The following is a 57,396-nucleotide window of genomic DNA, read 5'->3' as shown; positions in this document are numbered from 1 at the left end:
GCAGATCATCGAGCAGAACGTGACCGGGCTGGAGGGGCTCAAGGACATCGTCTCCACCAGCGACCGTTACGGCAACGTCACCGTCAGCCTGACCTTCGTCACCGGCACCGATCAGGACTTCGCCCAGATACAGGTGCAGAACAAGTTGCAGCAGGCCACGCCGCTGTTGCCGCAGATCGTGCAGCAGCAGGGGATTTCGGTCACCAAGGCCAGCGGCGCGCGCCAGTTGGTGGTCGCCTTCGTCTCCACCAACGGCAATCTGCGCACGGATGAAATCGACGATTTCGTCGCCACCACCGTGTTCGATTCGCTCAGCCGCGTGCCCGGCGTGGGCACCGTGCAGTTGTTCGGCTCCAAGCGGGCGATGCGGATCTGGCTGGACGCGGACAAGCTCAACTCGTACAAGCTCACCCCCGCCGATGTGTCGGCGGCGGTGCAGGCGCAGAACTCGCAGGCCTCCATCGGCCAGCTCGGCGACACGCCGTCGGTGCAGGGCCAGCAGCTCAACGCCTCGGTGATCGCGCTGGGCCGGCTGCGCACGCCGGAGCAGTTCCGCAACATCATCCTGCGCAACGAAAGCGGCAGCGGCGCCAGCCTGCGCCTGGGCGACGTCGCCCGGATCGAACTCGGCCGCGCCGACTACAGCCGCCTGGCCCGCTACAACGGCAAGCCCACCTCGGGCATCGGCATCACCCTGGCCAACGGCGCCAACTCGCTGGCGATGGTGGAAGGCGTCAAGGCCCAGCTCGACCGGCTCAAGCCGCAGATGCCGCGCGGGCTGACCGCGGTGTTTCCGTTCGACACTTCGCCGTACGTGCGCATGTCGATCCACGGCGTGGTCGAGACCTTGTTCGTGGCGATCTTTCTGGTGTTCGTGGTGATGTATCTGTTCCTGCAGGACATCCGCGCCACCCTGATCCCGACCATCGCCGTGCCGGTGGTGCTGCTGGGGACCTGCATCGTGCTGGCCGTGGTCGGCCTGTCGATCAACATGCTGACCATGTTCGCGGTGGTGCTGGCGATCGGCCTGCTGGTGGACGATGCGATCATCGTGGTCGAAAACGTCGAGCGGCTGATGCACGAGGAAGGGATGACGCCGGTGGAGGCGACCTCGCAGTCGATGAAGCAGATCACCGGCGCGCTGATCGGCATCGCCTCGGTGCTGTCGGTGATCTTCATTCCGATGTCGTTCCTGCAAGGCTCGGCCGGGGTCATCTACCGGCAGTTCTCGATCACTATCGTTTCGGCCATGGTGTTGTCGGTGATCGTCGCCATCGTGCTGACCCCGGCGCTGTGCGTGACCTTGCTCAAGCCCTATGACCCGGCCGCGCCGCGGCGCCAGCGCGGGTTCTTCCATTGGTTCAACCGTAAGTTCGATCAGGGCGGACGGCGTTACGAGGGTTTCATCGCCGGCATGCTCAAGCGGCCGCTGCGCTGGGTGGCGGTGTACCTGGGATTGGGCGTGTTGATGGCGGTGCTGTTCTTCCGCCTGCCGACCGCGTTCCTGCCCGCCGAGGATCAAGGCTATCTGCTGACGATGGTGCAGGGCCCGGTCGGCGCGACCCAGGCGCGGACCTTGAAGGTGCTCGATCAGGTCGAACACATCTTCCTGAAAGACGAAAGCAAGGCGGTGGCGGCGACCTTCACCGTGGCCGGCTCCAACTTCAGCGGCAAGGGCCAGAACGCCGGTTTCGGCTTCATCCAGCTGCGCGACTGGAGCGAGCGCAAGCCCGCCGAGCTCGGGGTCAAGGCGGTGCAGCAGCGCGCGGCCAAGCAGTTGTCGAAGATCACCGACGCGCGCGTGTTCGCCTTCGCGCCGCCGCCGGTGGTGCAGCTCAGCGATTCGGTGGGTTTCGATTTCTATCTGCAGGACAGCTACGGCCAGGGCCACAAGGCGCTGACCGCGGCGCGCGACAAGTTCCTGGAACTGGCGGCCAAGAGCCCTTTGCTGGCCAACGTGCGCGCCAACGGCCAGGACGACACGCCGCAGCTGTACATCAACATCGATCCGCAGAAAGTGGCGTCGCTGGGCCTGTCGATGAGCGATGTCGAAGACATGCTGTCGGTGGCCTGGGGCGGGCGCTATATCGACGATTTCATCGATCGCGGCCGGGTCAAGCGCGTGGTGATGCAGGCCGACGCGCCGTTCCGCATGCGGCCGGAGGATTTCGGCCGCTGGCACGTGCGCAACAAGCAGGGCGAGATGGTGTCGGTGGCGGCGTTCGCGACTTCGCGCTGGGAACACGGCCCGCCGCAGCTGGAGCGCTATAACGGCGTGTCGGCGATGAATCTCAACGGCGAGGCGGTGGAAGGCTTGAGCACCGGCGAGGCGATGCAGGAAGTCGAGCGTCTGGTCGCGCAATTGCCGCAGGGCTTCGCCGCGGAGTTCGTCGGCCAGTCGTTCGAGGAGCGTGAGGCGGTGTCGCAGGCGCCGCTGCTGTACGCGCTGTCGCTGCTGGTGGTGTTCCTGTGGCTGGCGGCCTTGTACGAAAGCTGGTCGATGCCGGTGGCGATTCTGCTGGCGGTGCCGCTGGGCATCATCGGCGTCGTCGTGTTCACCTTCATGCGCGGCATGGAGCGCGACGTGTACTTCCAGGTGGCGGTGTTGACCACGGTCGGGCTGACCTCGAAGAACGCGATCTTGATCGTCGAGTTCGCCAAGCATTATGTCGAGCAGGGCAAGTCGCTGATCGAAGCCACCGTGCTGGCCGCGCACAGCCGCCTGCGCCCGATCCTGATGACCTCGCTGGCGTTCGGCTTCGGCGTGTTGCCGCTGGCGGTCGCGACCGGCGCCGGCGCCGGCGCTCAGCGCGCGATCGGCACCGGCGTGTTCGGCGGCATGCTCGCCGGCACTTTCCTCGGCGTGATCTTCATTCCGCTGTTCTTCGTACTGGTGCAGCGCGCGTTCCACAGCTTCCACCGCACCGCGGCGGCGGCACCGGCGGCGCAGTAACGCCGCCCACGCGGCGACCGCTGCGCGCGGTCGCCGCGGCTCAGACTTGCGCCGCGTCCAGACGGGTCGCGATGCGCACCTCGCCGGTCAGCACCTTATGGATCGGGCAGGCGTTGGCGATCTGCAGCAAGCGCTCGCGCTGTTCTTCGCTGAGTTCGCCGAGCAGACGGATATTGCGTTCGATATCGGTGCCCGCGGCCGGCTTGCCGTCGGGATTGAAGCGCAGCGTGACTTCCACTCCGGCCAGCGGCCACTGCTTGCGCGCGGCGTACATTCGCACGGTGATCGCGGTGCAGGCGCCCAGGCTGGACAGCAGCAGGCGCTCGGGCGAGGGAGCGCTGTCGCCGCCGCCGAGCTCGGCCGGTTCGTCGGCCTGCCAGCTGTGGCCGCCGTCGTCGATGAAGGTCACTACAAAGGGCGTGGGTTCGGTGCGGGCGTGGACGGTGGCGATGGGCATGGCGGTCCTTGGGGGATGCGGCGTTGGGGTCGCTTGGGATGACCTTAAGGCGGGCTTGCGGTTGGCGCCAGTTGGTGTGGCTGCACGGATAGTTTCATTGGCGGGCGTTGCGATGGGAGCCGGTAACAAGGTCGCCCGAACTACGAAATGATGGAGCCCCTCTCCCGCTTGCCACCCAAGGTGACTTCCTTCGGGGCGCGGAAGAGGGGTTGGGGTGAGGGTGCGAGGAGTGGTGAGGCTTCACGCAAGAGCATTCGCGCCTGCGGCGCTCATCCCTCACCCCAGCCCTCTCCCGCAAGCGGGAGAGGGAGAAATGCGGTTTTTGTTGGGGTCGCCAAGATCGCAGCGCCTCGGCATGACATTCGACAGGGGCCGTATGCAGCCGCGTTGCCGATCATCGACGCTCCCGCCCCGAAGGACGCCCGCATGAACGCACCTCGCCTGCCGCTCGCCCTGAGCCTGATCCTCGCCGCGCTAGCCGCCAACGCGCAGGTCGTCGGCGTCGCCGTGGATTCCAAGGCGATCCTGGTCGATGGCCAGAGCGTGATCGCGGCCAAGCCGGCCGGCGATTCGGCGGTGTTCTTCAAGCTCGAAGACGGCCAACTGCGCACGCTCGGCGAAGTGAAGCTGCCGACCAGTTACCTGGGCCCGCCCGAATCGCTGGCGGTGTCCGCGCGCGGCGATCTGGCGCTGGTGGCGTCGTCCTCGCGCGTGGATGCGGCTGATCCGAAGGCTTACGCCAACGACGACACGTTGTCGGTGGTCGATCTGTCCGGCAAGACTCCGCGCGTGAGCCAGACCTTGGCGCTCGGCGTGCGGCCGTCCTCGGTCAAGTTCCATCCCGGCGGCGCGATGGCGGTGGTGGCGTCCAATCCCGACAACGCGCTGGTGTGGCTGTCGATCCGCGAGGGCAAGGTCGCCATTGCCGACAAGCAACCCCTCGAAGCAGGGCGCGGGCCGCTCACCGTCTCGTTCCCGACCGACGGCAAGCGCATGCTGGTCGCCCAGGCCGACGCGCAGCGCGTGTCGTTGTATGCGCTGGAAAACCAGCGCATCAAGACGCCGCCGATCCGCGACATGGTCGCCGGCGTCACGCCGTTCACCGTCGCCTATTGCGGCGACAGCGGGCTGGCCGTGGTCGGCAACTTCGGCATTCCCGATGCCGGCAACGGCGATATCGACACCGTCAGCTTGATCGACACCACCGGTGCCAAGCCGCGCGTGATCGACACCGTCGCTGTCGGCTCGGCGCCGGAGGACGTGGCCTGTTCGCCCGACGGCCGGTATGCGGCGACGACGGTGCAGAACATGAGCAACCGGCCGAAGGATCACCCCTTCTATTCGCCGAACAGCCTGGTGGTGTTGCTGAAACTCGAAAACCGCCGGCTGCGGCGCGTGGCCGAAGCGCCGATCGGCGCCTGGGCCGAGGGCCTGGTGTTCGGCGGCGATTCCAGGACCGTGCTGGCGCAGAGCATCGACGATCGCGCGCTGCATGTGCTGAGGATCGACGGCGACACGCTCAAGCCGGCGCGCGCGCCGATCATGTTCGGTAACGGCGCGCCGGTGGGGATCGGCATCGCCGGGCGTTGAGTTCAAGCCGCGTCGGCCGGCGCCATCATCAAAACCAGTCCGGCCGCATCGCATGCGCGCTGGGCTCGGCCTCGCTCACCAACTTCGCCGCCAGTTCCACCTGCGGCAGTTCATGGGCGAAGAAGAACCGGCAAGCCTGCAGCTTGCCCTGATAGAACGCGGTATCGGCTTCGTTGGCCCCGGCCAGCGCGTTTTGCGCGATCGTCGCCTGACGCAGCCACAACCACCCGATGACGACATGGCCGAGCAGGGTCATGTAATGCCCGGCGTTAGCCAAACCCAGGCGCACTTCGCCGGCGGCCATGCGCTGGCCCACCGCCGCGGTAGTGGCGCCGGCCAGCTTCGCCGCGGCGCCCAATTGCGCGGCCAGCGCCTGCAGTTCCGGTAACGCGGCGGCTTGCGCGCAGCTCGCGCCGATCTCGCGCAACAGCAGCTTCAACGCCGCGCCGTTCTGCATCATCGCCTTGCGCCCGAGCAGGTCCAGCGCCTGGATGCCGTTGGTGCCTTCGTGGATCGGGTTGATGCGGTTGTCGCGATAGCACTGCTCGACCGGATACTCGCGGGTATAGCCGTAGCCGCCGAGAATCTGGATCGCCAGTTCGTTGGCCTTGAGCGAGTAATCCGAGCCCCAGGCCTTGATGATCGGCGTCAGCAGATCCAGCAGCAGCGCGCTTTCGCCGCGCACGGTGTCGTCCGGATCGCGCGCCTGATCGACCAGCAGCGCGGTGTAGAAGCCCAGCGCCTGCGCGCCTTCGACCCAGCATTTCTGCAACAGCAGCATGCGCCGCACGTCGGCGTGCTCGATCAACGCCAGCGGCGGCGAGGCCGGATCTTTCTGGTCCGGATGACGTCCCTGACGGCGTTCGCGCGCGTACTGCAGCGAATACAGATACGCCGCGCTGCCTTGCTGCACCGCGCCCAGGCCTACGCCGATGCGTTCCTCGTTCATCATGTGGAACATGTACGTCAGGCCCTGATGCGGCTGTCCGACCAGATAGCCGTGGCAGTCGCCGGATTCGCCGAACTTGAGGAAGGTGTTGACGCTGCCGCGCTGGCCCATCTTGTGGTTCAGTCCGGCCAGGCTGACATCGTTGCGCGGCCCGCGCGCGCCGTCGTCGCCCACGCGCCAGCGCGGCACGATGAACAAGCTGATGCCGCGCACGCCGGGCGGGCCGCCGGGAATCTTCGCCAGCACCAGATGCACGATGTTTTCGCCGAGTTCGTGGTCGCCGGCGGAGATCCACATCTTCGCGCCGCTGATGCGATAACTGCCGTCGGCCTGCGGTTCGGCCTGGGTCTTGATGTCGGCGAGCGAAGAGCCGGCCTGCGGCTCGGACAGGCACATGGTGCCGTAATAGCGGCCATCGACGATCGGCTTCATGTACAGCCGTTTCTGTTCGTCGCTGGCGTAGGCCTCGAGCAGATTGGCCACGCCGCGCGCCAGCGCCGGATAGGCGACGGTGGACGGGTTGGCCGCGGAGAACATGCAATCGCACACCGCGCCGATCACGAAAGGCAACTGCATGCCGCCGTCTTCGAAGTCGGCCAGCACCGCCATGAAGCCGGCTTCGTTGAAGGCCTGCAGGCTTTCGCCGATTTCCGGGATCAGCTCGACCCGGCCATCGACCATGCGCGGTTCGTTGAGATCGCTCTTGCGGTTGTGCGGCAGGAACTTGCTCACCGCCAGTTGATGCGCCAGTTCGATCGCCGCGTCGAAGGTTTCGCGGCCGTGCTCGGCGAAGCGCGGGTAGCGCGCGAGGCGCTCCACGTCGAGCAGCTCGTACAGCATGAAATCCAGATGGCGGCGGTCGATCAGCGGACTGGAACTCATGCTTGCGCTCCGGCAGTGGGTGAGTCATTCTTCACATGTGACTCATTAGGAGTCAAGCCGGGAATTCGTCCAGACCATGCCCAAGTCGCCCGCGCGCAAGCCCGCCGCTCCGTCTAAAGGCCCGTCCAGGCCGGTTTCGGCCAAGCGCGCCGCGGTCCAGGCCAAACCGGCGCCGGCCCAGACCCGGCTCGGGCAGGCCTTGCGCGAATCCACGCCGCGCCGCGCCACCCCGCTGGACCTGTTCCGCGCCGCGCGCCGCGGCTGGATCGCCGGCGAGCGATTGGACATCGGCGCATTGGCCGCCGAGTTGGGCATCGGCCGCGCCACCGCGTTCCGCTGGGTCGGCAGCCGCGAGCAGTTGCTCGGCGAAGTGGTGTGGTCTCTGTGCGAGCCCTTGCTGCAACAGGCCGCGGCGGCGACTTCCGGACGCGGCCCGCGCCGCGTCGCGGCGATCTGCGAATACGCGATCCGGGCGATGCTGGTGTATCCGCCGCTGCGCCGTTTCATCGAGCAGGACGCCGAATTCGCCCTGCGTCTGCTGACTTCGAAACAAGGGCCGGTGCAGGAACGGGTGATCGGCCAGGTGCGCGAACTGCTGCGCCATCAGGCCGATCAGGGTGCGTTGGTGTTGCCGCTCAATGTCGACACCTTGTCGTACCTGATCGTGCGCCTGTGCGAGTCGTTCCTGTATGCCGATGTGATCAGCGGGCAACGCGTGGATGCGGCCGAGGCGGGGTTGGCGATCGAGTTGCTGTTGTCGGGTAAGGTTGAGCCGCGGGGGAAGGCGTTGCGGAGTGAGGCGGGCAAGGCTTCATCGGCGCGGCGGCGTGGGGGCGGTGGAAACAGTCGGGCATAGTTCGCGCAGCTGTCGTCCGGTATCTCTCGCTTGAATCAAGATACCGATCGCCTTCCTTCTTGCTCGTCATTCCCGCGAAAGCGGGAATCCAGTGACTTCAAGCGTTCTCGCACGAAAGGCACTGGATTCCCGCTTTCGCGGGAATGACGGAACCCGGTTTTCTGAGGACTTGGGCAGGTCTGAAAGTCCCCGCGGTATGGCCGTGTCGTTGCGCCCGGAGTTGGTGCCGTTGTGAGAGGGCCTTCCGATCCGGGGCGATCGGATCGAAAGGCATCGGGGCTAAAGCTCCCTCCTACAAGAGCGGCTCTTTCTCACACGCAAAACTCCTGCTCGCAAGAAAACTCCCTCTTGCAAGAAAAAGTTGCTCTCACAAGAAAACGCTCGCCGCACGCGATCACGCGTGCGGCAATTCCGGAATGCCGAAATCGCGGATCACCGCGTCGATGTGGCCAACCGTGCTGACGTCGGCGAACACCTTGGCCGGATAGCCGCCGGCGGTGATGTAGGTTTCCGGGCGGTACACCTGGGTGTCGGCGCCGAGCTTGCCGACGTCGCCGTCGAAATCGTCCAGGGCGAAATGCAGCTGGCTGCGCAGTTGCGCGAGTTTGTCGCCGGGCATGTTGTTGACCCAATCGACGAACTGCTGGCGATGCGCCGGGTCGTCGAGCTTGTAGCCCTTGGCTTCGGCGTAGCGGTTCAGCAGCGTCACCGGGCTCCAGCCTTCGCCGCTTTGATCCACCAGCGCCTTCGATGCGGCTTCGCTGAAACCGGCGTGCTGCAGGAACGCGGCCGAGGTGTCGTTCATATGCGCGTTGGAAAATTCCACGCGATCCTTGATCGTCAGACCCGCGGTCGCGGCCACCACCAGAGCGATGCCGACCGGGCCCAGCCAACTGCCGGCGCCGAGCGAGGCGGCGAAGCTGGTGCCCGACAGCGCCGCCATCGTGCCGCCGACGCCGCTGGCCAGATACAGGCCGCCCTTGACCGGGTCGCCGTTCTTGGAGAAGAACTGCTCGCCGGCGTTGTAGTAGTCGAAGCCGGCCGACAAATAGCCGAACACGCGATCGGCGCGGCCCAGGCGGCCCGGGTCGATGCTCTGGCCGTTGAGCTTGTTGCCCGCGCCGAAACGCCCGGCCGGCGAGTCTTCGACCACCAGGCCCAGGCCGACGCCGAGTTCGGTGCCTTTCTGTCCGAGCGCGGCGGCATCGACAATCATCTTCAGATCGTTCTTGTTGATCTGGCCGTCGTTGGCCTTGCTCGCCGAATTGACGAAACCCACGGTGGCGAAGCTCAGGCCGACCATGCGCAGCAATTGTCCGGCCGGCTGGTTCTTCTCGAAGGTCGGGCGATAGCCTTCGGCGGTGAGGCGGTCGTCCACGTTGTTCATCGCATCGGCATGCGCCTTGAGCTTGGTGGCGATCTGCTCGGCACCGTCGCCGGCCGCGGGCAGGCTGCTCTTGAGCTGATCGACCAGCTTGATGTAGTTGGTGTACTTGCTGCCCTCGGTGTCCATGCCGAGCAGCTTGATCAGCACCGGATTCTTGAGCTTTTCGATCGACTGCTCGGCCTGGGCGATGCTCGCCGGGTTGCGCGGATCGTAGGCGTGGGCGCCGGCCAGCACGTCGTTGCGGATGTAGGCGTTGACCAGTTCCTTGCCCAGCTTGATGCCTTGCTCGCCCAGCTTGGCGCCATAAGCGAGGTTCTGCATCAGGCGCTTGCCGGCGCCGGTGTCGATGTACTCCGGATGCTTCTTCAGCGCCAGGCTGATCGCATAGGACGACTTGCTGTCGCTGAGCAGACCGTCGATGGCTTTCTGCGCCGCGGCCTGTTGCTCGGGCGGCGCGTTGCGCAGGCTTTCGATCTGGTCGAGCAGGGTCTGGCCTTCGCCGGCGACCTTGTTTTCCAGGTCGGCGACCTTCTTCTCCCAATCCGGGCCCTTCTTGGCGGTGTAGTCCTTGATCGCCTGATCGAGCTGATCGGGCGTCATCGAGCCGCCGTGATTGGTGATCAGCCAGGTCAGTTCGTCGGTTTCCTTCGCCAGCTTATCGACATCGCCCTTGACGACGTTGTTGGCGTACATCCCTACGCCCATCGTCGCCGATTCCATGATGCGGTCGCCGCCGCCGGCCTTGCTGATTGCCAGCAACAGGTCCGGACGCGCGCCTTCGGACACGGCCATGTGGATCTGCGATGCGTCCACCGGCAGATCGGCCATGCGCTGCACCAGCGCGTTGCCTTCTGGCGTACCGCCGAGTTTGCCCGCGATGTGCACCAGCGAGCTGGTGCCCTCGATGCCCAGGCGGATGCTGTAGCCGCTGCTCTCGGCGCGCTGGAAGAAATCGTTCAAGGCGGTGACTTCGCGCCCGGCCAGATCGTTGGCGATGCGCGGATCGGCGTTTTCCAGCAGTTTTTCCAGGTTCTTCAGGCTTTCCATCGGCTTGGCGCTGGGCCCGCTGCGCGCGTCTTTCCACGGCTCGCCCTGCAGCGGCCCGGTGACCTGCGGCAGGATCTTGTCGTCGAGCAGCTTCTGGTAGGCGGGGCTGGACAGCAGCTGCGATTGCGCTTCCGGCGACAGCTTCGGCAATTCACGGCTGAGCGTGTCGATCGCGCTCTTGGCGTCGGGCATGGATCGCGCGCTGCTCACGGTGCTGTCCACTTCGTGCTGCACGGCCAGATCCTTGACCGCGCTGGTGGCCGCGGCCTTGGCGGCCGGGTCGTTCTCGTAGCGCTTGATGACGTTGGCGCCGTATTGCTCGATCGCCTTGGCGTCATAGATGTCCGCGGTGGGCCGCGAGTGGGCGTCGAACTCGGCCTTGATCTCGGCGCCGATGCTGGTTTTCAGGTCATTGCGCGCGGTGTTTACCTGGTTGGCGTAGCCGCCGCGCAGGCTCTGGTAATCCGGATCGTTGTGCGCGCTCTTGTAGCTGCCGGTGAAGGCGGCGAGGTTGTCGTCGGCGGTGAGGTATTTCTGCATCGCCGTGTCGCTGGCGGTCTGCTCGGGCGTGGCGTTGGGCGCGGCCTTGGGTTCGGCGTGGTGCTTGATCGTCGGAACGATCAACTGCTGCCCGGGATTGACGCCGCCGTAATCGATGCCGTTGCGCTGCGCGATCTGCTGCGCGGTGACCGGAGCTTCGGGCGTGCTGTACTGCTTGGCGATCGACTCCAGGCTCTCGCCGTGCTTGACCTCATGCAGCTGCTCCTGCGGCTGCGGCGGCGGAACCGGCGGCTGCGCGGGCAGCTGCGGATGTTGCAGGTAATACGGAATGCCATCGAGAGTCGGGAAGCCCATGAGAGCCGGCGCCAGTGGGGAGATCGCACGATTAGAACAACCGCGCGTTGCTATCGATAGCTAGGGCAAGCACCTGTATTCGATGTCATCGAATTGAAACAACTCGCGAGTTTGTCCGGATGTATTCGATCCGTAGCCATGTGCGCGTTCGCCAACGCGATCACAGAAAAGATGCGCGCGGCCGGCGCGGAGGGCAATCTCGTGCGCGGACGGCCCAAGGCAGTCGCCTTGGGTTGCAAGCGGGAGAGGGCGCCGCCGCGCCTTACTGCAAGGTCACCGCCAGATCGCGATTGGCCGCCGCTTCGTTGCCGCTGTAATCGCGGGCGGTAATGCGCAAGGTGTAATCGCCCGGCTGCAGTTCGCTCGGCAGCCACAGTCCGGCGCTCAGCTGGCCGTCGCGCACGGTGTTGGTCAGCACGTAGCGGAAGCGGGTGATCGCGCTGCCGTGCACGCTGATGCCGCTGTCGGGCGCGTACACGGTCTTGGTCGCGTCGGCCTGCGAGGGCAGGCGATTGAATTCGATGTTCATGCGCGGGCTTTCATAGCCCGGCAGCGGTTGCCCGGCGGCGTCCAGCCACTGATAGCCCAGCGCATACAGACCCAGGCGCCGGCGCGGCAGGTTGTCGTCCACCTGGTCCCAGGCTTCGGCGACGATCTGCAAACCCGACAAGGCGCGCGACACCAGCACGCGGCCCTTGAGCTTGGTGCGCAGCGGCTGCGCGAGTGCGTCCAGCAATTCGATGCGCTCGATGCGCGGCGGGTAATGATCGGCGTAGTGGTTGAAGTCCAGGCTGATCGCGTTGCGCTCGTAACCGGCGGCGCCCAGGCTCAGATGCACGTGGGCCATCGCGTTGATGGTGCCCAGCACGTCGCCGGCCTTGAAGCGGGTGCCGCGCAGCAGGCGCATGCGTTCGATCTTGCCGGCATCGTCCATGATCGGCTGGAACCGCGCCGGATCGATCGGCTCGCCTTGCGCGGTGCGGCCCACGCGCATGTGGATGTAGCTGATCTGATCCAGCGCCGCGCCTTCGCCGAGATTGCCGAAGCCCCAGGCGCTGGACGGATTGCTGACCTTCGCATCGGCGATCGCCAGCACCTGCTGGCCGATGTCGCCGCGGATGTCGAGGCCGCCATGCAGATGGTCGCGGCTTTCGTGCTGGCCGTCGCCGCGCACTTCGCCGAGCGTGCCGACCACTTCGTGCCAGCCGTCCTGCGGCTTCAACGGCCAGCGTCCGGCGGTGAACGGCAGCGGGTCTTGCGGCGACGGCCCGGCCACGCTGGCGATGGGTTGCGCCGCGGCCGGGGCGATGCGGTGCACGCGATAACTCGCCGCGTCGGTCACGTACACCGCGCCGTCGCGATCCAGCGTCATCGCGGCCGGCAGCGACAGCCGTTGTTCCTGCGCCTGTCCGGTCAGCACCGTCCAGTTACCGTCGGGGCGGATCTGAAAGGTCAGGCCCGAGAGCATGTCGCCGACGTACATCACGCCGTCGTGAGCGATCGCCAGCGCCGAGGGCCGATACAGCGGATTGCCGCCTTCGCTGTCCGGCACCAGGGTGAGGGTGATCACGTCGCCGTCGGGCTCGACCTTGCGCAGCGCCTTGTTGCGCGAGTCGGCGACCCACAGCAGGCCCTGCGCGTCCAATGCCAACGCAGTCGGCGTGTCGAAGCGCGCGATCGCCGCGGCGCCGTCCAGAAATCCGGGCTTGTCGCCGCCGGCCAGGGTGCTGACCGTGCCGTCGGGCTGAATCACACGGATGCGGTCGTTGTAGGTGTCGGCGACGAACACGCGGCCGCGTTGATCCACGGCGACGCCGATCGGCCCGTTGAACTGCGCCTGCGCGCCGGGGCCGTCGCGATAGCCGGCGATGCCGGTGCCGGCCAGTGTGGTGACCGCGCCGAGCTTGGAAATCTTGCGGATCGCATGATTGCCGGTATCGGCCACATACAGATTGCCCGCGCTGTCCAGCGCCAGCCCCGACGGCGTGTTGAACGCCGCGGCGGTGCCTACGCCGTCGGCGAAGCCTTCTTTCGAGCCGGCTACCGTCGCCACGCTGCCGTCGGGACGGATCATGCGGATGCGATTGCTGTCGCCGGCATCGCTCAGATACAACGTGCCGTTGCCGCTGCGCGCCAGCCCGTAGGGATCGGCGAAGCGCGCCTGCGCCGCCGCGCCGTCGCGCAGGCCGCGCACGCCGTCGCCGGCGATCAGTTCCAGTTGCGCGATCCAGCCGATCGGCGTCGGCGCGGGCGGCGCCGCGACCGTTGCGATCAGGCGGCGGCTGCCGGGTTCGATCACGAAGGTCGCGGCGAGCGCCGCGGCGGTGAGGCCGGCGGCGATCCAGATCCAGGTTTTGCGGGTCATGCGGTTCCTTGGCGCGTGGACGGCGCCGTCGCGGCGCTGTCCTCCTGGTCTGGATTCTAAGTCACACCGTCCGAACGAGCGCCGTCATCGCTGCCGCGCCAACGCCGTTACGCTGAGCGCAAGCGACGCGATCGGCCGCTTGCACCCAACGCAATGCGACTTCAAGCCGCCGCGCCGCCCCAGGCCGAGTACACCAGCCGCGCGACTTGCGCATGCACCGCATCGCGCGCGGCGTCGTCGAGCTTGGCGGTCTGCAGGTAACTCACGATCAGGATCGGCGCGCGCCCCGGCGGCCAGACGATACCGACATCGTTATTGGCCTCGCCGGCGGTGCCGGTCTTGTCGCCGACCCGCACGCCCGCCGGCAGGCCCGCGCGCAGGCGCTTGTCGCCGGTCTTGTTCGCGACCAGCCATGCGGTCAGCTGTTCTCTCGACGCCGGCTTCAGCGCATCGCCGAGCAGCAGCGCGCGCATCGTCGCCACTTGCGCCAGCGGCGAGCTGGTGTCGCGCGGATCGTCGGCCGCGCCGCGGTTGAGCTCGGGCTCGGTGCGATCGCAGCGGGTGACGGTGTCGCCGATGTCGCGCAGGAACTGCGTCAGCCCCTGCGGGCCGCCGACCAGCGGCAGCAGCAGGTTCGCCGCCGGATTGTCGCTGAGCGTGGTGGTGGCTTCGCACAACTGCGCGACGGTGGCGCTGGAACCCACCAGCGGCTGGGTGAACGGCGCGTGCGAAATCATGTCGGCGGCGGTGATCGGCACTTTACGATCCAGCGTCAGCTTGCCCAGTTCGACCTGACGCAACACCGCCGCGGACAGCAGATACTTGAACGAACTGCACATGCGGAAGCGCTCATCGCCGCGCCACTGCATGCGCCGGCCGCTGCCGGTGTCGATCGCGGCCACGCCCAGGCGGCCGCCGGTGGGCTTCTCCAATGCGCGCAGGCGGGCGTTCCAGTCGGGCTCGTGCGTGGCCTTGGGCGCGGCGGCGCCGAACGCGGCGCCGGTGCCGGCGGCCAGCAGCAGGCCGCTGGCGCATTGCAGAAAGTGACGTCGTTGCATCGGGGGATCTCCTTCGGGGCGAGCCTGGATTATTCGCAGCCGCCGCGGCGCCGACAAACGAGGATTTCTCGCGGCAGGCAAAAGAAATCCTTGCAGCACCTGCAACCGCGGCGGCGATGCTCGCATCAACACCTGTGAACATCCTGCGAGCGCCCGCATGAACGCAAGTACCGCCTGTGTCGTCTACGCTTCTTTGTTCGCCGTGGTCGCAGCGCCGCTGGCGTTCGCGCTGTTCGGCCTGCTGCGCCGCGAGCGCGGGCCGGCGGCGCCGCGCGCGCGCTGGGATGGGCGGCTGTCGCTCAACTCGGGCCTGATGTACGCGTTCAGCTTCAGCCTGATCTTCTTCATCCAGGAATTGTTCCTGGTACTGCCCAAGGCGTTGACGCCGGGATTGAAGGCGACGCTGTTCCACAACAATCATCATTGGGACGGCGACAACCCGCTGGCGCGGTTGTTCCAGGGCACCGGCGCGTTGGCGATCTTGCTGACGGCGATCGGCTTCAGCCTGTGGTTGAAGCTGCGCCCGCCGCGCTCGGCGACCTTGAGATTGTTCGTGCTGTGGACCGCCTTTCACGGCTTCTTCCAATCGCTGCCGCAGGTGGTGGTGGGCGCGGTGATTCCGCAGAACGATGTCGGCATGGCCTTCGACTATCTGCAGTTGAGCGAGGCGACCAAGCTGGTGCTGGCCGGCATCGCGCTGCCGGTCATCGTGATCCTGGCGACGCGTTTCGCCCGGCCGCTGCTGGAATTCGCCGCCAACGCCGGCGATGTCGCCACGCCGCTGCGCCGCAGCGGTTTCATGCTGCGCACCGCGACCTTGCCGGCCTTGCTGGCCTTGCCGGTGATCGTCGCGATGCGGGTGCCGGGCAGTCTGGATCAGGTCGCGATCGTGCCGGTGGCGGAATTCGTGATCGGCGTGTTCTGGCTGCAGGCGTATGCCTGGTTCGCCAAGCCGCGGCGGATCGGACAGGTCGAATCCGCGCCGTCGGCGTTGGGCGCGGCGCTGATGGTGGCGGCGCAGTTGCTGATCTTCCAGTTCGCGTTGCGGCCGGGAATCGCGTTCTTCTGAGCAAGCGATCAGCGCCTACGGGCCGCAGGCTTCCGCCTTCGCGCCCGCCGCCGGCGTCGCCGCGCGCGCCGGCGCGAACAGCGCCAGGCTCAGCGCGGCCAGCACCCACACGCCCAGGCCGCCGTACCACAGCACCCAGCCGAAGCCGTGGACCAACGCCTCGCGCGCGATATCCGACCCTTGACCCGGCAAATTCAAGGCCTGCGCCGCGCTCAGATCGCCCGCCGCCACCCGTCCGGCCAACGCGCGCAACTGCGCGCCATCGAGCGCGGCGCCATACACCGAGCGCAGATGCGCGGCGATGCCGGCGATCAGGATCAAACCCATCAGCGCGATATTGATCGCCAGCGTGATCAGCCGCGCGCTCATGTCGATGCCCGAAGCCATGCCGGTGCGCGAGGCCGGCACCGATCCGGTCGTGGTGTTGCTGACCGGCGTGTTCGTCAGGCCCAGGCCGCAGCCGGCCAGCAGGGCGCCGGGCAGCATGGTGATCCAGCTCGCATCCGGCCGCGCGCTGCCGTAGCGCATCGCCACAAAGCCCAGGCCGATCGCGAACAAACCCAGCGGAATGATCCAGCCCGGGCGATAACGCGCCGACCAGCGCTCGGCCAGCGGCGGCATCGCCAGCGTCGGCAAGGTGTAGGCCAGCAAGGCCAGGCCGGCGGTGACGGTGTCGTAGCCCAGCGCGCTCTGGAAATAGATCGGCAGGTAGATCATGAACGGCCAGAAGCTGAAGTTCATGCCGATCGAGCCCATGATCGCGCCGGAAAATTCGCGGATGCGGAACACGCCGAAGTCGAACATCGGATGCGGATGGCGTTTTTCCACCCGCACGAACGCGATCAGGCTCAGCGCGGTGAGCGCGAGCACGCCCAGCAGCAGCGGATCGGCATAGCCCGATTCCGGCGCCTGGGTGATGTAGTAGGTCAGCCCCAGCACGCCCAGCGACAAGGTCAGCAGGCCGGCGCGGTCGAGCTGGTGCGATTGCGCCTCGCGCGATTCCTGCGCGCCCAGCGCGATCAGCAGCCAGGTCAGCAGCGCCAGCGGCGCGTGCACCAGGAACACCCAATGCCAGTTCGACAGCGCCACGATCGCGCCGCCGATGATCGGCCCGAAGCCCAGCCCGGCGCCGAACACGATGCCGAACACCGCGAACGCGCGGCTGCGTTCGCGGCCCTCGCGGAACTGATGCGAGAGGATCGCGAACTGGCTGGTCAGCATCGCGCCGCCGGCCAGTCCTTGCAGGAAGCGTCCGCCGATCAGCACCGGCATGCTCTGCGCCCAGCCGCACAACAGCGAGGTCAGGCCGAAGGCGATCACGCTGATCACGAACACGCGGCGGCGGCCGTAACGGTCGGCGAGGGTGCCGGCGGCCATCAGCACGGTGGTGCAGGCCAGGGTGTAGGCGTTCATCACCCACTGCATGTCGCGCAAGTCGCCGTGCAACTGCTGCTCCAGGGTCGGCAGGATCACCGGCACGCTGGAGATTTCCAGGCCGAACATCAGCGCGGCCAGGCTGACGGCGGCCAGCGCGAGGGTGTTTCGGGCGGCGGGGGACAAGGTCATTGCAGCGTCCTTCGTGAAAGCGGCCGGTGGCGGCGGCCACGGCGCAGCGTCGCCGCGCACGCCGGGGCGGCGCGGTTCGGGGATTAGGCAAGTGGGCGGGGCGGAAGCTGTTGTGGGAGAGACTTGCGTCCCGACGCTTTCCGGTCCGACACCGATTAAATGCAATCGCGATAGAAAAGGGTCGGGGCGCAAGCCCCTCCCAGAAAAGCACTCAGCTCGGCAGCGGCGAATCGATAGCGACGATTCTGGCCAAACCCGACTCATGAGGGAAATGATTAAATTTTGTGGGGTCTATTAATCGCAATCATCAATCGACGTATGCTGGCGGCATGGACCTGGACCCGACCCTGCTGCGGACCTTCGTCGCCGTGACCGAATCCGGCGGCTTCACCCGCGCCGCCGAGCGCCTGCACCTGACCCAGTCCGCGGTCAGCCATCAGATCCGGCGCCTGGAGGAGCAACTGGGCTGCTCGCTGCTTCACCGCACCACGCGCCGGCTGACCCTGACCGAAGACGGCGAAGACTTCCTGCGCCATGCCGAACAGATCCTGCAATCGCTGGACGCGCTGTCGCGGCGTTTCCAGCCTTCGCCGATCACCGGCGTGGTGCGATTCGGCGTGCCGGAAAATTTCATCGGCGACCGCCTGCCCAACCTGCTGTGCCAGTTCACCCGCGCGTTTCCGGGAGTGCGCATGGACATCAGCGTGAGCATGAGCATGGACCTGCGGCAGATGGTCGAGGCCGATGAGCTCGATCTGGCCGTCGTCATCGCCTTGCCCGGCGGCGCCGCCGACACGGTGCTGCGGCGCACGCGTTTCGTCTGGGTCGCATCGGACACCTTCGATGTCGCCCCCGGCCGCTCGCTGCCGTTCGCGTTTTTCCCCTCGCCGTGCATCAACCGCCAGATCGGCGTGTCCGCGCTCGACGGCACCGACGTGGAGTGGCACGTGATGTTCACCTCGCCCAGCTCGCAAGGCTTGAACGCGGCGATCTCCGCGGGCCTGGGCATCACCGTAATGATCGAAGACGACGTCCTGCCCGGCATGCGCATCGTCGACGGCCAATACGGCCTGCCCTCGCTGCCGCCGGCCGAGTTCGTGCTGCTGCGCCGGCCGGGCGGATGCACGCCGGCAGTGGCGGAGTTCGGTAAGTTGGTGTTGGAGCTGCCGTAGGCGCGGTTGCGCTTCGCGCGCCATGTTCAATCCATGCGCCTTGCACGGCGCGGCATCGTTCTGAGGCGCGCCGTATCCGATCGCGCGCCCGCGATCTTCCCGCCGCCGTTCTTCACCGACCACGCCCGAGCACCGCCCTCCCATCGGCGATGCCCGGGCGCAACCCGCATTGGTGGCGTTACTTCATCCGATGCGGTCGGATCGGCTGCGTTGTTTCATTGAGTCCGCTCCAGCCGATCCCGCTTCGACAAGCGTCGATAGATCGGATCGGCCAGCGGATCGCGGGTCTGCCGGCTCGGGCCCGCGTAGGCCAGATCGGCGCTGAGGCTGGGCAAGAACGGGCTGGCTCTGCTCGGCAGATATTCGGCGACCACGCGATGATCGGCGACGGCGCTCGGCGCCATCGTCCAATGCGCGCGCCCGGCCTTGTCCAGGGCGAGCGGTTCGGCGGCCGGCTTGCCGTCGATCAACAGACGCACGCTGCCGGTGGGCGCGCCTTCGCCACGCGCTACCCGCGCGACAGCGGCGGTCAAGGTCAAACGGTCGCCGCCTTTCGCGCCCAGCGAGGTTTCGGTGGCGCCGAGCTGCAGCTTCTGGCTGGCCTGTGCGCTCTTGGCGAAAATCGTGTCGCCGGTGGTGCCGACATCGAACTCGCAGTCCTGACGGATCTTCCGATCGGTCACCGGTTTGCAGATCCGGCGCGCCATCGCCACGTTCTCCGGCTTCATCGGCGGGATCTTGTCGGCCGGGAACGGCGCGTGCCGATAGCGTCCGGTCGAGTCGCCCTGGCGATAGTCGAACAAGCTCGTTTTGTCGGTGACGCGCCACAGGTCGGCGAAGCCCGGGCGGTTCCATTCGTCGGACGCCATGACGCCCATAAGCCCTTGCGTGGCCGGCGTGTGGTACGCGCGTACATTGATGTACCACTGGCTCTGATCCGGCCACCAGTTCGCGGTTGCCAGCAGCGTGCTGCCGTCGGGGAAGTCGATCTGGATGCCGTTGCTGTCGAGCGTGCTCACGCGGCCGCCGACGCCGAGCGCGATGCCGCCTGCGCCGGGAGTGGCGAGCGCGCCGTCGATCCGCAACTGCAGGCCGCTGGGGTCGGGAACGCCGCTGAGATTCGGCACCCAGGTGACGCGGTGGGTGCCCACGCGCGCCGCGACGGCGGTATTGACGCTGACCCACGGCGCGCCGGGAACCGGTGTCTGGCGGATCTGGATTTCCATGCCGGCGCCGCCGCGCAAAGCCACGAACTCACCGCCGGGCTGGAAGTCGTAGTGCATGCCGTTGACGGTGACGATGTGCGGATCGCCGTCGTTGACGCCGTCGTTGAGCGAGCCGTAGTGCAGTTGCTCGTTCGGCGAACCCGCGCCGGCGCTGACGACGCCGGCCCAGCCGGGCGTGCCGGTGACGTTGTCGGCGTTGTGGATCGCGGCCCAGACCGCCGCCGGCGTCGCCGCCGGATGGATTTCCAGGTAACGCGCGGCCACGCCGGCCACGTGCGGCGAAGCCATCGAGGTGCCCGACATCACCGCGGTCGAGGCGTCGTTGGCGATGCCCGCCGACAAGGTATTCACGCCCGGCGCGAACAGATCCACGCAAGTGCCGAAATTGGAGAACCCCGCGCGGGTGTCGTTGTTGGGATCGATCGCGCCCACCGTCATCGCCGCCGGCGCGCGGGCCGGCGAGATGTTGCAGGCGTCGCCGTTGTTGTTGCCGGCGGCGACCGCGTAGGCGACGCCGGAGGCGACCGAATTCGCGATCGCGGTATCCAGGGTCGGGCTGGGAGAGAAGCCGGAACTGAGATTGGCGACCGCGGGCAGCGTCCGGTTGGCCGTCACCCAGTCCACCGCCGCGATCACCGGCGCCAGATACGTGTTGGCGCAATCGCCGGCGCGCACCGGATGCAGCAGCGCCTGTTTGGCGATGCCGAAAGTCGTGCCGCCGATGGTGCCGGCGACGTGAGTGCCGTGACCGTGGCAGTCGTTGGTGCCGGCGGCGAGATTCATGGTGTTGGTGCCGCCGGAGACGCGGCCGGCGAGTTCGTTATGGGTCGGCCGGATGCCGGTGTCGATCACATAGACATGCACGTTGTTGCCGGTCTCGCTGTAGGTGTAGCGCAAATCCAGCGGCAGCAGGCGCTCGCTGGTGCGGTCCAGGCCGGCCGGCGGATTGGGCTGGACGATATTGAGCTCGCCCACCTGATCGACCTCGACATAGGCCACCTCCGGCATCTCGCGCAACTGCCGCAGCGCGTTGTCCGGCAGGCTCGCGCTGAAACCGCGCACCGCGGCGGTGTAGGTGTATCCGACCTTGCCGCCGAGCGCACGCACGCGTTCTTGCGACGACTGCAACGAGGCGCTGGCGATCCCCTGCTTGAAGACCACGATGTACTGCCCGGGTATGCGCCTGGGCGCGTTCTCGTTGATGAGCGGCGCCAACGGCGCCTGCGCCATGCTCGCGCCCAGCGGCAGGAGCGCGGCGAACAGGGCCGATGCGATCCAGATCGCGATCCGGGCGCCGCGCGTTCGCGGCGGCGCGGCTGTCCACCTTGTGTCGATGTCCATGCTTGTGTCCATGACCCTTTGTCCTTTCCATGAAGTTTCGGGTTGGCCTGGCGACAGGCGTCGATCGTCGCTGCGCGACAATTCGCAATGGAGACTGCACGGCTCGCCGTTCCGGGCAGCGAGCCGGTTTCGAATGCTTATTCGGATAGCGGTCCGCGGACCCCATGCGCACTGCGGCCGATAGCGCCGATGCAGCGGCGATGGCATGCACGGCCGGTGCGGTTGTGCTGCGCGAAGCCTCCAGGGCTGATGCGCTGTGTGTTTGTCTCTAATCAACGCGCAAGCATCCGGCTAACGGTCATGCGGCGTGTCGCGCGCGACGGTCGGACAGCGCGTTGTGCTCACCGATGTTCACGGCATCCTGGCGGCGATCCAACCGACATCGGATCCCGCTTCATGGCGTGGCCCCTGCGGATCACGGCTTGCGTTATGCCTTGCCGCGCGGTGGCGGCTCGTATCGCTCTTGCGTCAGCTCGTGTGGCCCAGGGCTGCGCAAGCCGCGACTATCGCCAACCAATATTGCACCTCACAGCACACCGACTTCACAGTACACCGACTTCGCCGGTCCGGTGCGCAGACGATCGCGATTGTTGTATCGTTCCACGACCTTCCAGGGACGGGGACGGAATCGATGGCGTTCGACCAGGACACCCGCATCTGGGACGATTTCCTTCAGGCTTGGCCCATCGAGCGCCTGCGCGCGATGACTTTGCCCGAGTACACCACCGCCGGCGACAAGAACAGTTTCGTCTACTGGATGGAAAGCCGGCTGGACGGCCTGGGAAGCATCTGGGGCGGGTCGGCGTTCAAGTTCGGTATTTACTCTCGCGTCGCCGCCACCGCTACCGCCGACACTGCGGCCGACGACGATCTTTCGCGCGCATACGACGGCCAGTACGGCTGGTATCGCAAGTTCGGCCAGACCGCGGCCGAGGCGTTCGAGGCGGTCAAGCGCGAAGTGATTGAAGTGGCCACGGCCGCGCGCGACGACCGGCTCGAGGACATCGACGCCAGCCCGTTGGGCGAGGCGTACCGCTGGAAAATCGCCTTTCACTATCAGTCCCGACAGTCGCCGCAGATCGTCTGCGTTTACTTGCGCAAGCCGTTGCTGGGATTTCTCGACCTGCCGGCGAACAGCCGACGCGAATTGCCGCAAAGCCGGCTGTATCGCGACATCGCCGCGCGCCGGCCGCAGTCCGAGTCCATCGTCGCCTTCAGTCATCGCCTGTGGCGGGAGTGGGCGCGCAACAATCCCTACGCGATTAAGCTCACCGATGGCGCGGTGCGCAACGGCTACCTGACCCTCAATCTGGTGTCGGCGCCGTTTCCCGAAAACATGCGTGGTGGCTTCAGCGACGCCGAGCAAGGCGAAGTCGCGCGCTTCCGCACCGATACCGGATTCGAGTTCGAGTCTGACATCCGCGCGTCAAGCGACACCCGCGGCCGCCTGCGCAAGCGCTTGAATCGTTATTTTTCCGACGCAGACATCAAGGCCGGCGACATTGTCCACATTTCGCCGGAAGCCGAAGGGCGCTACCTGATTTCGCGTCAGCTCCCCGCCGTGTCGCCTGTCCGCAACCGAGTCGCCGAGCCGCCTTTCGAAAGGACCCTGATCATGAGCAAGCCGCCCCTCAATCAGATTCTGTTTGGCCCGCCGGGCACGGGCAAGACCTATCACGCGATCGACAAGGCACTGGAAATTCTCGCTCCGGACCTGTTGGCCCAACATGGCGCCGACCCAGGCGGGCGCGTGGTCTTGAAAAAGCGTTTCGACGAATTGGTCCACGACAAGCTGGTGCAGTTCGTGACCTTCCATCAAAGCTTCAGCTACGAGGATTTCGTCGAAGGAATCCGCGCGCATGCGCCGGTCGATGGCGGCGCCCTGCGCTATGAAGTGGACGATGGCGTATTCAAATCGATCTGCGCGGCGGCCGCCGGCGCGAAGATAGCCAAGAAAGCGCAGGCGCCGTTCGACCTTTCCGGCAAGCGCATCTGGAAGATGTCGCTCGGCAACAGCCGGGGTAGCGATTCGTACATTTACGAGGAATGCATCAAGAACGGCATTGCTCTGCTGGGTTACGGCGACGGCATCAACTTCAGCGGCTGCACTACCCGGGCCGAGGTCTATCAGCGCTTCTTACGCGAAGGCCAGAAGGTGGAGTCCGGCGATTACGCCGTGACCGCGGTGGCAACGTTCCTGCTGCGGATCAAGCAGGGCGACTTGTTGGTCGTCAGCGACGGCCTGCAGAAGTTCCGCGCCATCGGTGAGGTTACTGGCGATTACCGCCCGGTTCCGCGAGAGGGCGACGAGTACACGCAATGCCGCGCGATCCGCTGGCTGCGCGTCTACGAGCCATCCTTGCCGCTCGATCAGCTGATGCACAATCAGTTCAGCCAGATGACGATCTACCAGTTGCACGACGGCTCAATCGACCGCGACAAGCTGGAGCAACTGCTGGGGCTGCAGGGAGAAGCGCAGCCCGGCGCGCGGCCGCACGTGCTGATCATCGATGAGATCAATCGCGGAAATATCTCGCGTATTTTCGGCGAGCTGATCACCTTGATCGAGCCGTCCAAGCGCGTCGGCGAGGACGAGGCGCTGGAGGTCATCCTTCCCTATTCGAAGGAGAGATTCGGGGTTCCGGGTAACGTCCATTTGATCGGAACGATGAACACCGCCGATCGTTCCCTGACCGGGCTGGACATCGCCCTGCGGCGCCGCTTCGAGTTCTTCGAGATGCCGTCGCGACCCGAGTTGCTGTCTGCGATCGTCGTGGATGCTGTCAATATCGGCGAGATGCTCGCAGTCATGAACCGGCGCATCGAGGTTCTGCTCGATCGCGACCATCACCTGGGGCATGCGTATTTCATGGCGCTCGACAAAGAGCGCAGCCTGTCGCGTCTGGCTGCCGTGTTCCGCAATCAGATTCTACCGCTGCTGCAGGAATACTTCTTCGAGGACTGGGAACGAATCCGCTGGGTGCTCAACGATCAGAACAAGGCTGAAGGGCATCGTTTCATCATCGAGCCCAAGCGGTCGATCGAAGGCCTGTTCGGCAGCACGACCGATTTGCCGCTTGAAAACCGGATCTGGCAGGTCGATGCGGACGCGTTCGCTCAGGTCGAAAGTTATCGCGGCATTATCGCAGTCTGACCATGGCCGCTCTGGTCACTGTCCGCGAGTACGCGCGTCTGACCACCGGCGCGGCCGCTGGTTCCCTGGACGAAGCCGCCGTTCCCGTCGCTGTCTTCGACTGGCTGTGCGCGGAGAGCGAACGCCTGCGCGCATCCGGCGCGGCACTGGTGCAGCTCGAGGGTCGGCGTTGGCTGCGATTGGACAATTATGTCGGTGTGATCGAGGCGCCGTGCGGGACCCGCATCGAGATATTGCCCAAGCATGTTGACGGCCAGGATGGGCAAGCCGTCGCTGCCGCCCGCAATCTGCTGTGCAAGATGCTGTCGCGCTGCCTCAACCTGAGCCCGCGCGAAAGCGCCTCGACGCATTTGCGTACCTTCGACGCGCCGCTGACCGAATGGGTGATGCGTCAGTTTCTCGAAGGCCTTGATCGTCTGGTCAAGCGCGGCATACGCTTCGATTACTGCGCCGTGCGCGAGCAACAGCGCTATCTGCGCGGTCGGCTGGATGTTACGCGGCAGCTGCGGCAACCGCCCGGACGCGAGCATCTGTTCCAGATCGAGCACGACATATTCGACTGCGACCGAGCGGAAAACCGCTTGCTACGCAGCGCGCTCGATCGGGTCTGCAAGCTGACCGGCGACCCGCGCAATTGGCGCTTGTCGCGGGAACTCGCCAGTTATCTATCGCAGGTGCCGGCCAGCGCCGACCACGGCGCGGATTTTCGCGACTGGCGCGACGATCGCTTGATGGCTCACTACCGGCCGTTGAAGCCCTGGTGCAGCCTGATTCTCGGCGGCCACAGTCCGCTTGCCGTCGCCGGAGCATGGCGCGGCCTGAGTTTGCTGTTCCCGATGGAACGGGTGTTCGAGCGTTATGTCGAGGCTTGTCTGCGACGCCAGTTGCCCGACACCGTGGTCAAGCCCGGCGCGTCCTCGCGTTACCTGTGCCGCCACCGCGAACGCGACTGGTTCCAGCTCAAGCCCGATTTCCTGCTGTCGCGCCGCGATCGAAGCTGGGTGCTTGATACCAAATGGAAACGGCTGGACATCTCGCGCGGTATGGCCGGCGACAAGTACGGGCTGGCGCAATCGGACTTCTATCAGCTCTTCGCCTATGGCCGGCACTATCTGGACGATAGCGGGGAACTGTTTCTGGTCTATCCGAAAACCGCCGGCTTTCACGCGCCGCTGGATGAGTTCGTCTACTCCGACAGTCTGCGCTTGCGGGTGCTGCCGTTCGATCTGGAACGCGACATCGTGGTCGGCCTGGACGAACGCTTGTCGTAGCGCCCTTGCTCGCGCTTGCCTGGCAGACCAGGCCGCCGCCGGGTCGGTCCGGGCCGAAGTCCCGGGGGCCACCATCGGTGGCTCTGCAGACCTAGGGGTTCACCGCGCCGACGAGCCCCGCCCGTGCCGGCCGCTTCGTAGCGGGTATGCCCGGGCAAACCCTCCCGCCTCATCGTCCGAATCCCTTCGGTTGGTGTTTCCCCGTCCGCCCCGCGCCACAAATGCCCAATGGCCGATAGACCCATCACGCCCTCCTGGCTAGTATCGGCCGGACCATCCGAGGGCCTCCCCATGAAGTTCCCAATCGCCACCCCGTTGGCGGTGCTCTGCGCCGCCGTCCTTTCGATGCCGGCCATCGCTGCCAAGCCGGCCAAAGCCCCGAAGGCGCCGAAAGCGCCCGTCTTCGACACCAAGCGCCTGTCGGAGGAAGTGAAGGTGCTGTCCTCCGACGAGTTCGAGGGCCGCGGCCCGGCCACCGCCGGCGAGACCAAGACCATCGACTACGTCGTCGCCCAGCTCAAGGCGGCCGGCGTCCAGCCCGGCGGCGAGCTCAAGGACGGCAAGCGCCTGTGGACCCAGCCGGTGCCGCTGCTGCGCGCGGAAATCGCCGGCACGCCTAGCTTGTCGGTGTCGGTGAAGAAGAAAGCCCGCGCCCTGACCCAGGGCAACGAGATCGCCGTGCGCGCCGCGCTCGACGGCTCCACCAACGTCGCCATCAAGAACGCCCCGCTGGTGTTCGCCGGCTACGGCATCACCGCGCCCGAGCGCCAGTGGGACGACTTCAAGAACGTCGATCTGAAAGGCAAGATCGCCATCGTCCTGATCAACGACCCGGACTTCGAATCCGGCCAGGGCGACTTCGGCGGCAAGGCCATGACCTACTACGGCCGCTGGACCTACAAGTTCGAAGAAGCCGCGCGCCGCGGCGCGGTCGGCCTGCTGATCGTGCACGAGACCGATCCGGCCTCCTACGGCTGGGCCACGGTCAAGAACTCCAACACCAACACCATGTTCGACGTGGTCCGCGACAAGCCCGGCGCCTCGCACCCGACCATGGAAGGCTGGATCCAGCGCGACTTCGCCGTGAGCCTGCTCAAGAGCGCCGGCCTGGACTTCGACAAGCTCAAGAAGCAGGCGCAGACCCGCGAGTTCAAGCCGGTCACGCTGAAGAACGTCACTCTCTCGGCCAACTACGTCGTCGACAGCGCGGTGATCACCTCGCAGAACATCGTCGGCCGCATCGAAGGCAGCAAGAAGCCCGATGAGACCGTCATCTACAGCGCCCATTGGGATCACCTGGGCGTCGGCCAGCCCGATGCGAAGGGCGACAAGATCTACAACGGCGCGGTGGACAACGCCACCGGCACCGCGGCACTGATCGAAATCGGCCGCGCCTTCGCCAAGGGCAAGAAGCCGCAGCGCTCGGTGGTGCTGCTCAACGTCACCGCGGAAGAAAAGGGCCTGCTGGGTTCGGAGTACTACTCCGCGCGTCCGCTGTACCCGCTGAGCAAGACCGTCGCCGTCATCAACATGGACGCGCTCGACCCGACCGGCCCGTCGCGCGACTTCACCACCTCCGGCAGCGCCAAGCAGGAACTGCTGGACGAGCTGATCGCCACCGGCCAGCGCTGGAACCTCAACTACGTCACCGACCCGAAGCCGGAAGCCGGCCACTTCTTCCGCTCCGATCACTTCCCCTTCGCCAAGCGCGGCGTCCCGGCGATCTCGTTCGGCTCGGGCGAAGACAAGGTCGATGGCGGCGTAGCCGCGGGCAAGGCCGAGCAAGAGGCCTACACCCGCGATCGTTACCACCAGCCCGCCGACCAGTGGGAGTCCACCTGGACCTTCGCCGGCATGGCGCGCGACTTGCAGGTGCTCTACACCCTGGGCAACGATCTGGCCAACTCGAACCGCTGGCCGAACTGGAGCCAGGATTCGGAGTTCCGCGCGGCGCGCGACGCCACCGCGGCCGAGCGCGGCGCCAAGTAACACGGTTCAATCGCGCCGGCCGATGCCGGCGCGATGCTGGACGTCGCGGCCGCGCCGGAGCTCGCCTCCGCGCGGCCGCGTTCGTTTCCGCCCGCAAGGGCGACACCCCGCCACGGACAGGCCCCCGAAATGACCGCGCAAACGCCCCACGTCCTGCTCAACGAATGCGAGGCCCTCGACTTCGACGGCCTGCACCTGCGCAACGTCCTGCTGTGCGACCCCGACGCGCCCCGGCAATGGGGCGATCTCTACCGCCCGCACGCCCAGGCCACGCCCGACCGGCGCTTCCTGTGCTCGGCGCTGTGGGCCGGCTACCGCTGCGTGTATCGGGTGGACGCCGACGCGCGGATCTCGCTGGTCGCCTTCGACTACCCCTTCCACAAAGACCGCCCCGCCGACATCGTCAACGAAGCGATGCCGGGCGACTTCTGGCTGTGCATGAGCGAACGCTTCGGCGGCCCCGGCGCCTACGTCCCGGTGAAAGACGGCCAGGTGCAACCGCGCGATCACTGGCTGTTCGAACTCGAACGCGGCCACCGCTACGTGCTGGGCCGCGACCTGAAACCCGGCGAATGGCCGCCGCCGTTGCCGAGCCGGCACGAACTCGCCGAACGCTCGCAAACCTGCAGCCTGCTGGTGCGCGCCGTCGGCGGCCTGCTATTGGCCGAACACAAGCTCTACGTCGACCGCACCATCGCCCGCACCCCGAGCTACCTCGCCGACCACGCCCCCGCCAACGCCGTATACGTCCGTTTGTCCGCCGGCTCGCACACAGTGACCTTGCGCGAATGGGACCCGGAGAAGCCGGATCGGATGGAGTCGGCGACGGTGGGGTTCGATCTGGATTCGGGGGAGGGGGTGGAGATTGTCGCCAGTCAGGCGGAGGGGCGGTTGTGTTTGGAGTTTGTTACTTCGGCTTGATTGAGAGTTGCCAAGTGGGCGCCCAAATAATTGGGCCACCCAATCGAATCTAAGTAAGAGACTTTCAGCTTCGCGCAACACATAGTGTTGCGGCGATGGCATGGTGAAAAATGAGTCAAGTGCTCCGGTGTGAAACAAACGAAAAGAATGCTCGGCCTTTTTGGGGAGGGATTCTATTCATCGTGGTTGATGAAAATTAACGTTTGGATCCTTCGCGCAGCGCGTTAAGCCACCCTGTTACGTGGGTGCCATCGTTGAAGCGATCTGTGAAAAGCAGTCTCACGTCATTTATGACTTTTGCCCAGTCTTGGTAGCTGTTTTCGAGAATCTGTTCTCCAGTCTGCAAATCCTGAATCTTTGCTTCGGTAGCTGAGCACCAGTGTAGAAATTGCAGCCACGAAAGCTTCAGCCATGGCTTGCCTGTGCCCGATCTCAATATTGCAAGGATCTCGGCGCTTACCGGGTTGTCAGCTAAGTTTATGGCGGAGTGCCATCCTTCTCTATCAAGTCGTAGGGCTTCCTGGTCACGAGTTAAGGTAAGAAGTTTTTCATCGTTCCAGTAAGAAATGATTCGACCTTCTGTTTCTTCTTCAGCCCATCGTGAGGGGGAGAATCTTCTCACGTTCATGTATTTTCCAGAGGAAATATCTGCAGCCCCTGCTGACTTCCATAGGACAAGGTCGTGAGCGCAAAAAGATACTTGCACTCTCATGTGCTTACTTAGTAATCGAATGAAATAAACAGCCGCTGCGAGTGCCGATTGATCTCTTAACGGCTGACGTTGTGGAATGTCATCAACTAGGAAAGTTAGATAAATTCGGTCGCATTTCGAGCTGCTGAGAATTGAAGCGATTTCGGCAGGTCTGTTGTCATTCGAAAGATCGTATAGCGGAATGACTACGGTCAGAAGCGTGTCGATTCCATTAGCGGCTGCGAGTCTGCGTGCGTTGTCAGCAATGTCAACGATAAAGCGATAGTACTCATTCGAGTATTTTCTATCCAAGAATGCTGGGGAGCAAATTGCATTTGCGCCGATTGTGCTGGCCTCCTCTACTATTTCTATGGCTCTATTGTTCCACCAGCTTATGTCGCTCTTGTCGGCAGTCTCGAAATCAGATGTGCAGAACTTCCATTCGCTGAGTTTGCCTTTCTGGCTGGCGGGGTTGTAAAGCTGAGGGTCGAGAATGACCTCATACCTTTGCCGCGCGCCTTTTAGCCGCTTCAGACGATCATTCGTGTAGGCAGGGCCATCATTGACAGGGCTCAGTACTATGCCTGCGTAGTTTTCTCCGATGCTCTCTTCAAGTAAGTTCCAAGAATCGTGCCCAAGCTGTAGATACATGGCCATCTAGATGTCCTTATATGGATAGCGCAGAAATTAAATCTTGTGGCCGTCGATATCTTGCTATTGGCCAGGGTGAGAGTGCGTTTACTAGTGCGGAAAACTGTAAGTCGCAAAGTGCCTTCTGGTTTTCTGGCGGTAGCGCGTGCCTGGAGCCAACGGAGATGATTGCTTCCTGGATGCTTCCACCAGTTCTCATGAATGGGTGGTGTCCTAGCAAGCATTCAGCGAGCACCACTGCAAGTCCGAATTGATCTGTGCGCCAATCAATCAGCTGCTTTTCATTGTTTAGCTGTTCGGGCGCTGCGTAAGCTGGCGTGCCCGGCCCAAATCCAACGAAATCTCTTGTTAAAGAGGGCTGATCCAATACTCGGACCACGCCAAAGTCTGTCAGGATCGGGGTCTGACCATCAGACGCAAAAAGAATATTTGCTGGTTTAATGTCTCGATGAACAAGTCGGCGATCATTGAGATGGTCAAGCACGTCGGCTAGGCACAATCCGATGTAACGTACTTCATCTGGCGATATCGAACGGGTTAATAGCTTCGCCTCTAGAGTTCCGCCAGGGATAAGATTCTCAATAGTGACCCACATGGTGCGGCCTTGACTTTCAAGTGGAAATGCAGAAAGTAAAGTCGCAATGTTCTTGTGGGCGCAACCAATTAACGCTTCTGTTTCACGTATTAGTCTGTCTACACTGCCGGAAACGAGCGCAATTTTAAGGGCCAGCTCTTGTTCTTGAGATTTGACAAGGAATGCGCTTTTAAAAGAGCCCTTGCCCAAATCACCTAGAAATTCAAATGCTCGCTGCGCGCATATCTCGACAGCGACTTTCTTCATGTCGATGTCGTTGTTCATTCGCAAGCTCGTTGAAGTGCATAAGAGCTCTTCGTCGAATCCATGCCAAAAGAGGCTCCTGCTCTGATGCCTCTATTAGTATGGTTATGCGCTTCCCGTCGAAGCTGCATAGGCCGATCCCCCTGTACTCAAATTCTTCTTTGCTGCGCAGTGCGCGATGCGAAATGCTATGAGGCAGTAGAACGTAAGCTCGATTCGCGTATGCGGTATTTCGGTAGGCCTGATGATAAGCCTTTTTCCAATGAGTTAGCTTCGCCTCAAACGCAATTAGTGACTTGGACCGGTCAAGTGCAAGGACATCTACAAGTCCGGATGCGTGATCCCACTCGGTCGTCACTTTAACGCTCCCAAACTGTGAGCGTTTCTTGCTCAATATATGCACAAATTTTTCCACGAGTTCCGCTTCCGACTGAAACTCGGAGGGTCGGGTTATCTTCGTGGTTTGTGTAGGCATAGGGGCGTGTTGGGCTGGTTTGAGGGGTATGAAAGCATAGTGTCGCGCTAAGGTGCCGTAAGACGCTATTCAAGCCCAAAATGGGTTATTCCGTTTCGGGCTTTAGGCTTTTGAGGTGCCGACAGTCCTCAACAAGCCCGAATACCTGCATCTGCGCCAGTTGTTGGTAGAGGCTCGTGAGCGCGCGGGTCTTACTCAGACCCAGGTTGCCGAGAAGTTGCACCGAGCACAATCGTTCGTCTCTAAGTACGAGCTGGGCGAACGTAGGTTGGACGTCATCGACTTCATGCTTGTGTGCGCTTGCCTCGATGTCGACCCAGGCGATGTGATCCGACAGGTCGCTAAGTCCCGCAAATAATCACCTGTGCACCCTCAGTCCACTCTCAGTGTGGATCGCTGCTTCTTTCTTCCTGCGCATATCCCAAAATGGGTTGAAGTACCCCAAAACGGGATGTAAGGTCTCCAGTGATCTCTACTTAGATCACTACGAAGAGCCAGATCAACGTTCGGAAGGAGCCGCGTATGTCAGTCGTCGCATCGCAAGCGTCACCCACTACACTGATTCAACGTTTCGTGTTCGCCGCAACCGAAGCCGATCTAGCATCTGCCCGGCACTGGGCCGAAACGCTCGGCGTTCCCTTGGCCTACCTCTATGCTGACAACGCCGATCTGGCCGAGGTGATCCTTGCTTTCGGCCTGTTGCCTGAGACCGAGCAGCGTCGCCTCGCGGCTGAATTGAAGGTGCGGGTAAGTCCGCCGACCGCTCGTGTCCGATCCGCACGCGGTACAGGCACCACACGTCGCACAGCCTGATGCGGTCATCAGTTCGAAAGACCTTGCAGCCACAAGCGGAGCTTTTAGTTGCGACGCTGCCGGTTTGCGCCGTTGTTGAATCAGGTGACGGCAGGGCGACGTGTTTGACCTGTATCGCGTTACACGGAACTTCGATGCACACGATGTGCGCATGCGATACGTAATATTTCATTTACATTCAACAGATGCTTACGTAGCGGCCAGGGGCAGCGTAAGGTTGCCTCTGGTGCCATAGGAGAAAGTGCATGGTCCGCTTGGAGAAGCACTCGATTCAATCGAGGCCCGTGATGCATTGGAGCGTGTTTTGTCCATTCACTGCTCTGGTTGCGATTTGCTTGCTGGGATGCAACGGCAATGCGGTAGGAAACGCCGTCTCCAATGAGGCAGCATCCAGCACGGCACCCAGCGGAATTACTGATTCTTCGCTGGTGCCGGCCGCGACCGCGGTTGCTTGTCCATCTGCGGATTTCAAAGGGTTCCTCAAGGCATTCGCTAACGACGCGAACCTTCAGGATGCGTTCTCATCCAAGCCGGTCAAGCACAAGTATCCGTACTACTGGAAGCACAATAGCCAACCGGGCGATCCGGCTAATCCCAAGTGGGTGATCGACGATGAGCCCGGTCCGGCGAGAGTGAGGTATCGATATGACGCTGCCACGGATAAGTTCGTGTGGGTGGGAAAGAAGCTCAAGCAGGGACAACACTGGACCAGCATCGATATCGACGAGAAGCCGACGTCTTATGCGCAGCTGCGTAACTTCCGGATTCATCGGGTCTCCGATGCTCAGTACGACGTTGAGTACGACAAGGGCGGTATCGATACCTACGAATTGAAATCGGGGTGCTGGCACTTCAGCCAACACTGGGAACTTGAGTCGATCGTCGATTGCAAATGGCCTGATGAGTGCCGCAAGCAACGCGAGTACGAGGCTCCACCTAAGTAATGTTGTTTTTGTGAAGTCAAAAAACGGAGTCGCACGTTATGGATAACAACGAAGGAACATCCTATCGGGTTGAGCAACTTGGCCCGCCCAGAGGCCCGACGGGCCTGCAGCGAAATGAAGCTGTGACGGATTTCGACAGCCTCACGACTCATCATCCCGGCGACAATCGTCATGCGGTCCTTCGCGATGGTTTGGTCGTGAACGGGCAAGCGGGTCGTCTTCATGCATTCATTGGCGGAGAAGTCCAGGAAGTGGAGATCGCTCGCAACGGAAACGATTACCGTGGTCTGAAACCCGATCAGGTGTTGTCGAAGAAAGATTTCCTTCTTGAAGACTCATCGAAGCCGCGCGGCGCCGGTAGGGACGTGGATGTGCCGTCTCCGATGGACGGCTATGTGAAGCGAGTCAGCCATGCCGAGGGATTGGTCGATATCTACGATCGGGAAGGCGGCGACTTGATTGCTCGTGTGCGTCACATGAGCAGGATTCCTGATTTGGAAGGTAAGAACGTCGCCTATGGGCAGACGCTCGGCGTGCAAGACGAAGTCAGGACGAAGGGAAAACATGTCCATCTGGAGATGGATACTCGCTACCAGCGCCAGTTCGAGAACTATGTGGCTGATCTTGTGGAAGGTCGGCTCAAGCTGGAGCCTGAGCTGCGGGAAGGTACGCGACCCCGTCCGGTTTTGGACGACGGTACATTGCGCTTGGGCGAGTCCGGTACGCGGGTTCGCGACGTGCAAGAACATTTGAACGGCTTGGGTTACGTTGGCGCCGATGGACAGCCATTGGTGGCCGACGGCGTCTATCGCTTGACCATGCAGCGCGCGGTGCTGGATTACCAACGCGAACAATGCTTGCCGGAAACAGGCGACATAGGGCGAGAGATGCTGCAGAGCGTGCCGGCGCGCGCGCCGGAACCGTTCGACCCGGCCCTGCAGGGCATTCCGTCGCCCGGACTACCTTATGCGCCGATGCCGCATCCGTTCGGCAGTGGATCGGAGAATCGTCCATGCGCGCCATTGACGCCGCAACAGATCGAAGAGGCGGCCGAGCGTCGTCGGCCTATCGAACCCACATTTTCCGCGGTGCCGTCATCGACAGGCGCCGAGCCCTTGGTAACCACCGTGAGGGAGCGTTTACCGCAGGCGTTCGCGAGCCACGGCCCAGTACCGCCCGAGGCGGAGTTGGATCGCATCGCCGCCTGTCTGGCGGTCGAGTGTCGCCGACAAGGCATTGAACGCCCCGATCATGTCGTAGTCGGAGGGCCGGCGCTCGACGGCTCGGGACGGCATGTGTTCGCTGTGGCGGGTGAACTGTCCGATCCTGCAAGCCGTCGTGCGGATGTGGCAGGGCAGGCAGCGGCACAGGTGCCGGTCGAGGATTCGTTACGCAAGCTTTCGGACTTGCAGGTATCGGCGTCTACGCTGGCTCAAACGGAACACGTCCAGGATCAACAAAAGGCGATGGGGATGAAAGTCTGAGCGGTGATGCGTGCGTGGCGGCGTTAGCTGCAACTTAAGTTCCAACGCCAGCTTGCAAGCCCTCGCGCAATCGCCTGGCCATCACACCGGCAAGTTATGCCCAATCCGCCACAACACCCCCGTCGGATCGACCAGGGTGAAATCGCGAATCATCCACGGCCGATCCTCGAGCGCGCCGATGTCCACACCGAAGGTCTGCGCGATGTTCTGCTCGGCCAGATGCCGCCACCAGTCGTCGGCGTTTTCCACCAGCAGATGCATCTGGAAGTTCTGCGCGTGCTGGGCAAGGTAGAACTGCTGCAGCAAGAAGCTGCAGTTGCCGTGATGGACGTAGGCCAGATCGTCCGACGACCAGGGGATGGAGAAACCGATCGCGGTGTAGAAGCGCTTCGATAACTCGAAATCGCGGGCGGGCACGAAGGCTTTGGCTTCGACGGTTCGCAGGTTGAGCGCGGTCATGGGCGGACGATCGGCTGAGGGTGTTCTGTTGATCGTAGACGATGCCGGACCGCTGCGAATGCGGTTCCCAGCTGCATCGGCCCCAGGCATCGGCCGCGGGCAAGGACGCCGCAGGTGAACCCGCCGGCCCCGGCGAAAAGCCGCGAATCTGTGGCTGCAGTCGCACAACCGCACAGCCTGCGGTCTGGTTGTGATTGACGCCCCGGTCACGGCCGGCGTATTGCTGACTGGCAGGCCGCCGCAGGCGCGCGGTTCACACCGGCGCCATGGCCCGGCGCTGCGGGGATTTGTCGCTTGCACCAACACCTACGAGGGACTGTATGAAGAAATTGATCGGAACGACCATCGTCAAGACGCCTGTCACCCTGGCCATCGCTGCGCAGCAGCAGGTCAGTCAGAACCAGGCGCCGGCGCCGACGCCGGAAGAGAAGGCGATCCTGGATCTGCTCGCCAAGTAAACGGCGAGCGTGTGAGCGAAGCGGCGCGGCTCAGGCCGGGCCGCTTCGTTTTTGCGAACCCATGGCGCAAGGAGCGCGGGCATGATTCCGTTGGAACGCGAGCGGTCGCTGGCCCAGGCCGAGCGAGTAATGAGGGCCTTTGTCGCCCAACAAGGCTGGAGCGCGCGCATCGACAGTACCGATTCGGGGCTGCAAGGCGCGCTGTGCATGGTGCACGACGCCGACGGCGAGGCCATCGGCAGCGGCTTCGGCAAGGGCGAGCCCGAGGCGGCGCGGGTCGGCGCGCTGTACGAAGCGGTGGAGCATATCTACGCGAACAGCTGCGCGCCGCAAGAGCGCGCGGAACTGCGCGCCGCCGCGCAACTGTTCGCCGACCCGCGTTATGCCGCGTTGCCGTTCGTTGCCGAGTTCGGCCGGCAGGGCACACGGCAACTGAGTTGTCTGCGCTATCGCCGGTTTTTCGATGAAAGCGATAACGATGCGCTCGCTGTGCCGGCATTCCTGTGCCGGCCCAATGCGCTGGCCGATTTGTTGCCGGGCGACGATTTCGACTACGCCAGCGTGATCCGCTATGGCTCCAACAGCGGCACCGCAATCGGCGCCAGCCTGGAAGAAGCGGTGGTGCATGCGATCGGCGAGCTGGTCGAACGCGATTCGTGGTCGTTGTTCTTGCTCGCGCATTATCTGGGCGACGCTTCGAGTTTCGGCGCCTGGGTCGATCCGGGCTCGCTGCCCGAATCGGTCGCGGCGGTGCACGCCGCCGCCAGCGAACAACTGGGCCGCGAAGTGTTGTTGATCGATGCGACCAGCGATCTCGGCGTGCCGGCGTTCATCGCCACCACCGATCGAATCCTCGACGGCGAAACGGTATTCCCGAGCGGTTACGGTGCGTCCTTGTACGCCGGCCATGCGGCGATCCGCGCGCTGACCGAACTGGTGCAGACGGTGCTGGTCGGGCAGCGTCTGGCCACCGTGGGCGAGTACAGCCGGCAGGTGCTGCAGGCGTTGAGTGAGTACCCGAAGCTGCGCGCCTGCGCTTATTTCCAGGTGGATCGGCAGCGCATGCGACAGGCGGACTGGTCGTACCCGCAACGCGAACGACAGCCGCCGTCGGCGTTGCTGCGCGAACTGATCGCCACCTTGGCCGCGCGCGGCATCGACGTGCATCACTTGGTCCATCACCGCGAGGGCGATGCGTTCTGCGTGGTCAGTTGCGTGTCGCTGGAGCTTGAGCGCTTCCTGCTGGTCACCACCGGCATGGTGATGGCGCCGGGGCGGCGCGGCATGGCGTTGCTCACGGGCGGGTTGCCTGTGCGCGCAATGGGCGATGCGTCCGTCGAGGCATCGGCGGGATAATCGCGAACCCGCTGGTGCGATGTCCGGGCATCGGCTCGGCTAAAGATACATGGAGAGTTCCCGATGAATTTTCGTCTGCCGACGCTGGCGCTGATCTGCCTGGCGCTGACTGCCTGCGAGCCCGCGACCGACAAGAAGCCGGGCCGACCCCGCGCCGAAACGATCGAAGGCTTCATCGAGAGGTCGAAAAAGAACCTCGCCGCCGGGGCCGGCTACGCCGATTTCCGCAAGGCGGCGCTGGCGATGGGTTGGGTGCCTAGCAAGAGCAGCCGCTGCCTGCACGGGGACTTCCAGGCCGGAGAAAAACAGCCCGGCGAAAACAAGTCGCCGTCGAATCCGTATTGCGCCGATATGCCGGAGTTGGGCGCGTTCGACGAAAACGGCAGCCATCTGGCGCTGTTCCGCTATCCGCGTTCGCCGTGGAGGCTGGAGGCTGTGGTCATCGGCGACAGCGAGCGCAGGCACGTGCCCGGCGATTCCTCCGGCTTCGTCGTGCTCAAGTGGTCGCTGGCGGATGTTGCCGCGAATTGATCGGCTGCGGCGGCATCGGCCTGCGGCGGTTCGATGCCGCCGACAGGCCGGTTGTTTCAGTGCGTATGGCCGCTGTGCTGCTTCACGTAATTCGCCGCGAACGGATCGAGTTCCATATCGCCCAGATCCGCGTAATCGGTCTCGCGGTAGTCGATGGTCGCGGTGAACGCCGTATCCGCGCTCACCCGGTCCAGCTTGCGCAGACGCAGTTCGTAGAGACCGGGTTCGCCGGTCTTGGCCTTGCGCTTGCCGGTGCGGTAGTACGCGGGCAGGGCGTCGGCTTCGATCCATTCCAGCGCGATCGGCTGGCCTTCGGCGCTTTCGCCGTTGTAACGCGCGGCGGTGATGCCGAGGGCCTTGGTCTGGCCGTCGCGCTTGAGCACCGTGCGCAGCTCAGGGTTGATCAGGCTGGCCAGTTGCGGCCACTGCGGCATCTGCCCGATGGTGCGCAGATCGCCGGGTGACCACGAAACGCTGCGCTGTTCCTTGGCGAACAGTTCCAGCCGCGCGATGCCGTCGGGCGTCTTGCGCCACAGCTCCACCGGCTCGCCCTGCATGCGGTATTCGATACGGTCGGCCGAGCGCACCAGTACCAGGGTCCGCTCGCCCTTGGCGTCGCGGACCTGGTACTGCGCTACCAGCGCCTGCGAAGCGGACGCCGGCGCCGGCACGACGGCCGCCGCGGCGTACTTCGTATCGTCGCCGCTTTGCGTCGCTCCGCCGGCCCGCGAGGGGCCGGCGAACGCGAAGGACACCGCGATGGACAGCGACAGCGCCGCCGTCAGCGGAGTGAATCGGCTGCGCATCAGAGCTTGGCCGACTGACGCGCCATGCCCGTGCGCAGGTCTTCTTCCATCAGCGGCGCGGTGATCACCGAACGGCCGCGGCCGTTGCCGCACTGGCCCAGCAGGGTGCACAGGAAGATGCTGGTGTTGCGCTGCGACTGCGCCATCACGTGGAAGATCGTGTTCTGCTCGACCACGCCCTGGAACGAATGCGCGCCGGGGCCGCGGGCGTAGATGGCGACGTCTTCCGCGGCGTGGGTTTCATCGCCCAGCGGCACGGTCGCTTCCTGCAGGTAATCCTGATGCGTGGTGTCGATCGCGGTCAGGTCCGGACGCGCGTTCGGGCCGCGGTAGCCGGGGCCGTTGACGTAGCCCAGCGTGGTGTAGGGCTTGCCGTTCTTGTCCAGCGCCAACTGGCCGTTGGTGACGACCTTGCCGAGGATGTCGTTGCCGCGATCGGGATAGCCGGCGACGGTGAAGGTGTGGCTGTGGTCGGCGGTGACGATGATCAGGGTGTCGCGCTCGGAGGTTTTCTGCAGCGCCTTGCGCACCGCGTCCGACAGGGCGATGGCGTCGGTGAGCGCGCGGCTGGCGTTGCCGGCATGGTGCGCGTGATCGACGCGGCCGCCTTCGACCATCAGGAAGTAGCCCTTGCGGCTGTTGGCTTCCAGCACGTCGATGGCCTTCGAGGTCATGTCGGCCAGGCTCGGTTCCTTGCCGCTGTCGTTCGGGCGGTCCTGTTCGTATTCCATGTGCGAGCGTTCGAACAGACCCAGCAGGTGGCGGGTGTGGCGCGGATCGACGGCGTCGAACTGGGCCTTGTTCCACACGTAAGGCGAAGCCGAGCGCGCAGCCCATTCCTGCGGCAGATTGCGGCCGTCCTTGCGGCGGCCGGCGGCGCCGGCGTCTTCCGGATCGCTCACGGTGTTGGGCAGGAAATAGCTGCGGCCGCCGCCGAGCGCGACTTCCAGGCCGTCGCCGTAGGGGAATTCGACCAGCTGGCGGGCGATGTCCTTGCAGCCGTTGGCCTTGGCTTCGGCGGACAGCTCGGCGTCGCTTTCCCAATCGCGGTTGGGCGTATGCGCGTAGGTCGCGCCCGGAGTGGCGTGGGTGATGCGAGCGGTGCTGACGATGCCGGTCGCCAGGCCCAGGGCCTCGGACAGCTCCAGCATGGTGACCACGCCCTGGCCGCGCGCGGAGGCGCAGTCGCTGTACTTGGCTTTCTGCGTGACGCTGAGCACGCCCTGGTTGGTCTTGATGCCGGTCATCATCGCGGTCATGGTCGGCGCCGAGTCCGGCGTCTGGCCATCGACCGAGTAGGTCTTGGACAGGCTCACATACGGCAGGCGTTCGAACGACAGCGAATTCTCTTCGCCGCTGCCACCCTTGAGCTGGCCTTCGCGGATGCGCGCGGCGGCGATGGTGGAAATGCCCATGCCGTCGCCGACGAACAGGATGACGTTCTTGGCCTTGAACGGGCTCGGGCGCAGGTTGGCGCCGTCGCGCGCGGTCTGCGCGCCTTCCTCGAACCAGCGCTGCGCGCTTTCCTGGCGGGCCGGCGCCTTGGGCGCGGCCTGCTTGGGCGCGGCCAGCACGGGCAGGGCGATGAGGGCGGTGAAGATGGCGCCGCCGAGAACGGTGGCGGTGACGGAATTCGGAGTCTGGCGCATGGAGGGCTCGGGATCGGGGGATCGAGGGAGCCACACTTTGCGGGACCCGCGTTTCAGTCGCATGACCGCCTGGGATCACGGCGTCGAGCGACGCTGTATGAACGAGCGCGATGCCCATCGCGTGCGGCTTGGTTTGTTCCGCGAATCGTCCTCGTATACCCGCATGCGCCTGTCTAGCGTGGGCTCGCAGTACGTCGCGCGGCGCAACATCCCGGGCCCGGCCGTACTGAGGCATAGTGCTGAGTATCGTTTCGTCCAGGCCCCGCCGTTCTGTCCGCGCCCACCTTGCTGACCCGATTCAAGGCTTGGATAACGGCGAGGTCAGGCCGGAGGCTGCCGTCGGCCGAATCGTCCGTGCCAGAGCCGCGCGAGCCGTTCCCCAACTATTACCTTTATGCCTACTGCGATCCGTGGCCGAGCAAGCAGGACATGCTGCGGATCTTGCAGGCGGACGGTCTGGAAGTAGAGGAGCGCCCCTACGCGGTGCAGGCATGGATCGACGGCCGGCGTTTTCGTTTTCAGCTCTACGGCGGCGACATCGACGATCCGGAACTCGATGCGGACGATCATGATCTGCAGCGCCTCTTGACCCATGCCGGTTTGGTGTCGGCGGCGTTGACGGCCGCCGGCGTGCGCCATCGTTTCGAGGCGTGGGAAAAAGGCGATGGCGGCTTGGTGGGCTGCGTGCATCACCGGATGCCGGAAGCTGTGGACCTGGACTGAGGCCGAATGCGCTGCAGCGATAGGCCGCCATCCGACAGGGCACGGGCAGAAGCTGAACAGGAAAAACAGCGACGGACTAGGGGTGCCCCCAGTATCAGTGGGCCGGGCGACGCCATACGCTGATGCGGTCCGTCACACCGCATAAGGCCCGCGCCATGGTCATGATGATCGACGACCGCACTCCCTACATCCCGCCGCCGCCTCCGCCCCCGCCGCCGACGCCGCCGGAGTTGAAGAAGGCCGATCCGGCGCAGGCCAACGCCGCGATCAAGCAGATGACGCCGGAGCAACAGGCGCAGCTGAAGACCGACGTCGAGGCGATGTCGGTCAGCGACCGCACCGATTTCGTCAACGATCTGGCGACCAAGCTCGACGCGCCGCAACTGGTGAAAGTCGAATCGGTGTTCGGCAAGGACACGGTCAACGATGCGGTGGAAACGCGCAGCCCGGCGACGGTGCGCGAGGAATACGCCAACTTGTCCGCCGGCAAGCCCGCCGACGGTTCGGCGCCGGTGTCGAGCGTGCCGGTCGATCAGCAGGTCAGTCAGGCGCAGCAGGATTACAAGGATCAGGTGCAAGGCACCGGCATCACCTCGACCTATCAGCTGACCGAACTGGCCAAGGCGCATCCCAACGATCAGGCCTATCTGGGCGAACTGGCGCGGCTGTCGAGGGACGGCGGCGAACTGCAGGCCGGTGCCAGCACCATGCCGGGCAGCCTGTTCCAGAAAGACGCCTCAGGCAAATACAGCTGGGGCGCCGACGCGCAGGGCGACGCACGTCGCGATGCGTTCGCCAATCTGGTCGATGCCGGTTTGCAGCGCGGCACGCTGAAGGAAAGCGACATCCGCAGCGATGCAGCGACCAATCCGGTCTGGACCGATGTGGCGCAGCGCATCGGCCTGCCGCAGGTCGGGCCGACCGATGCCTCGCGCGCGGTCGCGGGCAAGGTCGATGATCTGAGCGGCGCGCAGAAGAGCGCGAAGGACGATGCGGCAAAGCTCGACAAGGAACTCGGCGGACTGTTGGCCGAAGCCGGCCCGCTGACGCCGCAGCAGCAGGCGAAGTTCATCGAGGCGTATCGCAACGACCCCGATCACAAGCCGACCTACGACAAGGCGATCCAGACCTCGCAGGCGCTCAACGATTATCTGGCGAGCAATCGCGACGCCGTGCTCGACGCCTCGGTGCGCGATCCCGAAGTCGCGCAGCAGGTCCACGACTCGGTCATCGCCTTGGCCGAAAGCGGCCACGGCATCACCGCCCTGCAATATCTGGCCGATGTGCAGCGCGTTCCCGATTCGGCCCTGGGCGCGGCGTTCGCGAAGTTCACCGATCTCAACGGCGAGGTGCTGACCAACGCGTCGTCCTCGGCGATGGCCGAACTGCTGGCCAAGAACGACGGCAGCGTCAGCGCCGCGCAGGCGCAGTTCACCACCTTGATGGACGCCATCGGCAAGGGCGTGCCGGCGTGGGGCGGCTACAAGGATTTCAGCGAGGGACAGAAAGTCCTCGACGCCTTCGCCAAGGGCGATTTCAAGGCGATCGACTATTACTCCAAGCTCTACAACGATGCCTCGCCGACCATGCGCGCGTTCGCCGGCGCGGGCGTCGTGCTCGGCGCGGTGTCGGCGACGGCCGCGGGCAAGGAAGGCGACTACGTCAACGCGGTCAAGGGCTATGCCCAGGCCGGCGAAAACGGCGCGCGCCTGATTTCCGGCGCGCTCAACGGCCTGGCCGAGAGCGGGCGTCTGGCGCAGTACGCCGGCACCTTCACCGGCGCGGCCGGTTTCGCCGCCAAGCTGGCGCCCGGGCTGGGCCTGATCGCCAACACCGCCTCGTTCGTGCACAGCTTCGGCGAGGCGAAGGACGGCAACGTCGGTTACGCCATCGCCTTGTTCGGCGACACCATCGGCGTGCTCGGCAGCGCGCTTGAGTGCTTCCCGCCCACCGCGATTCCCGGCGCGATCGTGGCCGGCATCGGCGGCATCGTCTCCGGCGTCGGCGGCTTCATCGGCGAGATGATCAACGGCGGCGAACGCCGCGACGAGATCCGTGGCTTGTTGAAGGAGGCCGGCGTGGATCCTGCGATCATCGACAACATGGTCGCCAGCGGTTCCAAGCTGTACGAGATGACCAAGGACTTGAACATGACGCCCGAGCAGGTGCAGTCGTTGATCAAGTCGCAGCCGGGCATCGCGTTCTCGCCCGGACACGCGCAGGCCTTCGTCGATGCGGCCAAGGCCTGCGGCCTGACCGGCGCGGAAGTGCAGCCCTTCGCGGAGAAACTCGCGCAGGACAATTCCGAATTCGCCTGGGACCTGTTCAACCAGCGCAGCAACGCCAATCCCTCGCCGGAGCAGTATGCGCAGCAACTGCGCGGCTTCGTCGAGAACGTCTATCCGACGGCCGGGACGTATGCCAAGCAGCAATCGCCGGAGTTGTTCGGCAAGGCGGCCGAACAGCGCGACGCGGCGGTGCGCGATTACCAGCGCGACGGCTTCAGCACGACCTGGGAAATGAGCCTGGGCAACGACCTCAAGAATCACAGCGACCCGGCCTACCGCGCCGAGATGATCGGCCGGCTGCAGCAGGACGGCCGCCTGGAACGCTTCACCCAGTTCATTTCCGGCTACGGCGATCTGTGGAGCGGCGCCGCCCGCGCCGCGATCGGCGATGCGGTGAAGGCCGGACGGCTGTCGCAGTCCGATGCGGATAATGCGTTGAAGTACTTGCCCTGACGGCCGGGTCGGCAGACTCGAGCCACAAACAAGCGCGTAAATTCGCCCCCTTTGAAAAAGGGGGCTGCGCGCTGCGCGAATGCGAAGTCTATTGGTACCCGAACGCGCGGGGGATTTGCTCTTCAACCGCACGCATAACGATGCCACAAACCGGATCAACCACGGCCGCAGTGGCTTTTTCCAGGCCAGACGTTATCGTCCCCACCAGAGCACGCGACGCGAGATAGCGTCCGCGGCCATCGTAGGGACACGACCATGCTGCGGATCGCATTATTGGAAGACAAGTTGACGGTCGTCAGCGCGCCGGTCGGCGTCGCGGCTTACGACTTCGATTTCGAACTGTATTTCCGCTGTAGTCATCCGGCATTTTTCGAAGGCGACGAACCTTGTGTCCTGCGCATCGGCGCGGTCGAGGACTATGCCGCGCAGTACCAGGAGAAGCTCGATTGGGGCTTGCGTCCGGTCAATACGCCCGAGCAACACGAGCGGGCCAGCGAGTTGGCGGCGTGGTATCCGCTACTGGCCGACATGACGCCTCGCACGCGGATTTTCGAACAATTGCCGGACGCGGCGGAGATAGAGCGCGAGTTTTCCTGGCCGATCTTCCTCAAGGGCTCGCGTCAGACCAACAAGCACAATCTGAAATTGTCGATCATTCGCGATCGCGACCAATACGTATGGGCGGCCGAGCAATATCGCCGCGATCCGGTGCTGCATTGGCAGCGGCCGGTCGTGCGCGAGTTCGTGCCGCTGCAGCCGGTGGCCGGCGGTATCGCCGGGAAGGTGCCGGCGTCGATGGAGTTCCGCAGTTTCTGGTGGCACGGGCATTGCGTTGGGTGGGGGCGCTATTGGTATCAGGCGGCCGACTATGCCTGCGACGATATCGACGTCGGACTCGCGCTGGCGCAAGAAGCGGCGCGGCGCCTGCAAGTGCCGTTCCTTGTGGTCGATATCGCCAGGGCCGCGGACGGTCGCTGGATCGTCATTGAATGCAATGACGCACAGGAATCGGGCTACGCCGCGGCGCCGCCCCGGGCGATCTGGAGCGCGATACTCGAACGGATCGAACTGGCGCAGCCGGGGCGGGGCGCGGTCTGAACGTGATGCTTGGCAGACGCCTGTCGCGTGGGGTTTTCCCTAGCGGCGCCGCGTAAGCACGCATGCGAACATCCGCGCCGGATCACCGCCCGCCTTGCTCAGGAACGCCCTGCAATGACCTACAAGCTCGCGCTCTACATCCCGCTGGCAGTAACAGCGGTCGCCCTGGCGCTGGCCGCCCTGGGCGTGTTCTTCATCAAGCGGCGCCATAAGCAAAAGCTGTCGCTGCGTTTCGCCTTCGTATGTTTCCTGATGGCGGCGCTGGTCGGCGGGGTGATGGCGCCGGGGATGTTTTTCGATCGGGTGACGCTGGATGAGCGACGCCTGGAGCAGCCGCACGGGATCTGGTTCATGCCCGACTACGGGCCGAAAGGTTTCGATCTGGCGCGGGTGCGCGAGATCGCGATCAGCGTGCGCGAACGCACGGCGCGGCGCGGCCGGCGGGTGAGCGAGGAAGTGTGGACGGCAACCTACGACGACGGCAGCACCGAGGCGGTGGTGGCCGGCGATCTGTGGAAGTACCACGGTTGGGAGATCGTCGAACGTCTGCGCAAGCGCGGTATCGTGGTCAAGGATCTGCGCTAGTCGCGTTGGCGGGTCTGCGACGGGGCTCGGAGCCGCTGCTTGCGCGCGCACCGCCGCGAGGCTCAAAGTAGCCGCCATCGGGGACAGGACAGGGGGTGCCGGAATGCGCGGATGGATCATGCTCGCGGCGCTGCTGATCGGCGGCGCGGTAACGGCGGCGGCGCCGGCCTACAAGACCAATTCGCTGACCCTGTTGCAGCCCGAACAGGTGCTGCGCGAGCGCATCGGCAGCGTCGAAGTCATGGCGGCCTACATCAAGTCCCTGCAGGCCGCGGCCGGCGCGGTGTCGGCGCAGGAAAACAGCGGCGCGCCGTCGAGCGGTTACTTCGTGGTCGCGGTACGCCCCGGCGGCAAATCGAAGGTGTGGTTCGACTTCAAGCCCGCTCTGCCGGCGCCGACCCAGGAACGTTTCCGCGCCGCGCTGGAAGCGGTGCGCCCGTTCGAACCCAAGGGCGGGGTAGTGGTGTTCGCGATGAACACCTCGCTGTGGGGCGGCGCGCCGGCGCAGGACAAGCCCTTGCCGCCGCAGTGGGATCAGGCCGCGCAGAGCGTCGGCAAACCGGTGGAAGTCGGCGATCTGGTCGACCGGATCTGGCCCGCGCGCTGATTCGCCGATAAGCCGTCCAAGACTTCTTTCCCGCGATATCGATCGAGTCCGCCCATGCGCGCCCATCATCTGCGAATGAAATACCTGCTGGCCGATTTCGCAGTCGGCGAACCGGTGGCTTTCGTCAACGCGTTCGGCGGCGAAGGCGGCGTAGAGGCCCTGCGCAAGTTCTGGGCGCAGGTCGGCGAGGATCTGCCCGAGGACGACCGCGTCAGCGAGGACGGCATCGCGATCGATCGCCTGCGCGTCGGCGAAGACGGGCCGAGCATGCTGATGTTGAGCCTGCCCACGCCGCAGCAGCGCAATGAAGTGTATTTCCTCGCCGCGATCGTGCGCCCGCAGCCGGTGCGAGTGTTTTATCTGGAAAAATCCATACTGCCCGACGGCAGGGAACTGACGATGATCGCCGAGCGCGACGCGCGCGGCCGTTACAACTGGGGCCCGGGCTGCGAACCCGATCCCAGGCAGTTCGCCGCGTTGTTGGCCAGCCTGCTGGCCACGCCCGATGCGCAGCCGATGTCGTTCTTCGAATTGCCGCTGCGCTGATCCGCGCGCGGCGGCGCCGGCGCCGCAACGCGCTCAGCGATTGGCCGCGCTTCTGGCCGCGTTCTTCGCCGCCATCGACATCGCCCGCGAGCCGGCCAGGATCATCCGCACCATCACACTCATCTGCTCGATCAGCTCGGGGTCTTTCTCGCGCGGCATGTCCATGGCGGTGGCGCCCATGGCGAACACCAGACGGGTGATCGACCGCGCGACCAGGGCCGGTTCGTACAGGGTGACCTTGTCGATCGCCGCCAGGCGGATCAGATCGACCCGCAATTCCTCTTCGAAGAACGACAGCTCGCGATCGACCGCGCGCTTGAACGCGTCCGAGCCGACCGTGCCTTCGCGCAGCAGCACGTGCAGCAGTTTGTCGTCGGCGCGCAGTTGGTCCATGAACGCTTCGATCGAGCTGCGCACGATGCTGCGGCGCGCGGCCACGCGCTGGCGCGCTTCGCCGACGATCTGGCGCAGCGACTGGCCGGCCAGATCGATCAACGCCACCGCCAGTTCGTCGGTGTCGCGGAACTGGCGATAAAAACTGTTCGGGGCGATGCCCGCTTCGCGCGCGACCTCGCGCAGGCTCAGGCTGGACACGCTGCGATGCGGTCCGATCAGTTTCAGCGCGGCGGCGATCAGGTCCTCACGGGAGATCGTCGCCTTGCGGCCCGGGTGCGTATCGGCGTCGATATCGGTATGGAGGCGTTGGCTCACGGATGGCTGGCGCGAAGACGGGCAGCGCACATGATACCTCTGTTACGGAATTAATATACGGTTGTGCACACATCTGTGCGGATATGTGTATAGTTCCGGCCATGAACGCTGCCATCCGCCCCTCCACCCGCCGCCCCCACAGCCGTCTGCGACGGCTCATCGCGCCCCTGGTGGTTCCGCAAGTCTTTGATTTCTGGGCCTCCAGGCTCCATCCGACCTGGTCCTGGGAGCGCTCGCTGGCGCGCATCGTCGGCCGCAGCGAGGCCTCGGCTGACGCGGTGACCCTGCTGTTGGCGCCGAACCGGCACTGGCGCGGCGCCCGCGCGGGCCAGCATCTGATGGTCGGCGCGCGCATCGACGGGGTCCTGGTGCAGCGCAGCTACAGCCTGTCGGACGCGCCGCGCGGCGACGGCCGCATCGCCATCACGATCAAGGCGATCGAGGGCGGCAAGCTCAGCCGCCATCTGCACGGCGAGGCCAAGGTCGGCGACGTGCTGGAACTCGGCGCCGCTTTCGGCGACATGGTGCTGCCCGAACGCGTCGATGGCGCGTGGCTGTTTCTCGCCGCCGGCAGCGGCATCACGCCGTTGATGGCGATGACGCGCGAACTGGCCGCGCAAGGCATGCCGGCGCCGCTGACCGTGTTGTATTGGGCGCGTCGCCGCGAAGAATTGTGTTTCGTCGATGAGCTGCGCGAGATCGCGGCCCGGCATCCGAATTTCCGCGTGCGCTTTCTGTTGACCCGGCAGGAACCGCGCGACGACGACGAAGACGCCGGCCGCATCGATCCGGCGCTGTTGGCCAAGCATGTCGGCGATCTGTCCGCGCGTCAGGTCTATGCCTGCGGCCCGGGCGGTTTCGTCGTGCAGGCGCGGCAGTCCGGCGCCGCGCAGGCGCGCGCTTTCGCCGCGGAAGCTTTCACCCCGCCGCCGCGCACGCTGGAAGAGACCGGCACGGTCGAAGTCCTGCTCGCGCGCAGCGGCCGCACCGTCGAGCTGCCGCGCGGCGAGTCGCTGCTGACCGCGCTGGAATCGCAAGGCCTGAAGCTGCCCTCGGGTTGCCGCATGGGCCTGTGCAACACCTGCTCGTGCGGCAAAACCTCCGGCACCACCCGTCATCTGCACACCGGCGATGTCCAGGCCGAACCGGTGTCTTCGCTGCGTCTGTGCGTGAACAGCGCGACCAGCCACCTCGTCCTCGATCTGTGATCCGCTCATGACCACTGCCCGCAATCGTCCGCTGACCCCGACCGAACTCGACCGCTTCGGCGAAGAACTCGACGCGCTGCGCGCGCGCACCGTCGCCCAACTGGGCCGGGTCGATGCCGACTACATCCGCCGCGTGGTCGCGGCCGTGCGCTACATCAGCCTGTTCGGCCGCCTGCTGCTGTTCGTCGGCGCGATCGGCGGCGCGTTCGTGTCGTGGCTGTTCTGGCCGGCCTGCATCGCCGGCACGGTGCTGCTGGGGCTGGCGAAGATCCTGGAGAACATGGAAGTCGGCCACAACGTCATGCACGGCCAGTACGACTGGATGCGCGATCCGCACCTGGACGGCAAGACCTACGAGTGGGACATCGTCGCCACCGGCGACAACTGGCGCAAAACCCACAACTACATGCACCACACCTGGACCAACGTGCGCGGCATGGACGACGACATCGGCTACGGCCTGCTGCGTGTGTTCCCCGAGCAGCGCTGGCGCGCGTTCTATCTGCTGCAGCCGTTCATCGCGGTGATGTTCGCGGTTTTGTTCGAGTGGGGCGTGGCGATTCAGGAACTGCGCGTGGGCCGCTGGCTGGCCGGCAAGACCACGCATCGGGCGATGTGGCGCAAGTTCGCGCCGGTCGGGCGCAAGATGGGCAAGCAGTTGTTGAAGGACTACGTGCTGTTTCCGGCGCTGGCCGGGCCGTTTTTCCTGCCGGTGCTGATCGGCAATCTGATCGCCAACGTGATGCGCAACATCTGGACTTACACGGTGATCTTCTGCGGCCACTTCACCGCGGATGTGGAAGTGTTTCCGAAGGAGTCGGTGCGCAACGAGTCGCGCGGGCATTGGTATCTGCGTCAGTTGCGCGGGTCGGCGAATCTTACCGGCGGCAAGTGGATGGATCTGATGACGGGCAATTTGAGTCATCAGATCGAGCATCATTTCTATCCGGACATCCCGGCGCGGCGCTATGCGACGCTGGCGGTGGAGGTTCGGGAGATCTGCGAGCGTTATGGCCAGCATTACGATACCGGCTCGCTGCCTAAGCAGTTCGCGCAGGTGACTTGGCGGATCTTGCGGCATGCGTGGCCTAGCCGGCCGGGTAAGCGGCGGCCGCTGGTGCGGGCTGAGGCTGTTGCTGAGGCTTGAGGGCGACAGCAACAGCAACAGCTCAAATCCCCCGCATCCGCTTCGCGGATGCTCGCCCCCTTTTCTAAAGGGGGCAACGGCAAGGGCAACGGCCGCAACAACTGCGGTGATAACCGCGGCTGCGGCTGCGACGACGATCGCCACGATCGCGCACCCCCGCTTTTGCCGTTCCCCCCTTTAAAAAAGGGGGGCAGGGGGGATTTGCTCTTACTACAAGCGCCGATCAAGCCGCCCGCTTGTACCGCACAGCCTCATCCAAAGCGACCTCACCCACAAACCCGCCGCTGCTGCGAGCCGGCTGCTGCTGTTCGATCGCATGCGCGAAAACCACCGCCGGATCGGCCTGCAGCTTGTCGTACAGGCGCTGCAAGTTCGGATAGTCGCGACGATCGACGACCTTGTGATACTTGGTCCAGCGGGCGATGCCGACGAAATACGCATCGGCCAAGGTGCGATGTTCGCCCAGCAGCCAGGGTCTGTCGCCGAGCATGCGCTCCAATTCCTCATGCGCCCGCACCACGCGGCCGCGGCCGTACTCGGTCAGCGCGGCCTTGGTCGCCTCGTCCACTTCGTGCTCCAGCACATGCCACAGCGATGCGAAGGAGCTGAAGAAGGTGGTGTTGAGGAAAGCGAGCATGCGGTTGAGCTCGTCGAACTCGCGCGTGCCCTGCCGGTAGGCGATGCCGCTGGCGACGGCGTTGGCGCCGATGTGGTTGAGGATGGCCATGCTTTCGACCAGGGCGTCGCCCGACTCGGTCAGCAGCGCCGGGGTCTCGCCGACCGGGTTGATGGCGCGGTAGGCGTCGGTGTGGATCATCTCGGGCATCTCCACCCGCGCCAGCCGGTAGGGCAGGCCGGACCATTCCAGCGCGACGATGGAGCCGAACGAGCAGCCGGAGGGGACGCCGTAGTAAAGGATCGGGGACATGGGGTTTCCTTCTCAGTGAGTGGGCCGGGACACAGGCGGTGTGCGTGTCGCGGCGGTGGAGTCACTGTAGGTTCGTGGACTTTGGCTGTGTAGTCGGGCAGAAGTGGACTCAAAGTCCACCTGTGTGTACTTTGCGCGCATGCTCAATCTCAACGATCTGGTCCTGTTCGCCGCCGCCGTCGAGCACGGCGGCTTCGCCGCGGCCTCGCGCCGGCTCGGCGTGCCCAAGTCCACGGTCAGCAAGCGGGTGGCGGCGCTGGAGGAGGAACTCGGCGTGCGCCTGATCCACCGCACCTCGCGCAGCTTCACCCTCACCGACACTGGCCGCGACTTCCACGAGCACGCGCGCGCGGCGCTGATCGAAACCGAGGCGGCGGAGAACATCGTGCGCCGCCGCGTCGCCGAACCCAGCGGCAAGGTCCGCATCACCTGCGGCGTGCCGACCGCGCAGGACTATCTGGCCGAACATCTGCCGGCGCTGGCGCGGGCGTATCCGCGCCTGCATGTGCAGCTCGACGTCAGCGATCGCTGGGTCGATCTGGTCCAGGAGGGCTACGACATCGGCGTGCGCAGCCATTTCGCGCCCTTGCCCGATTCGGGTTTGATCCAGCGTCAGGCGCTGGTCGAGACCATCATCGTGGTCGCTGCGCCGGCGTATCTGGCGCAGCGCGGCGAACCGCAGCGGCCGCAGGATCTGGCCGGGTACGACGCGCTGCTGACCGGTCTGTCCGGGCGCACGACGTGGACGCTCGAAGACGCGGCCGGCGCGCGCATCGAGGTCGAACCGATCGCGCGCATGACCGCCAACGAAGGCCGCGTGCTGCGCGCCGCCGCGGTCGCTGGACTCGGCGTGACCGTGCTGCCGCAGGGCATGTGCCGCGATGAATTAGCAGACGGCCGCCTGCGCCGGGTGCTGCCGCAGTGGAGCGCGGGACAGGTGACGACGACGCTGGTGATGCCGCATCGCCGCGGCCAGTTGCCCGGTGTGCGCGCGACCGTGGAATTTCTGCTCGATTGCCTGTCGCGGCGGTGATGCCGAGGCGCGGCCGTTCGCGGCCGCGTCGTCGCCGGTTAGGGCGTTACTTGCGAACGGATGCGCGCCGCGCGCGCCGTTCTACTCGCGCACCGCGCCTTCGGTGATCAGCAGCAGCACGCTGCTGTCCGCGTCCAGGCCGTGCGCATCGCGCAGAGCGGGATCGGCGGCCGCATGCAGCAGCCCTGCCCATCCGGCGGCGCCGGACGCGCTGCTGTCGGGCCCGCCGCCGGCGCGCAGCAGCGCGGGCGCGGCCGACAACTGCGCTTCATCGACGCTCAACGCGCTCACCCGGTGCCGCTGCAGCACGGCCAGCGCCGAGGCCGAGGCCAGACCGCACGAAAGCATCTCCGCGCAGGTGTCCAGGTCGCCGTCGATCCGCACTGGCGCCGCGAGCGCCAGAGCGCGAGCGACGCAGGCGGCCGATCGCGGTTCGACCGCGACGATGCGCGCGGGCAGGCGCAACTGCGCGTGCAAGCCTTCGGCCATCGCCGCGGCGAGTCCGCCGACGCCGGCCTGCACGAAAACGTGGCTGGGTTGTTCGTGCGCGCGCTCGCGCAACTGCGCATGCAGCTCGCGCGCGATCAGGCCGTAACCGGCCATGACATCGGCGACCACCGGATCGGTCGGGTCGGCGCTGGTATCGGCGATCAGCACGCCGTCGCCGCGCGTCGCCGCGACCTGCGCGGCCAGCACTGCGTCGTCGTAACTGCCGTCCACGCGCACCACCTCGCCGCCGAGCGCGCGGATGCGCGCGGCGCGCGCCGGCGACACCGCCGCGGGCAAGTAGACGCGTGCCGCCGCGCCTGCGCGCTGCGCCGCCGCGCTCACCGACAGGCCGTGATTGCCGTCGCTGGCACAGATCAATCGCGGTTTTGCCGCGAGGTCGCCGCAGACCTGGCGCAACTGCTCCAGCGAACCCGCGCCGGTCAGCCGGCTCAACGCGCGCAGGCCGGCGACCATGCCGCCGAGGACTTTGAAATTGCCCAGCGGCCGTTCGTTCTCGGCCTTGGCCAGCACGCGCCGCACGCCGCAGCGTCGCGCCAGTAAGGGCAGATCGAGCAGCCCGGTGGGGCGGTAATCCGGCCACAGTTGCGCCGGGTCGGTGAGCCAAGAGTCGTTCATGCCGCCAGTGTGGCGGCGCCGCCGCGCGCTTGCGCCGCATCCCGGGGCCGCGCGATGCGGAAAAACCGCGCGATCGTGCCGCCGCGCGCGCGGCTCAGTCGTCTTCGTCCAGCGACACCGGAATGGTCAGCCCGCGTTTGACCAGGCTGAGCGCGACATTGGTGGTGAAGCGCTTGATGTTGGGGTTGTCTTCGACCATGCGGATCATCAAAGCGTCGAAGTTCTCCGTATCCGGCGCGGTCATCACCAGGACGAAGTCGGCCTCGCCGGTGACGTAGAACACTTGCTGCACCTGATCCTGCGCGGACAGCCAGCGGCGCAGTTGCGCCAGCAGTTCCGGGCGCTCGCGCTCGACCTGCAGCGAGACGATGAAGAAGGTCGGCTTGCCGACCTGCTTGGGGTCGAGCAGCGCCGCCTGGCGCACGATCACCCCGTCCTCGCGCATGCGCCGCAGGCGGCGCTGGATCGCCGAGGGCGACAGCGCGACCTGTTCGGCCAGGCGCTCGGCGGTCTGGCCGGCGTCTTCCTGCACCAGATTGAGCAGTTGGCGATCGAAGCGGTCGAGTTTCATGCGCGCATCTTAAATCCAGGCGTCGGCGAAAAATCACCTGGCAATGGCGGCAGGCGCGGAAAAACCGCGTCCGGCGCCGTCGCTATGCGGCGCAAACGCGCGCCGGCGCCGTTAGCCTTTCCGCCTCCCCCCGAGGTGCCGTCATGGATGCTCCCAAGCTGGATTCCGCCGCGTTGGATTTCGCCGCGCTGCAAGGCCATGTCGATGGCGTCTGGCAGGCGCGGATCCTGCCGGCGCTGTGCGACTACATCGCCATTCCCTGCCAGTCGCCGGCCTTCGATCCCGACTGGGCCGCGCACGGCCATATGCAGCGGGCGGTCGACCTGATGACTGCCTGGGCGCGCGAGCATCTGGCCGCGGTGCCCGGCGCCATCATCGAAGCGCTGCAGCTGCCCGGGCGCACGCCGCTGATCTTCATCGATATTCCGGCGCATGGCTGCGCCGCGAGCGATGCGCCGGTGCTGATCTACGGCCACCTGGACAAACAGCCGCCGATGCCGGGCTGGGCGCCGGGACGCGATGCATGGACGCCGGTGTTCGAAGGCGATCGCCTGTACGGCCGCGGCGGCGCCGACGACGGCTATGCGATCTTCGCCGCGATCGCGGCGCTGCTGGCCTTGCGCGAACAGTCTGTCGCGCATCCGCGCTGCCAGATCCTGATCGAGGCCAGCGAAGAATCCAGCAGCGTCGATCTGCCGGCCTACATCGAACAACTCGCGCCGCGCCTGGGCGAGCCTGCGCTGATCGTCGCGCTCGATGCCGGCTGCGGCAACTATGAGCAGCTGTGGACCACGACCTCGCTGCGCGGGCAGGTGGCCGGCACCTTGACGGTGCGGGTGCTGGATGAAGGTGTGCATTCCGGCGACGCGTCCGGGATCGTGCCGTCGAGTTTCCGCATCGTCCGGCAGTTGTTGTCGCGGCTGGAAGATCCCGCGACCGGCGAGATCGTCGCCGACTTCCACGCCGAGATTCCGCGCCACCGCCGCGAACAGGCCGCGGTGGCGGCGGCCGCATTGGGGCAGGGGCTGCTCGAAAGTTTTCCGTTCCATGCGCAGACACAGCCGGTGCAGGACGATCTGTGCGAACTCGCGCTCAATCGTTCTTGGCGGCCGCAGCTGGCGATCACTGGTATCGACGGCGCCCCGCGCGTGGCCGACGCGGCCGCGGTGATGCAGCCCTTTACCGCGCTCAAGCTGGGCCTGCGCCTGCCGCCGACCCTGGACCCGGACGTGGCGGCGAAACGCTTGCAGGCCTTGCTCGAATTCGACCCGCCGTATCGCAGCGAAGTGCGCTTCGAACTGGATTTCGCCAGCCGCGGCTGGCATGCGCCGGCGGCGGCGCCATGGCTGGCCGAGAGTCTGGAACGCGCCTCGCAACGCGCCTTCGGCCGCGCCAGCGCCCTGATCGGCGGAGGCGGTGGCATCCCGTTCCTGGCCATGCTCGGCGAGCGCTATCCGCGCGCGCAGTTCCTGGTCACCGGCGTGCTGGGTCCGCAATCCAACGCCCACGGGCCGAACGAATTCCTGCACCTGCCCACCGCGCGCCGGCTTACCGCGGCCTTGGCGCAGGTGCTGCACGATGCCGCGCGCATCGCCCACGACACGGCGCGAGGCGATAGCCTGAGCGCCGTCGCGTAGCGCCTCGCGCCCCTTTTTCAGCTTTCGCACACTCATAAGGCCCGCCATGCAACTGCTCTATCAAACCCACTCGCCGTATGCGCGCAAGGCGCTGGTGTTCGCGCACGAGGCCGGCCTGGCCGATCGCATCGAGGTCGTGCACCACGAGACCAGCCCGACCCTGCGCAACGAAACGGTCTACGCGCAGAACCCGCTCGGCAAGGTGCCGGTGCTGATCCGCCCCGGGCAAACGCCGATTTTCGATTCGGACATCATCTGCGCCTATCTGGACACGCTGCACGACGGCGCGCCGCTGATTCCACTCGACGGCGAAGCGCGTTGGCACGCGTTGCAACTGCAGGCGCTGGCGCAGGGGCTGGCCGACTTCGGCATCAAGGTGCGCTGGGAAACCGTGCGCCGGCCCGAAGCGCTGCGCTATGAGGCGCTGCGCGCGGGCTATACGCAAAAGCTGATCGAAAGCTACGACTGGCTGGAACGCGAACTCGATACCGACACGGCCGTGCACGTGGGCCATATCGCGGTGGCGACGGCGCTGAGCTGGCTGGAGTTTCGCGAGCTGCCCGATTTCCGCGACGGCCGGCCGCGGCTGAGCGCATGGCTGGATGCGTTCGAGCGCCGCGAATCGATGCGGGCGACGCCGCTGTCGGGCGAAACCCAGGACTGAGCCGGGCCCGCGCCCATCGCGGCGAGCCGCGGTTGTCCTGCCGGCCGCCCGCGCCGCGTTGAATCAGGCGACAGTCACGGATGAGCGTCCGCGAACGATCGCGGTTGTATCCGTTCCTGCGTACGATCCGCGAACCGGGCCAAGGCAGAGGGCGAGATGAATAAGATTTTCGGAGGATTGATTTCGGTAATCCTGCTGGGCATCTACGTGCATCTGATCTACGTGGCGGTGGACGTCGCCAACTGTGTCGGCACCGCCGGCTGCAAGGCGTATGTAGCGGCCTATTTCAACGACGGCATGTCGCAGGCGCTGTCGGTGATCGGCGGCCTGATCTCGGCGCTGGTCATCGCCGAACTGGCCCTGGCCAAGCCCGGCGACGCGCCGGGTACGCGCGTGCTGGACAGCGGCGCCTCCACCGGCGCGGTGCGCACGGTGGCGGTGGTGTCGGTGCTGTTCGTGCTGGTGTGGATCGGCGCCGGACTCACCGCGTTCCTGGTCGGGCTGTATCACCCCACCGCGCTGCCGGTGCTGACCACGCACGGACAGGCCTGGCTGGGGCTGGCGGTGTCGGCGGCCTATGCCTATTTCGGTCTGAGCCCATCCGCCAACGGCGGCGGTAAATAGCGGGCGATCCTAGCGGCCGGCTTCGTTTCCGGCGGCCGCGTCCAGATGCGACAGCGAGCGTTCCGGCGGCCCGAACAACTGCCCGAACACGCCGCGCAGTCCGCGCGCGCGCCAGGCATCGCGGAACATCGCGATCCATTCGTGGAAGGTCAGCCGGATCGGATTATGTCCGCGCACTTGTCCGACGATGCCGTACTCGCACGGCACCTGTTCGTCTTCTTCCACATAGGTGCCGAACCACTTGTCCCAGACGATCAGCACGCCGGCGTAGTTGCGGTCGATGTACTGCGCATTGCGGGCGTGATGCACGCGATGGTGTGAGGGCGTGTTGAAGATTTTCTCCAGCCAGCCCAGCTTGCCCACCGCCTGGGTGTGGACGAAGAACTGGAAGGCCAGATTGATCGCCACCACCGCGACGATGTGCTTGGGCTCGAAGCCGATCCAGGCCAGCGGCAGCCAGAACAGCCACATCCCCGAGATCGGGTAAGTCAGGCTCTGGCGGAAGGCGGTGGACAGGTTCAGGCGTTCGGAGGAGTGATGGGTGACGTGCGAGGCCCACATCCAGCGGATGCGGTGGCTGGCGCGGTGGAACCAGTAGTAGAAGAAATCCTGCGCGATGAACAACGCGGCGATGGTCCACAGCGAGGCTGGCGGCAGTTCGAACAAGCGGTGCGCGTACACGGCGTAGTAGATGCCGATCACGATCAGCCACGCGACCGCGTCGCTGGCCTGGTGCATCAACGCCAGCGCCGCGTTCGACAAGGTATCGCGCAGGCTGTACTGATCGGGCCGGCGCTTGCGCCAATACCAGGCCTCCAGCGCGATCAACAGCAGGAACACCGGCGCCAGCGCCAGCAAAATCCAGTCCTGCATCAGCCGCGCTCCTTGCGCCACGCGCCTTCCAGGCTCTGCGCCATGCGATCCAGGCAGCGCCGCATCGCCGCGCGCATGAAGCCGCGCAGCAGCGGCGCGGCCAGCGGCCACGCCAGCGGACTGGTGAGTTCGAATTCGTAGCGCCACACCACCCGCGTCGCCTCGCCGCCGTCGCCGGGCTCGGCTTCGAAGCGCCAGTCGGCGTGGCCTTCGCGCGCCAGCCACGACAGCGGCGGGCGCAAGCCGCTGAGCACATAGGCGTGCCGGCGCGGCGGATCGAGCGCGGTGATGCGCTCCATCAACTTCGATCCGTCGCGATTTTCAAGCGCGCGCAGACTACCGACCGCGGCTGGCGCCAACGGCGTGATGCGCTTGAGTCCGGGAATCGGCCCGTAGCCTTCGAACAGTGCCGGAAAACGCTCGCTGTCGAGGGCGAGGGCGAACACCGCCTCGGGCGCGGCGGCGATGCTGCGTTCGGCGGTGAGGGACAGGCGCATGGCCGGAGTCTAGGAGCGGCCCAGGGGGTTGTCCACACGCTTGCGTATGTTTTGCGGAGGAGCGGTCTAGCGGCGGACGAGCCGAAGCTGGTTTGCCTCTGCCTCTGCCTCTGCCTCTGCCTGTGCCTTTGCCTTTGCCTTTGCTCCTGGCTGGGCGACGCTTGTAACTCGCGAGACCGATGGACACCCGAAGGGCGGCGCACATGGACGTGCGCCGGGTCCCACCTTGGGCAGGATGCCCAATGTGGGACCTGCCTGCGCAGGCACCGCACTCGTGGCTTTTGATTCGAAACAGCTAAAGCCCTTTCTTTGGTTACTTTCTTTGTGGCTTTGGACAAAGAAAGTGACCCGCCGCTCCATGGCGGAAGCTTTAGGCGTTTGATCTCGCTCTTGCTCTTTCTGTTGCTGTTGCTTGAGGCTTCTTTTGCTCGTCATTCCCGCGAACGCGGGAATCCAGGGCCTTTCGTGCGAGAACGCTTGAAGTCGCTGGATTCCCGCCTTCGCGGGAATGACGGTAGGAGGGAATGCGGGGGGCTGGTTGTTTCGCTAAAAAATGTTGGACTCTTAGAAGCCTCAAGCAAGATCAGAAGCTTCAAGCAAGATCAAATGCTTCAAGCAAGATCAAATGCTTCAAGCAAGATCAAACGCTAAACGCTTCCGCCATGGAGCGGCGGGTCACTTTCTTTGTCCAAAGCGACAAAGAAAGTAACCAAAGAAAACGCTTTGGGCTGTTTCGAGTCAAAAGCCACGAGTGCGGTGCCTGCGCAGGCAGGTCCCACATTGGGCATCCTGCCCAAGGTGGGACCCGGCGCACG

The 57,396-nt window shown here is 65.3% G+C and carries 46 protein-coding genes (1 of these 46 only partly in view); 28 read left to right on the top strand and 18 right to left on the bottom strand.

The window, feature by feature from the left end:
• A protein-coding gene (locus AB4Y92_RS13620) for an efflux RND transporter permease subunit (protein ID WP_441820147.1) crosses the window boundary here: on the top strand, positions 1-2,953 show its 3' portion. 185 nt of this gene lie to the left of the window's left edge; only the last 2,953 of its 3,138 coding nucleotides appear in the window; its start codon lies off the left edge, out of view; its stop codon occupies positions 2,951-2,953.
• A 40-nt stretch (positions 2,954-2,993) separates the two neighbouring features.
• On the opposite strand, the gene AB4Y92_RS13615 is transcribed toward AB4Y92_RS13620, so the two are convergent.
• Positions 2,994-3,410 carry an OsmC family protein gene (locus tag AB4Y92_RS13615; RefSeq protein WP_441820146.1) on the bottom strand — a complete coding sequence of 139 codons (417 nt, stop codon included), beginning with the start codon at positions 3,408-3,410 and terminating at the stop codon, positions 2,994-2,996.
• Positions 3,411-3,836: 426 nt separating this feature from the next.
• Here AB4Y92_RS13615 and AB4Y92_RS13610 point away from each other — a divergent pair, with 426 nt between their 5' ends.
• Positions 3,837-5,000, top strand: a complete 1,164-nt coding sequence (locus tag AB4Y92_RS13610; protein WP_441820145.1) for a YncE family protein — start codon at positions 3,837-3,839, stop codon at positions 4,998-5,000.
• A gap of 28 nt (positions 5,001-5,028) precedes the next feature.
• On the opposite strand, the gene AB4Y92_RS13605 is transcribed toward AB4Y92_RS13610, so the two are convergent.
• A complete protein-coding gene (locus AB4Y92_RS13605) occupies positions 5,029-6,831 on the bottom strand; it encodes an acyl-CoA dehydrogenase (protein ID WP_441820144.1) in 1,803 nt (600 codons plus the stop codon).
• Positions 6,832-6,907: 76 nt separating this feature from the next.
• On the opposite strand from AB4Y92_RS13605, the gene AB4Y92_RS13600 reads away from it, so the two are divergent.
• Positions 6,908-7,687, top strand: a complete 780-nt coding sequence (locus AB4Y92_RS13600; RefSeq protein WP_441820143.1) for a QsdR family transcriptional regulator — start codon at positions 6,908-6,910, stop codon at positions 7,685-7,687.
• Positions 7,688-8,081: 394 nt separating this feature from the next.
• On the opposite strand, the gene AB4Y92_RS13595 is transcribed toward AB4Y92_RS13600, so the two are convergent.
• The 3 genes from AB4Y92_RS13595 to bla all read right to left on the bottom strand — a co-directional run bounded on the left by AB4Y92_RS13595 (position 8,082) and on the right by bla (position 14,399).
• Positions 8,082-10,976, bottom strand: coding sequence for a LysM peptidoglycan-binding domain-containing protein (locus tag AB4Y92_RS13595; protein WP_441820142.1), 2,895 nt, complete (start codon positions 10,974-10,976; stop codon positions 8,082-8,084).
• A gap of 262 nt (positions 10,977-11,238) precedes the next feature.
• The gene (locus tag AB4Y92_RS13590) at positions 11,239-13,341 is read right to left on the bottom strand and encodes a gluconolaconase (RefSeq protein WP_441820141.1); all 2,103 of its coding nucleotides are present in this window, start codon (positions 13,339-13,341) and stop codon (positions 11,239-11,241) included.
• A gap of 161 nt (positions 13,342-13,502) precedes the next feature.
• Positions 13,503-14,399, bottom strand: a complete 897-nt coding sequence (gene bla, locus AB4Y92_RS13585) for a class A beta-lactamase (protein WP_441820140.1) — start codon at positions 14,397-14,399, stop codon at positions 13,503-13,505.
• A 157-nt stretch (positions 14,400-14,556) separates the two neighbouring features.
• Between bla and AB4Y92_RS13580 the strand changes: the two genes are divergently transcribed.
• The gene (locus AB4Y92_RS13580; RefSeq protein ID WP_441820139.1) at positions 14,557-15,468 is read left to right on the top strand and encodes a hypothetical protein; all 912 of its coding nucleotides are present in this window, start codon (positions 14,557-14,559) and stop codon (positions 15,466-15,468) included.
• A gap of 15 nt (positions 15,469-15,483) precedes the next feature.
• Here AB4Y92_RS13580 and AB4Y92_RS13575 read toward each other — a convergent pair whose 3' ends face one another.
• Positions 15,484-17,034 carry an MFS transporter gene (locus tag AB4Y92_RS13575; protein ID WP_441820138.1) on the bottom strand — a complete coding sequence of 517 codons (1,551 nt, stop codon included), beginning with the start codon at positions 17,032-17,034 and terminating at the stop codon, positions 15,484-15,486.
• A 329-nt stretch (positions 17,035-17,363) separates the two neighbouring features.
• On the opposite strand from AB4Y92_RS13575, the gene AB4Y92_RS13570 reads away from it, so the two are divergent.
• Complete coding sequence (locus AB4Y92_RS13570) at positions 17,364-18,206, top strand: LysR family transcriptional regulator (protein ID WP_441820137.1); 843 nt, start codon at positions 17,364-17,366, stop codon at positions 18,204-18,206.
• 215 nt (positions 18,207-18,421) lie between these two features.
• On the opposite strand, the gene AB4Y92_RS13565 is transcribed toward AB4Y92_RS13570, so the two are convergent.
• On the bottom strand, positions 18,422-20,785 hold the full coding sequence (locus tag AB4Y92_RS13565; protein WP_441820136.1) for a S8 family serine peptidase: 2,364 nt from the start codon (positions 20,783-20,785) through the stop codon (positions 18,422-18,424).
• A 619-nt stretch (positions 20,786-21,404) separates the two neighbouring features.
• Between AB4Y92_RS13565 and AB4Y92_RS13560 the strand changes: the two genes are divergently transcribed.
• The 4 genes from AB4Y92_RS13560 (at position 21,405) to AB4Y92_RS13545 (ending at position 28,108) form a co-directional block, all read left to right on the top strand.
• Positions 21,405-23,927, top strand: coding sequence for an AAA family ATPase (locus AB4Y92_RS13560; RefSeq protein WP_441820135.1), 2,523 nt, complete (start codon positions 21,405-21,407; stop codon positions 23,925-23,927).
• Positions 23,928-23,929: 2 nt separating this feature from the next.
• On the top strand, positions 23,930-25,198 hold the full coding sequence (locus AB4Y92_RS13555; RefSeq protein ID WP_441820134.1) for an McrC family protein: 1,269 nt from the start codon (positions 23,930-23,932) through the stop codon (positions 25,196-25,198).
• A gap of 345 nt (positions 25,199-25,543) precedes the next feature.
• Positions 25,544-27,187, top strand: a complete 1,644-nt coding sequence (locus AB4Y92_RS13550) for a M28 family metallopeptidase (RefSeq protein ID WP_441820255.1) — start codon at positions 25,544-25,546, stop codon at positions 27,185-27,187.
• A gap of 129 nt (positions 27,188-27,316) precedes the next feature.
• Positions 27,317-28,108: a hypothetical protein gene (locus AB4Y92_RS13545; protein WP_441820133.1), complete on the top strand. Its 792-nt coding sequence runs from the start codon at positions 27,317-27,319 to the stop codon at positions 28,106-28,108.
• Between the two features lie 196 nt (positions 28,109-28,304).
• On the opposite strand, the gene AB4Y92_RS13540 is transcribed toward AB4Y92_RS13545, so the two are convergent.
• Positions 28,305-29,456, bottom strand: coding sequence for a hypothetical protein (locus AB4Y92_RS13540; protein WP_441820132.1), 1,152 nt, complete (start codon positions 29,454-29,456; stop codon positions 28,305-28,307).
• 10 nt (positions 29,457-29,466) lie between these two features.
• Positions 29,467-30,309, bottom strand: a complete 843-nt coding sequence (locus AB4Y92_RS13535; protein ID WP_441820131.1) for a serine/threonine protein kinase — start codon at positions 30,307-30,309, stop codon at positions 29,467-29,469.
• Positions 30,310-30,878: 569 nt separating this feature from the next.
• Here AB4Y92_RS13535 and AB4Y92_RS13530 point away from each other — a divergent pair.
• The 4 genes from AB4Y92_RS13530 to AB4Y92_RS13515 all read left to right on the top strand — a co-directional run bounded on the left by AB4Y92_RS13530 (position 30,879) and on the right by AB4Y92_RS13515 (position 34,004).
• Positions 30,879-31,121, top strand: coding sequence for a helix-turn-helix domain-containing protein (locus tag AB4Y92_RS13530; RefSeq protein ID WP_441820130.1), 243 nt, complete (start codon positions 30,879-30,881; stop codon positions 31,119-31,121).
• 164 nt (positions 31,122-31,285) lie between these two features.
• A complete protein-coding gene (locus AB4Y92_RS13525) occupies positions 31,286-31,576 on the top strand; it encodes a hypothetical protein (RefSeq protein WP_441820129.1) in 291 nt (96 codons plus the stop codon).
• A gap of 245 nt (positions 31,577-31,821) precedes the next feature.
• Positions 31,822-32,520, top strand: coding sequence for a hypothetical protein (locus AB4Y92_RS13520; RefSeq protein ID WP_441820128.1), 699 nt, complete (start codon positions 31,822-31,824; stop codon positions 32,518-32,520).
• 38 nt (positions 32,521-32,558) lie between these two features.
• On the top strand, positions 32,559-34,004 hold the full coding sequence (locus tag AB4Y92_RS13515; RefSeq protein WP_441820127.1) for an XVIPCD domain-containing protein: 1,446 nt from the start codon (positions 32,559-32,561) through the stop codon (positions 34,002-34,004).
• A gap of 81 nt (positions 34,005-34,085) precedes the next feature.
• Here AB4Y92_RS13515 and AB4Y92_RS13510 read toward each other — a convergent pair whose 3' ends face one another.
• On the bottom strand, positions 34,086-34,463 hold the full coding sequence (locus tag AB4Y92_RS13510; protein WP_441820126.1) for a VOC family protein: 378 nt from the start codon (positions 34,461-34,463) through the stop codon (positions 34,086-34,088).
• A 320-nt stretch (positions 34,464-34,783) separates the two neighbouring features.
• Here AB4Y92_RS13510 and AB4Y92_RS13505 point away from each other — a divergent pair, with 320 nt between their 5' ends.
• The 3 genes from AB4Y92_RS13505 to AB4Y92_RS13495 all read left to right on the top strand — a co-directional run bounded on the left by AB4Y92_RS13505 (position 34,784) and on the right by AB4Y92_RS13495 (position 36,808).
• A complete protein-coding gene (locus AB4Y92_RS13505; RefSeq protein ID WP_160309516.1) occupies positions 34,784-34,921 on the top strand; it encodes a hypothetical protein in 138 nt (45 codons plus the stop codon).
• An 81-nt stretch (positions 34,922-35,002) separates the two neighbouring features.
• A complete protein-coding gene (locus AB4Y92_RS13500) occupies positions 35,003-36,277 on the top strand; it encodes a YcaO-like family protein (RefSeq protein ID WP_441820125.1) in 1,275 nt (424 codons plus the stop codon).
• Between the two features lie 63 nt (positions 36,278-36,340).
• Entirely contained in the window at positions 36,341-36,808 is a 468-nt protein-coding gene (locus tag AB4Y92_RS13495; RefSeq protein ID WP_441820124.1) for a hypothetical protein, read from the top strand.
• Between the two features lie 56 nt (positions 36,809-36,864).
• Here the strand turns inward: AB4Y92_RS13495 and AB4Y92_RS13490 are convergent, their stop codons facing one another.
• Together AB4Y92_RS13490 and AB4Y92_RS13485 are read right to left on the bottom strand one after the other, a co-directional pair.
• Positions 36,865-37,614 carry a hypothetical protein gene (locus tag AB4Y92_RS13490; RefSeq protein ID WP_441820123.1) on the bottom strand — a complete coding sequence of 250 codons (750 nt, stop codon included), beginning with the start codon at positions 37,612-37,614 and terminating at the stop codon, positions 36,865-36,867.
• Positions 37,614-39,263, bottom strand: a complete 1,650-nt coding sequence (locus AB4Y92_RS13485; protein WP_441820122.1) for an alkaline phosphatase — start codon at positions 39,261-39,263, stop codon at positions 37,614-37,616. Before AB4Y92_RS13485 ends, AB4Y92_RS13490 begins: the two co-directional genes overlap by 1 nt.
• A gap of 354 nt (positions 39,264-39,617) precedes the next feature.
• Here AB4Y92_RS13485 and AB4Y92_RS13480 point away from each other — a divergent pair, with 354 nt between their 5' ends.
• The 6 genes from AB4Y92_RS13480 to AB4Y92_RS13455 all read left to right on the top strand — a co-directional run bounded on the left by AB4Y92_RS13480 (position 39,618) and on the right by AB4Y92_RS13455 (position 45,563).
• Complete coding sequence (locus AB4Y92_RS13480; protein ID WP_441820121.1) at positions 39,618-39,986, top strand: hypothetical protein; 369 nt, start codon at positions 39,618-39,620, stop codon at positions 39,984-39,986.
• A gap of 155 nt (positions 39,987-40,141) precedes the next feature.
• Positions 40,142-42,727, top strand: a complete 2,586-nt coding sequence (locus tag AB4Y92_RS13475) for a hypothetical protein (RefSeq protein ID WP_441820120.1) — start codon at positions 40,142-40,144, stop codon at positions 42,725-42,727.
• A gap of 255 nt (positions 42,728-42,982) precedes the next feature.
• Complete coding sequence (locus AB4Y92_RS13470) at positions 42,983-43,825, top strand: ATP-grasp domain-containing protein (protein WP_441820119.1); 843 nt, start codon at positions 42,983-42,985, stop codon at positions 43,823-43,825.
• A gap of 114 nt (positions 43,826-43,939) precedes the next feature.
• Positions 43,940-44,410 carry a hypothetical protein gene (locus AB4Y92_RS13465; protein WP_441820118.1) on the top strand — a complete coding sequence of 157 codons (471 nt, stop codon included), beginning with the start codon at positions 43,940-43,942 and terminating at the stop codon, positions 44,408-44,410.
• Positions 44,411-44,513: 103 nt separating this feature from the next.
• Complete coding sequence (locus AB4Y92_RS13460; RefSeq protein WP_441820117.1) at positions 44,514-45,017, top strand: hypothetical protein; 504 nt, start codon at positions 44,514-44,516, stop codon at positions 45,015-45,017.
• Positions 45,018-45,071: 54 nt separating this feature from the next.
• Positions 45,072-45,563, top strand: coding sequence for a hypothetical protein (locus AB4Y92_RS13455; RefSeq protein ID WP_441820116.1), 492 nt, complete (start codon positions 45,072-45,074; stop codon positions 45,561-45,563).
• Positions 45,564-45,596: 33 nt separating this feature from the next.
• Here AB4Y92_RS13455 and fabR read toward each other — a convergent pair whose 3' ends face one another.
• The gene (fabR, locus tag AB4Y92_RS13450; RefSeq protein ID WP_386816087.1) at positions 45,597-46,274 is read right to left on the bottom strand and encodes an HTH-type transcriptional repressor FabR; all 678 of its coding nucleotides are present in this window, start codon (positions 46,272-46,274) and stop codon (positions 45,597-45,599) included.
• 101 nt (positions 46,275-46,375) lie between these two features.
• Here fabR and AB4Y92_RS13445 point away from each other — a divergent pair, with 101 nt between their 5' ends.
• Complete coding sequence (locus AB4Y92_RS13445) at positions 46,376-47,482, top strand: ferredoxin reductase (RefSeq protein ID WP_441820115.1); 1,107 nt, start codon at positions 46,376-46,378, stop codon at positions 47,480-47,482.
• Positions 47,483-47,489: 7 nt separating this feature from the next.
• Positions 47,490-48,629, top strand: coding sequence for a fatty acid desaturase family protein (locus AB4Y92_RS13440; RefSeq protein WP_441820114.1), 1,140 nt, complete (start codon positions 47,490-47,492; stop codon positions 48,627-48,629).
• Between the two features lie 223 nt (positions 48,630-48,852).
• Here AB4Y92_RS13440 and AB4Y92_RS13435 read toward each other — a convergent pair whose 3' ends face one another.
• Entirely contained in the window at positions 48,853-49,557 is a 705-nt protein-coding gene (locus AB4Y92_RS13435) for a glutathione S-transferase family protein (RefSeq protein WP_441820113.1), read from the bottom strand.
• Between the two features lie 139 nt (positions 49,558-49,696).
• On the opposite strand from AB4Y92_RS13435, the gene AB4Y92_RS13430 reads away from it, so the two are divergent.
• The gene (locus tag AB4Y92_RS13430; protein WP_441820112.1) at positions 49,697-50,590 is read left to right on the top strand and encodes a LysR substrate-binding domain-containing protein; all 894 of its coding nucleotides are present in this window, start codon (positions 49,697-49,699) and stop codon (positions 50,588-50,590) included.
• 81 nt (positions 50,591-50,671) lie between these two features.
• Here the strand turns inward: AB4Y92_RS13430 and AB4Y92_RS13425 are convergent, their stop codons facing one another.
• Together AB4Y92_RS13425 and AB4Y92_RS13420 are read right to left on the bottom strand one after the other, a co-directional pair.
• Complete coding sequence (locus AB4Y92_RS13425; RefSeq protein ID WP_441820111.1) at positions 50,672-51,715, bottom strand: pyridoxal-phosphate dependent enzyme; 1,044 nt, start codon at positions 51,713-51,715, stop codon at positions 50,672-50,674.
• Between the two features lie 94 nt (positions 51,716-51,809).
• Positions 51,810-52,286: an Lrp/AsnC family transcriptional regulator gene (locus AB4Y92_RS13420; RefSeq protein ID WP_441820110.1), complete on the bottom strand. Its 477-nt coding sequence runs from the start codon at positions 52,284-52,286 to the stop codon at positions 51,810-51,812.
• Positions 52,287-52,459: 173 nt separating this feature from the next.
• On the opposite strand from AB4Y92_RS13420, the gene AB4Y92_RS13415 reads away from it, so the two are divergent.
• The 3 genes from AB4Y92_RS13415 to AB4Y92_RS13405 all read left to right on the top strand — a co-directional run bounded on the left by AB4Y92_RS13415 (position 52,460) and on the right by AB4Y92_RS13405 (position 55,211).
• A complete protein-coding gene (locus AB4Y92_RS13415; protein ID WP_441820254.1) occupies positions 52,460-53,923 on the top strand; it encodes a M20/M25/M40 family metallo-hydrolase in 1,464 nt (487 codons plus the stop codon).
• 46 nt (positions 53,924-53,969) lie between these two features.
• The gene (locus AB4Y92_RS13410) at positions 53,970-54,587 is read left to right on the top strand and encodes a glutathione S-transferase family protein (protein WP_441820109.1); all 618 of its coding nucleotides are present in this window, start codon (positions 53,970-53,972) and stop codon (positions 54,585-54,587) included.
• A gap of 156 nt (positions 54,588-54,743) precedes the next feature.
• Complete coding sequence (locus tag AB4Y92_RS13405) at positions 54,744-55,211, top strand: hypothetical protein (protein ID WP_441820108.1); 468 nt, start codon at positions 54,744-54,746, stop codon at positions 55,209-55,211.
• A 9-nt stretch (positions 55,212-55,220) separates the two neighbouring features.
• Here the strand turns inward: AB4Y92_RS13405 and AB4Y92_RS13400 are convergent, their stop codons facing one another.
• Together AB4Y92_RS13400 and AB4Y92_RS13395 are read right to left on the bottom strand one after the other, a co-directional pair.
• Positions 55,221-56,084 carry a sterol desaturase family protein gene (locus AB4Y92_RS13400; protein ID WP_441820107.1) on the bottom strand — a complete coding sequence of 288 codons (864 nt, stop codon included), beginning with the start codon at positions 56,082-56,084 and terminating at the stop codon, positions 55,221-55,223.
• Positions 56,084-56,581, bottom strand: a complete 498-nt coding sequence (locus tag AB4Y92_RS13395; RefSeq protein ID WP_441820106.1) for an SRPBCC family protein — start codon at positions 56,579-56,581, stop codon at positions 56,084-56,086. Before AB4Y92_RS13395 ends, AB4Y92_RS13400 begins: the two co-directional genes overlap by 1 nt.
• Between the last annotated feature and the right edge of the window lie 815 nt (positions 56,582-57,396).

Source organism: Lysobacter sp. TAB13 (assembly GCF_052113885.1).
Taxonomy (GTDB): Bacteria; Pseudomonadota; Gammaproteobacteria; order Xanthomonadales; family Xanthomonadaceae; genus Lysobacter; species Lysobacter gummosus.
Note: the sequence above shows the minus strand (reverse complement) of the source record. Positions and strands in the feature narration are given on the sequence as shown.

Bases quoted from the DNA above. Each gene is read 5' to 3' on its own strand.
- AB4Y92_RS13560 (WP_441820135.1), top strand. From the start codon at position 21,405: ATGGCGTTCGACCAGGACACCCGCATCTGGGACGATTTCCTTCAGGCT.
- AB4Y92_RS13445 (WP_441820115.1), top strand. From the start codon at position 46,376: ATGAACGCTGCCATCCGCCCCTCCACCCGCCGCCCCCACAGCCGTCTG.
- AB4Y92_RS13410 (WP_441820109.1), top strand. From the start codon at position 53,970: ATGCAACTGCTCTATCAAACCCACTCGCCGTATGCGCGCAAGGCGCTG.
- AB4Y92_RS13525 (WP_441820129.1), top strand. From the start codon at position 31,286: ATGTCAGTCGTCGCATCGCAAGCGTCACCCACTACACTGATTCAACGT.
- AB4Y92_RS13485 (WP_441820122.1), bottom strand. From the start codon at position 39,263: ATGCGCCAGACTCCGAATTCCGTCACCGCCACCGTTCTCGGCGGCGCC.
- AB4Y92_RS13545 (WP_441820133.1), top strand. From the start codon at position 27,317: ATGACCGCGCAAACGCCCCACGTCCTGCTCAACGAATGCGAGGCCCTC.
- AB4Y92_RS13555 (WP_441820134.1), top strand. From the start codon at position 23,930: ATGGCCGCTCTGGTCACTGTCCGCGAGTACGCGCGTCTGACCACCGGC.
- AB4Y92_RS13575 (WP_441820138.1), bottom strand. From the start codon at position 17,034: ATGACCTTGTCCCCCGCCGCCCGAAACACCCTCGCGCTGGCCGCCGTC.
- AB4Y92_RS13515 (WP_441820127.1), top strand. From the start codon at position 32,559: ATGGATAACAACGAAGGAACATCCTATCGGGTTGAGCAACTTGGCCCG.
- AB4Y92_RS13580 (WP_441820139.1), top strand. From the start codon at position 14,557: ATGAACGCAAGTACCGCCTGTGTCGTCTACGCTTCTTTGTTCGCCGTG.
- AB4Y92_RS13475 (WP_441820120.1), top strand. From the start codon at position 40,142: ATGGTCATGATGATCGACGACCGCACTCCCTACATCCCGCCGCCGCCT.
- AB4Y92_RS13590 (WP_441820141.1), bottom strand. From the start codon at position 13,341: ATGACCCGCAAAACCTGGATCTGGATCGCCGCCGGCCTCACCGCCGCG.
- AB4Y92_RS13610 (WP_441820145.1), top strand. From the start codon at position 3,837: ATGAACGCACCTCGCCTGCCGCTCGCCCTGAGCCTGATCCTCGCCGCG.
- AB4Y92_RS13435 (WP_441820113.1), bottom strand. From the start codon at position 49,557: ATGTCCCCGATCCTTTACTACGGCGTCCCCTCCGGCTGCTCGTTCGGC.
- AB4Y92_RS13430 (WP_441820112.1), top strand. From the start codon at position 49,697: ATGCTCAATCTCAACGATCTGGTCCTGTTCGCCGCCGCCGTCGAGCAC.
- AB4Y92_RS13565 (WP_441820136.1), bottom strand. From the start codon at position 20,785: ATGGACACAAGCATGGACATCGACACAAGGTGGACAGCCGCGCCGCCG.
- AB4Y92_RS13420 (WP_441820110.1), bottom strand. From the start codon at position 52,286: ATGAAACTCGACCGCTTCGATCGCCAACTGCTCAATCTGGTGCAGGAA.
- AB4Y92_RS13460 (WP_441820117.1), top strand. From the start codon at position 44,514: ATGCGCGGATGGATCATGCTCGCGGCGCTGCTGATCGGCGGCGCGGTA.
- AB4Y92_RS13490 (WP_441820123.1), bottom strand. From the start codon at position 37,614: ATGCGCAGCCGATTCACTCCGCTGACGGCGGCGCTGTCGCTGTCCATC.
- AB4Y92_RS13500 (WP_441820125.1), top strand. From the start codon at position 35,003: ATGATTCCGTTGGAACGCGAGCGGTCGCTGGCCCAGGCCGAGCGAGTA.
- AB4Y92_RS13605 (WP_441820144.1), bottom strand. From the start codon at position 6,831: ATGAGTTCCAGTCCGCTGATCGACCGCCGCCATCTGGATTTCATGCTG.
- AB4Y92_RS13495 (WP_441820124.1), top strand. From the start codon at position 36,341: ATGAATTTTCGTCTGCCGACGCTGGCGCTGATCTGCCTGGCGCTGACT.
- AB4Y92_RS13520 (WP_441820128.1), top strand. From the start codon at position 31,822: ATGGTCCGCTTGGAGAAGCACTCGATTCAATCGAGGCCCGTGATGCAT.
- AB4Y92_RS13395 (WP_441820106.1), bottom strand. From the start codon at position 56,581: ATGCGCCTGTCCCTCACCGCCGAACGCAGCATCGCCGCCGCGCCCGAG.
- AB4Y92_RS13550 (WP_441820255.1), top strand. From the start codon at position 25,544: ATGCCGGCCATCGCTGCCAAGCCGGCCAAAGCCCCGAAGGCGCCGAAA.
- AB4Y92_RS13465 (WP_441820118.1), top strand. From the start codon at position 43,940: ATGACCTACAAGCTCGCGCTCTACATCCCGCTGGCAGTAACAGCGGTC.
- bla (WP_441820140.1), bottom strand. From the start codon at position 14,399: ATGCAACGACGTCACTTTCTGCAATGCGCCAGCGGCCTGCTGCTGGCC.
- AB4Y92_RS13470 (WP_441820119.1), top strand. From the start codon at position 42,983: ATGCTGCGGATCGCATTATTGGAAGACAAGTTGACGGTCGTCAGCGCG.
- AB4Y92_RS13615 (WP_441820146.1), bottom strand. From the start codon at position 3,410: ATGCCCATCGCCACCGTCCACGCCCGCACCGAACCCACGCCCTTTGTA.
- AB4Y92_RS13405 (WP_441820108.1), top strand. From the start codon at position 54,744: ATGAATAAGATTTTCGGAGGATTGATTTCGGTAATCCTGCTGGGCATC.
- AB4Y92_RS13505 (WP_160309516.1), top strand. From the start codon at position 34,784: ATGAAGAAATTGATCGGAACGACCATCGTCAAGACGCCTGTCACCCTG.
- AB4Y92_RS13570 (WP_441820137.1), top strand. From the start codon at position 17,364: ATGGACCTGGACCCGACCCTGCTGCGGACCTTCGTCGCCGTGACCGAA.
- AB4Y92_RS13425 (WP_441820111.1), bottom strand. From the start codon at position 51,715: ATGAACGACTCTTGGCTCACCGACCCGGCGCAACTGTGGCCGGATTAC.
- AB4Y92_RS13455 (WP_441820116.1), top strand. From the start codon at position 45,072: ATGCGCGCCCATCATCTGCGAATGAAATACCTGCTGGCCGATTTCGCA.
- AB4Y92_RS13440 (WP_441820114.1), top strand. From the start codon at position 47,490: ATGACCACTGCCCGCAATCGTCCGCTGACCCCGACCGAACTCGACCGC.
- AB4Y92_RS13540 (WP_441820132.1), bottom strand. From the start codon at position 29,456: ATGGCCATGTATCTACAGCTTGGGCACGATTCTTGGAACTTACTTGAA.
- AB4Y92_RS13510 (WP_441820126.1), bottom strand. From the start codon at position 34,463: ATGACCGCGCTCAACCTGCGAACCGTCGAAGCCAAAGCCTTCGTGCCC.
- AB4Y92_RS13400 (WP_441820107.1), bottom strand. From the start codon at position 56,084: ATGCAGGACTGGATTTTGCTGGCGCTGGCGCCGGTGTTCCTGCTGTTG.
- AB4Y92_RS13600 (WP_441820143.1), top strand. From the start codon at position 6,908: ATGCCCAAGTCGCCCGCGCGCAAGCCCGCCGCTCCGTCTAAAGGCCCG.
- AB4Y92_RS13535 (WP_441820131.1), bottom strand. From the start codon at position 30,309: ATGAACAACGACATCGACATGAAGAAAGTCGCTGTCGAGATATGCGCG.
- AB4Y92_RS13595 (WP_441820142.1), bottom strand. From the start codon at position 10,976: ATGGGCTTCCCGACTCTCGATGGCATTCCGTATTACCTGCAACATCCG.